Genomic DNA, 57,671 nt, shown 5'->3' on the forward strand with positions numbered 1-57,671 from the left:
CAGGGCAAGGGTGGAAAGAGCAAAGAGGGTTTTTTTCATAGCAGCAGGCCTTGGTTAAAAAGTGTGCAGCACGGGGGCGAACGTGCAGGGTTGGACTCGATTCCCATGATTTAGTGCGCTGTTCGCCCGGTGTTTGGTTATGCTCTTGGGGCAGACTCCGACCCGGCTGCTAGATTACCGGGTTGAGCGCTATTTCGTTCAGTGCTCGGTGTTCCGTCCGCCACGCAAGAGAATTCCATGACCGTCAGTACCCCGCTGTCCGGCGTCAACCATCCCTTCAAAGGCATTGTGCTGATTGTGGCGGCGACGTTCCTGTTCTCCAGCCACGACGCCTTGTCCAAATACCTGGCCGGGTTCTACCCGATTGTGATGGTGGTGTGGGCGCGCTACGTGGTGCACACCTTGTTGATGGCCGGGATTTTCCTGCCGCAATCGGGGCTGCGCGTGCTGCGCAGCAAGCGGCCCGGCATGCAGATGGTGCGGGCCCTGTGCCTATTGGGCACCAGCCTGTTTTTTACCTCGGCGCTGCATTACATCCCATTGGCGGAAGCCACGGCGGTGAACTTCCTGGCGCCGATCCTGGTAACCGCGCTGTCGTTGCCGCTGCTGGGTGAGCACGTCACGCGTGGCCAGTGGCTGGCAGTGATCTGCGGGTTTGTCGGCGTGCTGGTGATCATCCATCCCGGCGGTGAACTCTTCACCCCGGCGGTGTTGCTGCCGCTGTGCTCGGCGCTGTTTTTCTGCTTCTACCAGTTGCTCACCCGCATCCTCAGCCAGTACGACACACCGACCACCAGCAATTTCTTCGCCGGGCTGTGCAATACCTTGGTGATGAGCGCAATGGTGCCGTTCTTCTGGCAGATCCCGACGCTGTGGCACGGAGTGATGATGCTGGTGCTGGGCACGTGCGGGATGACCGCGCACCTGATGCTGACCCAGGCGTTCCGCTTTGCGGCGCCGGCCTTGCTGGCGCCATTCGGCTATTGCCAGATCGTGTTTGCGGGGTTGTTGGGTTGGCTGGTGTTCAGTCATACCCCCGATATGACCACGGTGGTCGGTATCGGGGTGATTTGCATGAGCGGGTTGGCCGCTGCCTGGCAGCAGCGGCGTCGATAGGTCAGGGGATAGCTCTGGGGGATGGCTCAGACGTCTACGGTAGGAATCCTGCGCGGCGCCATGAAGTACATCCAGGTCAGCGCAATGAAGTACATCGCCGGGATCAAGGTGAACAACACGGTGTAGTTGTTGTTGGTCACGGTGAGGATATGGCCGACGATCTGGGTCATGAACATGCCGCCGATGGCCGCGCACATGCCGCCGAAGCCGAACACGGTGCTCATCATGTGCTTGGGCGTGTAGTCCATCACCAGGCTCCAGATATTCGCGGTCCAGGCCTGGTGCGCGCCGATGGCCAGGGAGATGGCAAATACCGCGACCCACAATTCGCTGGAACCGGCCGCCATGATCACGCCGACGATGCAGCAGGCAAACAGCAGCATCGACAGCAAACGCGCCTTGATCGAGTTCATCCCGCGGCCGATCAGGAATGACGACAGGATGCCCCCGCCCACGCTGCCGAAGTCGGCGGTCAGGTAGATGATGATCAGCGGGATGCCCATCTGGGTCACGTTGATGCCCAGGTTGTATTGCTGGTTCAAAAACGGCGGCAGCCAATACAGGTAGAACCAGAACACCGGCGCGGTCAGCGCGTAGGCAATCGCAAAAGCCCAGGTGCCGCGCATGCGCAGGATGCGGCTGAACGGTACGCCAGGCTGTTCCGGCTCGACTTCCCGTTGCACGTAGTCCAATTCGGATTGTTTAACGCTCGGATGATCTTCCGGGTTGTAGTACTTCAAACCCCAGAACACCAGCCAGATCGCGCCCAGCGACGCCATGCACAGGAAGGCAGCCTGCCAGCCCCACACATGCAGGATCAGCGGCAGCAGCATCGGCGTCATCATTGCGCCAACGTTGGTGCCGGCGTTGAAGATCCCGGTGGCCACCGCACGTTCACCCGCAGGGAACCACAACCGCGTGGTCTTGACGCAAGCCGGGTAGTTGGCGGCTTCGGTCAGCCCGAGGATAAAACGGCAGACCATAAAGCCGACGGCCGAGGTCGCCAGGCCGTGGGCGCCGGTGGCCAGGCTCCAGAGCAGTACCGCGCAGAAGAACACGCGCTTCACGCCGACTTTGTCGATCAAGCGGCCTTGCAACACAAAGCCAATTGCGTAGCCCACCTGGAACCAGAAGTTGATGTTGGCGTAGTCCATCGCCGTCCAGCTCATCTCTTTGGCGAGGATCGGTTGCATGACACCGAGGGCGGCGCGGTCGATGTAATTGAGGGTGGTGGCGAAGAACACCAGGGCCAACATGCCCCAGCGGGTTTTACCGACGGCCATGGCGCCGCGGATCTTGTCGCCGATGCCGGCGTGCGGGGTGCCGGGGCGCGAGGCCAGGGCGGAGTTTTGCGAAGGCATGTGGTTGTACCCGTTTTTTGAAATTTTTATGGTGTGTTCTGGGTCTTTTATAAACGTTTGTAGCGGGATCGATGGTGCGCAGCGGCTAAAAAATCGTCAATTCGCCAAAGAGGCTTAGTGTTCGATAATCGCACCAAAAACTAACCGGTTCGTACATTTTAATTGCTGCGTGTAGGCTGGGGGCGAATAATTTGCCACAAACAACAATTGCCGGGAGTCGTCCATGCAACGTTCCATTGCCACCGTTTCATTGAGCGGCACCCTGCCGGAAAAACTCGAAGCCATTGCCGCCGCCGGGTTTGATGGGGTTGAGATCTTCGAGAACGACCTGTTGTATTACGACGGCAGCCCCCGTGAAGTTAGGCAGATGTGCGCGGACCTCGGCATTGCCATCACCTTGTTTCAGCCCTTTCGTGACTTTGAAGGCTGCCGCCGCGACCGCCTGGCGCGCAACCTGGAGCGGGCCGAGCGCAAATTCGACCTGATGCAGGAACTGGGCACCGACCTGGTGCTGGTGTGCAGTAATGCCTCGGCCGATTGCGTCGGCGATCAACAGATTTTGCTCGATGACCTGAGCCTGCTGGCCGAACATGCCGGCCGTCGTGGCTTGCGCATCGGTTATGAAGCGCTGGCCTGGGGCAAGCACGTGAACACCTGGCAACACGTGTGGAACCTGGTGCGTCAGGTCGATCACCCAAGCCTCGGCGTGTTGCTCGACAGCTTCCATACCCTGTCGCTCAAGGGCGACCCAAGTGCCATTGCCGAGATCCCCGGCGACAAGATCTTCTTCGTGCAAATGGCCGACGCGCCGATCCTGGCCATGGACGTGTTGGAGTGGAGCCGGCATTTCCGTTGTTTCCCCGGCCAGGGCGAGTTTGATCTGGCGGGCTTTCTGGCACCGATCATCAAGAGTGGCTATACCGGGCCGTTGTCCCTGGAAATTTTCAACGATGGTTTCCGCGCTGCGCCAACCCGTGCCAATGCCGCCGATGGCCTGCGTTCGCTGCTGTACCTGGAAGAGAAAACCCGCCAGCGCCTGGCCGAAGAAGCGCCTGCCACACCGGTCGATATCCTCTTCGAAACCCCGGCGGCGAGTGAGTATGACGGCATTGAGTTCCTCGAATTTGCCGTGGATGAAAACCTCGGCGCCAAGCTGACGAACTGGCTGGAACGCCTGGGGTTCGTCAAGGCCGGGCAGCACCGCTCCAAGAGCGTGAGCCTGCTGCGTCAGGGTGATATCAACCTGATCCTCAACTGCGAACCCTATTCCTTCGCCCATAATTTTTTCGAAGCCCATGGTCCGTCCTTGTGCGCCACGGCGATCCGGGTCAAGGACAGCGCCAAGGCCCTGGAGCGAGCGGTCGCCTATAAAGGCCAACCCTATCGCGGCCTGGTCGGCCCCAACGAGCTGGAACTGGCGGCCGTGCGCGCACCGGATGGCAGCCTGATCTACCTGGTGGACCCAAGCGAAGGCGGGCTGTATGACACCGACTTCAACCTGCAAACTGCCTCGACCGACGCCGGCGGTTTGCTGCGCATCGACCATATGGCCATGGCCCTGCCGGCCGACAGCCTCGACAGTTGGGTGCTGTTCTACAAGAGCCTGCTGGACTTTGAAGCCGATGACGAAGTGGTGCTGCCCGACCCTTACGGCCTGGTCAAAAGCCGCGCCTTGCGCAGCCGTTGCAGCTCGATCCGCCTGCCGCTGAACATCTCCGAAAACCGCAATACCGCGATTTCCCACGCGCTATCGAGCTATCGGGGCTCCGGCGTGCACCACATTGCCTTCGACTGTGCGGATATTTTCGCCGAAGTGCGCCGTGCCAAAGAGGCCGGCGTGCCGCTGCTGGACATTCCGCTCAACTACTACGACGACCTGGCCGCACGTTTCGATTTCGACGACGAGTTCCTCAGCGAGCTGGCGTACTACAACGTGTTGTACGACCGCGACGCCCAGGGCGGTGAGTTGTTTCATGTGTACACCGAACCCTTCGAGGGGCGGTTTTTCTTCGAGATCATCCAGCGCAAGAATGGCTATGCCGGCTACGGCGCGGCCAACGTGGCGGTGCGTCTGGCGGCAATGGCCAAGTCCCGCAGCGGTGCGGTGCGCCAGGCACGTTTATAAGGGGTTGTCGGGTGCTTCCTTCGGGGAGCACCGGGGCCCATAATCGCGGCCTGCACAATAAAAATGGCCGTGAGCGCACCATGACCTCAAGTCCCGAACTCCCCGAGGTGCAAGCCGCACCGCGCAAGAGTCGTAAGAACAACCCGGAAAAGACCCGCGAAAACATCCTTCAGGAAGCCATTGTGGAGTTTGTCCAACAGGGCCTGTCCGGCGCGCGCGTGGACGCCATCGCCGAGCGCATCCACACCTCCAAACGCATGATCTATTACTACTTCGGCAGTAAGGAGCAGTTGTACGTCGAGGTATTGGAGAAGCTCTACGGCGATATCCGCAACACCGAAACGCGCATGAACCTGACCGAGCTGGAGCCGCGAGAGGCGATTCGTCGGCTGGTGGAGTTCACCTTTGATCACCACGATCAGAACGTGGACTTTGTGCGGATCGTCAGCATCGAAAATATCCACAATGCCGAGTACGTGAAACGCACCGACACGATCAAGGCGATGAACAGCAAGATCCTTGAGGGGTTGGGCGCGACCCTGCGTCGGGGCGCGGAAATGGGCGTGTTCCGTGAGGGCCTGGAACCGCTGGATGTGCACTTGCTGATCAATTCATTCAGCTTTTACCGGGTGTCCAACCGCCATACGTTCAGTGAGATTTTTCAGATCGAACTGTCGGATGACGTGGTTAAACAGCGCCATCGCGAGATGATCTGTGAGTCGGTGTTGCGGTATCTGCAGGCTTGAGTGACCCGATTGGAATGCATTCCAATGTAGGAGGGCAAACAAGCCCGCTCACCACAATGTTATGTGTAAGCCTTTGAGAGTTGTATGGATACCAATGGCCATCGGGGGCAAGCTCCCTCCCACATTTCAGGTATTCATGCTCTTGAAGTGCGCCAGCATCCGCTGTGCATTCGCCACCTCGCCACTGAACAACTCAAACGCCTTCACCGCCTGAAACACCGCCATGTTGCCGCCATCCAGCGTGCGGCAACCCAAGGCGCGGGCATCGCGCAGCAGTTCGGTTTCCAGCGGGAAATACACGATTTCAGCCACCCATAGTTCGGCTCTCAGCAGCGCCGCAGGTACGGGAGTGCCGGGCAGTTTGGCCATGCCCATCGGCGTGGTGTTGACCAGGCCATCGGCCTCGGCCACCGCGTTTTCCAAATCCTGACCCACTTGTGCACGGCCGTTGCCGAAACGCTGGGCGAGGTTATCCACAAGGTCGCGGGCGCGGCTGACGTCTACGTCGAAAATACTCAAGTGCTCCACACCTTCTGCCAATAACGCGTGCGCTACCGCGGCGCCCGCACCACCGGCGCCCATCTGCACCACGCGATGGCGCGGTACATCATTCAGGTTGCGCCGGAAACCTTCGGCGAAGCCCAGGCAATCGGTGTTGTGGCCAATGCGTTTGCCGTTCTTGAACACCACCGTATTCACCGCGCCGATGCCCCTGGCTTCGTCGGACAGTTCATCGAGCAACGGTAGGATCGCCTGCTTGCACGGGTAGGTAATGTTCAGCCCGGTGAAGTGCATCAACTCCGCAGCGTCCAGCAGATCGGGCAGGGCGTTGATGTCCAGGTGCAGGGGCTCAAGGTCAATCAGGCGATACAAGTACCGCAGCCCTTGGGCATCGCCTTCCTGCTCATGCAGGGCGGGGGTGCGGGAAGCCTGGATACCGGCGCCGATCAGGCCAGCGAGGATGCGCGGTTTCATTGAGCCGATCCTTTCAGCAACTGGCTGAAGTGCTCCAGTGCCAGGTGATAGCCGTGGCTGCCAAACCCGGCGAGCACCGCTTTGGCGATGGGCGACACAAAGGAGTGATGACGAAACGCTTCACGGGCATGCACGTTGGATAAATGCACTTCGATCACTGGCACTTCACTGGCCACCAGCGCATCACGAATCGCCACCGAGGTGTGGGTCCAGGCCGCCGGGTTGATCACGATACCGGCGCAACGATTACGGGCGCTGTGGATCCAGTCCAGCAGTTCGCCTTCGTGGTTGGTCTGGCGAAATTCGATTTTCAGCCCGAGCTTGTCCGCGCTGCGTCCGCACAGGGCGGCGACGTCGGCCAGGGTTTCGTGGCCATAGGTGGCAGGCTCGCGGGTGCCGAGCAGGTTGAGGTTGGGGCCGTTGAGCACCAGCACGATAGGCGGCATTGGGGGTATCTCCACAGTTCTTGTTCGTTGTGTGGATAAAATGTACTGGTTAGTTAATTTGGTCAATTGATGGCAACGGATGTGTTCGATTACCGAACTTTTAATCAGGCGTGTCCTACGGATGAATCAGATTCGATATCAATTGAAAATCATTCTCGACAACGCTTAAGATGCCCGCGTGTTTCCTTTACATTCCAGGGAGTCGGTTTGTCGGACGTGGATCTCAAGGGCCTGTTTCTCAAGCACGCCGATACCCTGCGCGGGTATCTGGCCCGCAAGGTACGGGACCCGCAGTTGGCGGCCGACCTGGTGCAGGAGAGTTTCCTGCGCCTGGCGGAAAAACCGGCCGGCGAGCGCATCGACAATTCCCAGGGCTATCTCTATCGAACGGCGAGCAATCTGCTGATCGACCATATTCGCCAGGAAGCACGGCGCAAGACCGATTCCGTGCCCCATGAGGCGTTGGCCGAGATTGAAGATGACGTGGCCGGGTTGGAGGCTCAGGCAATGGCGCAGCAACAGCGGCAGGCATTGAAGCAGGCATTGGCGCAGCTGCCGGAACGAACCCAGCAGATCTTCCGTCTGAACCGTATAGAGGGCATGACCCACGCCCAGGTTGCCCGGCACCTGGACATCTCCGACAGTTCCGTGCAAAAGCACCTGGCCAAGGCATTGGCGTACGTGATGCAGCGCTTGCAGGACGGTGAGGTGACGCCATCCGACGAATGAATTACGGAAAATTGCCAGGTCAGACGTCACAGCGTTATATAACGAAAAATTCGAGATTCACACGTGAATAGCCAGGGTCCGCAGCAGCACAGCATTACCGAGGCGGCCGCCGATTGGGCGGTGCGCCTGCACGCCGGTGCCCTGACCGACCAGGAGCAGGCCGAGCTGCGCCAGTGGATCGCCTGCGACAGCCGCCATGAAGGGGCGTTGCGTTATGCCGAGCGGACCTGGGCGGCGTTGGGCGAGGTGCATAAGGACGAACCGGCGCATCGCCAGCGTCCGTCGTCGGCGATGCCGCCGGTGCGCCGAACCCCGCGACGCAGGCCGTGGCAACGTGCGGCGGCGGTGGCGCTGGTTGTGGTGGTGGCCGGCGTGGGCTGGGTGCGCGGGCCGGACGCCTGGCTGCGCATGCAGGCCGATTACGTCACCCAAAAAGGTGAAGTGCGCACCGTGCACCTGGCCGATGGCAGCACGGTGGAGCTGGATTCCGCCAGCGCCATCCGCCTGGACTACGACGGCGTGCAGCGGCGCATCAGCCTGATCCAGGGTTCGGCGATTTTTGACGTGGCGCCGATGGTGGGTAAGGAAACCCGGCCTTTCGTGGTGCAGAGCGCCGGCGGGCAGACGCAGGCGTTGGGCACGCGGTTTGTGGTGCAGCGCGAGGACGACCGCCACGGCTGGGTCGGCGTGTTGCAACACAGCGTTGAAGTCTCCCTGCACGCCACACCGAAAAACGGCCCGAGCGATCATGTGCTCAAGCAGGGCCAGGCCGCGCGCTTCAGCCCCGAACAGGGCATCGTGCCCCTGGATCAATTTGATGTCGACCGTGCCACCAGTTGGCGGCGCGGCGTGTTGATCTTTGATCGCCAGCCGCTGGCCAAGGTCATTGAACAACTCAACCGCTACCGGCCCGGCCAGGTGGTGTTGACCCATTCCGACCTGGGCGAGCGTGAAGTCAGCGGTGTGTTCCGCCTCGACATGCTCGATACGGCCCTCGGCACCCTGACTCAGGAACTCCAGGTGCAACGCTTGGACCTGGCAGGCCTCAGCCTCATCTACTGATGACCCGGTGGGAGTCGCGCTCTCACCCGCTTGAAACCCCTCGCACAAAAACTATTAAAAAAACCTTACTGACTTCCTGTGCCTCGTACGTCTTGCTATGTGAGAAGCATTCGCATAAACAAAAATACGATCAGCGTAGGGAAAGCCAGAAATGTCAGCACTCACCAAGGGGCGTATCACCGGTAGCCGGTTAGCCCTGGTCATCCACTTGGGCCTGTTCGCCGCAACGGCACCCGTGTACGCGGCGGCGCCTCAAGTGGGCGCGGCCCAGCCCGCCGTGCTGACGTTCGATATTCCTGCGCAGTCCTTGGGCAGTGCCGTATTGGCCTTTGCCGACCAGGCCGGTTTGCAGGTGCTGTTCGACAGCCCGCGCCTGCAAGGTTTGAGCAGCACCGCGCTCAAAGGCAGCTTCAGCGTTCAGGAAGGCCTGGGCCGTTTGCTCGGTGCCGCGCCGGTGGAATATCGCTTTACCAGCGAGCGCCAGGTGACCCTCAACCGCGTCAGCGATGATCACGACGGCGCCATGACCGTTGGCACCACCACCATCACCGGCAACACCAACGGCCAGGCCAGCGACTGGGTGTACCAGACCCCAAAGTCCGTGGCGGTGATCAGCCGTGACATGATCGATAAACGCCCGCCCCGTCACGCCGCCGACATGCTTGAAGAAACCGCCGGCGTCTACACCGCAGTGAACCAGCGCGACCCCGGCCTCTCGGTGAACATTCGCGGCGTGCAGGACTACGGCCGCGTGAACATGAACATCGACGGCATGCGCCAGAACTTCAACGTCAATGGCCACCAGCAACGCAACGGCACCATGCTGATCGACCCGGAGTTCATCTCCAGCATCGAGATCGACAAGGGCAGCCAGTCGGGGCAGGGCGGGGCAGCGGTGTTGGGCGGAATTGCCTCGTTCAAGACTTTGGATGCCAGTGAGTTTCTCAAAGACGGCAAGGAGTACGGCGGCCGCCTGCGTGCCGGCAGCGGTATCGGCGAGCTGGGCAACGGCACCGACTTCAACGGCAGCGGCGTATTCGCCTTTGGCGATGAGCGCGGCGATGTGTTGCTGGGCTACAGCGAGCGGCATTTTGGCAACTACCGCGCCGGCAAGCACAACGACGACAACCTGGGCACCAACCTGCGGGCCCGAAAGTACGCCCCGGCGGCCTTCGACGACTGGTTGAACAGCGAAGTCGGTGACACCGGCAGCGTGACCCGCTCGCAGATCGTCAAGTTCGGCCTGAACTTGCCCAACGACCAGCGTGTGCAGTTGAGCTACCTGGAAAGCGACACCGACAGTAACGATGCCTGGGGCTATATCGCCGATGACCTTCAGAGCACCTATTACGTGCGCACCAGCAAAAACAATCTCAATGCGAAAAACATTGCGCTGGACTACAGCTACAGCCCGGACAACGCGCTGATCGATCTCAAGGCCAAGCTCTATTACGTCACCACCCAGATGGATCGCGGCAATAGCCCCAACCAGTCGTCGCCAGGCACCGGTAACTACGTCGGTGCCTACACCGATCACTTCCAGACCGACACCTGGGGCCTGCAGGGTGACAACACCTCGCGGTTTGATTTCGGCGAGCGAGGGCATGTCACCTGGAATTACGGTGTGGAGCTGTATCAGGACGAGTTCAAGCCACGCACCAACAAAGTTGAAGCCACCAACAACCTGGGCTTGTTGCCTTACGCAGAGGGCAGTACTCCAGGAGGCAAACGCACCATCGCCAGCCTGTTCAACAACGCGCAGTACGAATATGGCGGCTGGCTGACCCTGGATGCGGGCCTGCGTTATGACCGCTATCGGCTTGAAGGCGAAACCGGCATGACGCTGTACCGGCGTGATCGCTTCTACAACAGCCTCGTCGGCGCCAGGCGTGTCGCGGAAGTGATTGAGGTTGACCGTGAAGAAGGCCAGTTTTCCCCCACCTTCGGTCTCGCGGTGAAACCGGGCCTGGACTGGCTGCAACTCTATACCCGTTGGGGCAAGGGCTGGCGGCCACCGGCGGTCACCGAAACCTTCATGACCGGCCGCCCCCATAGCGGCGGTTCGGGAGAGCGCGTCTTCCCCAACCCGTACCTCAAGCCTGAAGAATCGCGGGATTGGGAAGTGGGCATGAATGTCTTCAAGGAAGGCTTGTTCTTCAGTGACGATCGCCTCGGCATGAAAGTGGCTTACTTCGATACCCGGATTGAAAACTTCTCTTTCCTCAACACCAGCGTCAGCTTGCCGGAAACCCAGGTGGGTGGATTTCTCGGGACCATGGCGTACGTCAATAACACCAACCCGACGCGCTTTCGCGGGGTCGAATACCAGCTCAATTACGACATGGGGCGCGCATACGCTAACCTCAGCTACACCCACATGATCGGCAGCAATGAGTTCTGCTCGAAGAACTACTACATGGGCGGCGCCAAGACCACCGGGCCCAGAACCACGCGCCTGGAGCGTTTCACACTGCCGGATGGGCGCATCAGCATACGGCCGGTCACCACTTATGAAGTGCTGGATGACGACGTCGCCAACAACCAGGAAAGCTGCGGGCGAATCATGGGTAACGCCACATACATGCCTGCCGATCGCGGCTCGCTGACGCTGGGTGCGCGCTTTCTGGAAAAACGCCTGGATACCGGTGTACGTGTGCGCTACAGCTCGGGCAACGGCGAAAACCTCAATCAGCAGGGCTACGAACTGATGGATCAGGCGATGTGGCCCAAGTACACGCTCTATGACCTGTACGCCAGTTACTGGATGACGGATCAACTGAACATTGCCCTGGCGTTGGAAAACGCCACCGATGAAGCCTATTTCGTTGCCATGGGCGACGCCAACAACCTCAGCCTGGCACGCGGGCGAACCCTGAGCGGAATGTTGGAATACAAATTCTGATCAGCGTGCGCAGGCAGCTGATTAACGGTTTTGCCCATGGGTGGGCAAAAAGGCACGCCGCACCGGCGTGTTCATCAAAAACGTTGTTTAACGAGGTTCAGTGATGACTATTTCTGTTAGCTACGATTCGGGCCTGGGTTCTCTGTCGGTATCGGACTACCTGAGTGCCTGGGCGGTGGGGTTCAACACCGCAGGTCACGGCACCAGTAACACGGGTGGTTTCAGCAACGGCACCCTCAGCGGCGATCAGTATTCGACCCACGGCGCCAACAACTCCGAGTACGCGTTCATCGCCGACAGCGACACCAGCAATGGCCTGCACTATGTGTTCAACCCGTCGCTGCCCGCCAGCAGCAACCTGAACCACTACCTGTGGGGCGACCTGGATAATGTGCAACTGGGCACAGGCCTGGGCGGCGGCAGTGGCAGCGACTTCAGCCTGAGCGACTTCAAAGTCGCGTTCAACGGCCTCGACCTGAGCGCCGCCGAGGGTGCAGGCCGGGCGGGCAACGAGGTCCAAAGCGTGATCTACGGCTTGATGCAGGGCAATACCGCCGCCCTGGAAACCGTGCTCAACAACCTGCTCGACGACTTTGGCCTGTCCACTGCCAGCACCTTCGACGAAGTGTCTGCGGGCCTGGCGGCACACGCCAGCGCAGTGTCCAGCGACGTTGCCCTGGTGGGTGTGCAAGACGTGGCCCAGGACTGGGCACTCGCCGCCTGAGCCGGCTGCTGCATGAAAAAAGCGAATGGAAGATCGCTCTCCCATTCGCCGCATGACACACCGCCGTCGCCCAAGCCTTCTAACTCTTCCGGCGACGGCGGTGCCGAATTCTGCGCAGCGTCGTATCGCCTGTCAACGCGGCGACGCTGCACGCTTAACCCCACGAGAACCTCCAGATGCGCCACGCCGGCAACGAAACCCTGGCCGCCCTCACGGCCTATAAAAGTGGCTTCTTCAACATCGGCCTGTTCTCGGCGGTGATCAACCTGCTGATGCTCGCCCCGGCGCTGTACATGTTGCAGGTGTATGACCGGGTGCTCGCCTCCGGCAATCAGATGACCCTGTTGATGCTGACGCTGATGATCCTCGGCCTGTTCGGGCTGATGGGCGCGTTGGAGTGGGTGCGCAGCCAGGTGGTGATCCGCCTCGGCACGCAGATGGACATGCGCTTGAACCAGCGCGTATACGACGCCGCGTTCGAGGCGCAACTCAAGGGCGGCAGCCAGGCGTCGGGGCAGGCGGCGGGGCAGGCGCTGCATGACCTGACCACGCTGCGCCAGTTCGCGACCGGCCAGGCGTTATTCGCGTTCTTCGATGCGCCGTGGTTCCCGGTGTACCTGCTGGTGATCTTCCTGTTCCATCCCTGGCTCGGCATGCTGGCCCTGGGCGGCGCGGTGATTTTGATTGCCCTGGCGTGGATCAATCACCATGTCAGCCAGGCACCGATGGCCCAGGCCAGCCAACTGTCCATCAGCACCAGCCAGCAGGCCAGCGCCAACCTGCGCAATGCCGACACCATCGAAGCCATGGGCATGCTTGCCACCTTGCGCGGGCGTTGGTTCAGCCAGCACCAGGCATTTCTCGCACAGCAGAACCTGGCCAGTGAAAAGACCGCCGCCGTCAGTGCCTGGTCCAAGGGCGTGCGCCTGGCGTTGCAGTCGCTGGTGCTGGGCCTGGGCGCGTTGCTGGCGGTGCAGGGCGACATCACGCCGGGGATGATGATTGCCGGTTCAATCCTGATGGGCCGGGTGCTCACCCCCATCGACCAACTGATCGGCGTGTGGAAGCAATGGGGCTCGGCGCGCCTGGCGTTTGAGCGGCTATCGAAGCTGTTAGCGGACAACCCAGCGCGCCCGGCGCGCATGAGCCTGCCGGTGCCCAAGGGGCAGTTGAGTGTCGAGCAGGTCAGCGCCTGCGCCCCCGGCAGCCGTCGGCCGGCGCTGGCCAACCTTGGCTTTAATCTGCCAGCGGGTGAAGTGCTGGGTGTGATTGGGCCGTCGGGCTGCGGCAAGTCCACCCTGGCGCGGGTGCTGGTGGGCGCCTGGGCACCGCTGGCCGGCAAGGTGCGGCTGGACGGTGCCGACCTGACCCAGTGGGACAAGCAGCAACTCGGCCCGCACATCGGCTATCTGCCCCAGGACATCCAACTGTTTGCCGGCAGCATCGCCGACAACATTGCCAGGTTTGCCGAGCTGGATGCCGACAACGTCCTTGCCGCCGCGCAAATGGCCGGCGTGCATGAACTGATCCTGCAACTGCCCCAAGGCTACGACACGGTGTTGGGGGAGGGCGGCGCAGGCCTGTCCGGCGGGCAGAAACAACGGGTGGCGCTGGCACGTGCCCTCTATGGCTTGCCCGCGCTGATCGTGCTGGATGAACCCAACGCCAACCTCGACGAAGTGGGCGAGCAGGCCTTGCTCCAGGCCATCGCCCAGCTCAAGCAGCAGCGTCGCACCGTGATTCTGATCACCCACAAAGCCAATGTGCTGAGCCTGACCGACCAACTGCTGATCCTCAAGGATGGCCAATTGCAGGCCTTCGGCCCCACGGCGCGGGTGCTGGAAGCGCGGCACAAACCCGCAGCCAGCAAACCGGTGTCGACCATGAGCATGAGTTACCGCCTCGGTGAAGGAAAACAGGCATGAACATGAGTAAACCGGTGTTGGTCAGCGACGCGCCCAATAACGTGCTGGCGCTGGATGACAAACAATATTCGCGCCTGGGTTGGCTGCTGGTGCTCGGCGGATTTGTCGGGTTTGTCGGCTGGGCGGCGTTGGCGCCGCTGGACAAGGGTGTGGCGGTGTCCGGCAAGGTGATGGTTTCGGGCCATCGCAAAACCGTGCAGCACCCTACCGGCGGCATCGTCGAGCGTATCGAAGTGCGCGACGGTGAGGTGGTCAACGCCGGTCAAGTGTTGCTGCGCTTGAAGGAAACCCCGTTGCGCGGGCAGATGCAGTCGCTGCGCAGCCAGTACCTGGCGTCGTTGGCCAGCGAAGCGCGGTTGAGCGCGGAAAGCGAAGGGTTGCCTGCGATCACCTTCGGCCCTGAACTGCTGAACGAACCGGAGGCGGCCGACACCCTCAAGCTGCAACGGCAACTGTTCAACAGCCGCGCCCAGTCGCTGGCCACCGAGCAGCAAGGCCTGCGCGAGACCATCGCCGGGGCCGAAGCGCAGTTGCGCGGCACGCGCGATTCCCAGGCGAGCAAGTTGCAGCAACGGGCGGCGCTCAATGAGCAACTGCAAGGCCTGCGCGAACTGGCGCGCGACGGCTACATCCCGCGCAATCGCCTGCTCGACAGCGAGCGCCTGTACGCCCAGGTAGACGGCACCATCGCCGAAGACTACGGCCGCATCGGCCAGTTGCAGCGCCAGGTGCTTGAACTGCGCCTGCGCATCCGCCAGCTCGGCGAAGACTTCCAGAAAGACCTGCGCGGCCAGTTGGCCGACACCCGCACCCGCAGCGACGACCTGCGCAATCGCCTGGCGTCGGCCGAATTCGAGCTGGCCAACAGCCTGGTACGCGCGCCCGCGTCCGGCGTGGTGGTGGGGCTGGACGTGTACACCGAAGGTGGCGTGATCAAGCCCGGCCAGGCGCTGATGGACATCGTGCCCCAGGGCGAGCCGCTGCTGGTGGAAGCACGGGTGCCGGTGCAGATGGTCGACAAAGTGCACCCCGGTTTGCCGGTGGAGTTGCTGTTCTCGGCCTTCAATCAGGCCACCACGCCACGGGTGGCGGGCGAGGTGACCTTGGTATCCGCCGACCGCCAGGTCGATGAGCGCACGGACGAGCCTTACTACACATTGCGTGCCCAGGTCAGTGCGGCGGGCATGCAACAACTCGACGGCGTACAGATCCGCCCCGGCATGCCGGTGGAAACCTTCGTCAAGACCGGTGAGCGCTCGATGCTCAACTACCTGTTCAAACCCTTGCTGGACCGCACCCATATGGCCCTGGTGGAAGAATGAAGGCGCTGCTGTTTACCCTGTGCTTGGGCTGTACACCCGCGGCGCAGGCGCTGGGTTTGCTGGATGCGTACGATCTGGCCTTGCGCAATGACCCGACCTTTCAGGCCGCCATTCAGGAGCGTGAGGCCGGTGAAGAAAATCGCGTGATCGGCCGCGCGGCGTTGCTGCCGAATCTGTCGTGGAGCTACAACAACTCTCGCAACGAATCTGAAGTGACGGCGGGTGATGTCACCAGCGACCGCGACTACCGCAGCTATGCTTCGACCCTGACCTTGCAACAACCACTGCTGGATTACGAAGCCTATGCGCGGTTTCGCCAAGGCACGGCCCAGGCGCTGATGGCGGATGAGCGCTTTCGCGGCAAGAGCCAGGAACTGGCGGTGCGGGTACTCAGCGCCTACAGCCAGGCGTTGCTGGCCCAGGAACGTATCGAACTGAGCCGCGCCCAGAAGCGCGCATTTGCCGAACGCCTGCAACTCAACGACCGCCTGCTTAAAGGTGGCGAAGGCACGCGCACCGATGTGCTGGAAACCCAGGCGCGCCTGAGCCTGGCCCAGGCCGAAGAAATCGAATCCCTGGACGCCCAGGACAGTGCCCTGCGTGAGTTGGAAGCCATTGTCGGCCAACCGCTGCAGATCGAGGCGCTGGCGCCGCTGACCCGTCAATTCGACATCCCGCCCCTGGAGCCGAACCGTTTCGAGGCCTGGCGGGAAATGGCCATGGTCAACAACCCCGAGCTCAAATCCCAGCATCACGCGCTGGACGTGGCGGCCTACGAAGTGGAGCGCAAACGTGCCGGGCACCTGCCCAAGGTCAGCCTGTACGCCAGCAGCCGCCAGACCAGCTCCGATTCGGAAAGCAGCTACAACCAGAAGTACGACACCAACAGCGTCGGCATCCAGGTCAGCTTGCCGCTGTTCGCCGGTGGTTCGGTGTCGGCGTCTACCCGTCAGGCAGGCAATCAGTTGAGCCAGGCCCAGTACGAACTGGACGCGCAAACCTCGGCCACCCTGGTGGAGTTGCGCAAACAGTTCAACCTCAACACCAGTGGCGCGGCGAAAGTGCGCGCCTATGAAATGGCCGTCAGCTCCGCCACGGCATTGGTCACCGCGACGAAGAAAAGCGTCAGTGGCGGCGAGCGCGTCAACCTCGACGTGCTCGACGCCGAACAACAACTGTTCACCGCCCGCCGTGACCTGGCGAATGCGCGGCATGCGTATTTGCTGGCGCGGATTCAGTTGAAGTATTACGCGGGGTTACTCAGCGAGCAGGACTTGCGGGCGTTGGCGGGGTATTTCCAGCCCTCGGCATGAGTGGTTACAACCCGGCATTCGCCGGGTTTTTTATCGTCACTAGTCTGTGAAAAAGCTCCGGAAGTTGGGAGCCGGTTGTCGGGTGCCACTGGGAAAACTGTTACCTGACGGAAAATAACCTAACGGATGGGTTACGATGAGAGTAGCGGCTTACAAGGGATATGTAATTTCGGTCTTTCTCAGGGATGAGCATTGCCCGCCTCATGTGCATGTCAGGGGCAAGGGCTGGGATGCACGCTTTCGTTTCAGTTTTCTGAATGGGGATGTGGAGTTGTGGGATGTTGAGCCTGACCGGAGGCGGCCACCCACGGCGGTTCTGAACGAGATACGCGAGGCGATGATGCAGCGGCATTACTTGGCGCGGGCCCGCAGGATGTGGTGGGAAAACCTGCAAACGGTCTGCCTGGAAAATCATTCCTGGGACTGGGACGCGGGTGAAGTGCTTCCTAGGTTGATCATTCGGCCTGGTGTCTACGTCATCGCAAACGCCTGGCATGACGTAATCGAGCAACGGACAATCTTGAATCTGGTAAGAGCACCGGATTGCGTGGGGATCAATTTATGAAAATCATAAAAGCCAAAGTCGTACCTTATGTACCGCTCACCGAAGCTGATGTCGACAAGGCAATCGCCCGTGGGCGCAAGCTCAAGCGTCTGCACGCCAACGCCAGCAATGTGCGTTACGAAGACAACTGCATCTCCATTGGCTTCAGCGACGGCAGTCGCGTCGTGCTGCCTGTGGCTGGTCTGCCGGAGTTCAAGGGATTTTGCTTGGAGGATTTTCAGCAGTTGGAGGTCGGCTTTGGTGGCAAGGCGCTTTGCTGTGAAGCCCGGGATCTGGATGTCTCGATCACTGGCCTGATTGCCACAAGCAAGCCGTTGATGGACTTGGCCACCAGCCTGGTAGCGTCCCGCAACGGTCGCAAAAGCAGTGCTGCCAAATCCGCCGCCGCCCGAGCCAATGGCAAGAAGGGCGGCCGACCGCGCAAGAAAGAACCCGAGGACGTGGAATTACCGCCGGGTCAATAACACCCCGGACTCCATATGGTGCGTCCACGGGAACTGGTCAAACATTGCACATTGGGTGATCCGGTGCGTGTCATGCAGTTGCGCGATATTCGCTGCGAGTGTCTCCGGGTTGCAGGAGATGTACAGGATGTTGTCGAAGCGACGGGTCAGTTCGCAGGTGTCCGGGTCCATGCCGGCGCGGGGCGGGTCGACGAAGACGCTGCCAAATTCGTAGCTCTTCAGATCGATGCCGTGCAGGCGACGGAACGGGCGCACTTCGTTCAGTGCCTGGGTGAGCTCTTCGGCAGAGAGGCGCACCAGGGTGACGTTACCCACCGCGTTTTCATCGAGGTTGCTCAGGGCTGCATTCACCGAGGTCTTGCTGATTTCGGTGGCCAGTACTTTGCGTACGCGGGTGGCCAGCGGCAGGGTGAAGTTGCCGTTGCCGCAGTACAGCTCCAGCAGGTCATCCGGGCGATCGCCCAGTGCTTCGTATGCCCAATTGAGCATCTTCTGGTTCACTGTGCCGTTGGGCTGGGTGAAGGCGCCTTCGGGTTGGCGGTAGCTGAAGGTGCGCCCGCCCACGTCGAGTTTTTCCACCACGTAGTCGTGGCCGATCACATCGCGCTTGCCCTTGGAGCGGCCGATGATGCTCACGTTCAGGTCAGTTGCCAGCTTGTTCGCAGCCGTTTGCCAGTGCTCGTCCAGCGGGCGGTGATAGCACAGCGTGATCATCGCATCGCCGGCCAGAGTGGTGAGGAACTCCACCTGGAACAGCTTGTGGCTCAGGGCGGCACTGGCTTGCCAGGCGGCCTTGAGCTGCGGCATCAACTGGTTGATGCGTTGGCTGGCAATCGGGAATTCTTCGATCAGGATCGGCGTGCGCTTGTCGTCCTGGGAGAACATCGCGTAGTGGCGATCCCCGCCTTCGCGCCACAGCCGGAACTCCGCCCGAAGGCGGAAGTTCTGCAGCGGTGAGTCGAAGACCTGCGGCTCGGGCGCGTCGAACGGCGCCAGCAGGTCACGCAAGCGCGTGACCTTGTCTTGCAGTTGAGCGGTGTAGCTTGCGGCGTCAAAAGTCATGCGTTGAACCAGCCCAGCTTGATCACGAACAGAATCGACAGAATCACCAGCGCTGGGTTCAGCTCACGGTAGCGGCCCGAAAGCAGCTTGATGGCGGTCCAGGCGATGAAGCCGAAGGCGATGCCGTTGGCGATGGAGTATGTGAAGGGCATCGCCAGGGCGGTGATGACCACCGGCGCTGCAACGGTAATGTCATCCCAGTCGATTTCCGCCAGGCCCGAGGTCATCAGCACGGCTACGAACAGCAGCGCCGGCGCGGTGGCGTAGGCCGGAACGCTGGCAGCCAGTGGCGAGAAGAACAAGGCCAGCAGGAACAGGATCGCTACCACGATGGCGGTCAAGCCGGTACGGCCACCGGCGCTCACGCCTGCGGCCGATTCGATGTAGCTGGTGGTGGTCGAGGTACCCAGCAGCGAGCCGGCCATGGCGGCCGTGCTGTCGGCGATCAGGGCGCGGCCCATTTTCGGCATGTGGCCGTCCTTGCCCATCAGGCCGGCGCGCTTGGCGACGCCGATCAGGGTGCCGGAGTTATCGAACAGGTCCACGAACAGGAAGGCGAAGATCACGCTGACCAGGCCGATATCCAGCGCACCTTTGATATCCAGTTGCAGGAATGTCGGGGCCAGGGACGGTGGCATCGAGGTCACGCCAATGAACGGGGTGAAGCCCAGCACGATGGAGGCGATGGTGACTGCCAGGATGCCGATCAGTACCGCACCGCGTACGGCCAGGGCTTCCAGCGCAACGATCAGTACGAAGCCCAGCGTGGCGAGAATCGGTGCCGGTTGTTTCAGGTCACCCAAGCCAACCATGGTCGCCGGGTTGCTCACTACGATGCCGGCGTTGTGCAGCGCGATCAGCGCCAGGAATAGGCCGATACCGGCGGCAATCGCCGAGCGCAGGGGCAGGGGAATGGCGTTGATGATCCACTCGCGGATGCGGAAGATCGACAGCAGGAAGAACAGCACCGCCGAAATAAACACCGCACCCAGCGCCACTTGCCAGGTATGGCCCATGTGCAGCACGACGGTGTAGGTAAAGAAGGCGTTGAGGCCCATGCCCGGCGCAAGCGCAATCGGGTAGTTGGCGATCAGGCCCATGACGGTCGAACCGATGGCGGCCGCCAGGCAGGTCGCGACGAACACCGCGCCCTTGTCCATGCCGGTTTCGCCGAGGATGCTCGGGTTCACGAACAGGATGTAGGCCATGGCCAGGAATGTCGTGATGCCCGCGAGAATCTCGGTGCGCACGTTCGTGTTGTGTGCCTTGAGTTGAAACAGCTTTTCCAGCATGCCTGCTCCCTGTGACGCTATCTTGCGTCGTGATTTGTTGACCTCTAAGTCAAAGCACAAACTGCGCCAAGCGCCTTTGGTTTCAGAGAGGATCGGAAAAAGCGGCGCATCATACCAGCAGCCGAGGCTGTATGGCGCATGGCCTTGAGGCATACTGCGCCGACGTTCAATAGCGGGTCATCGACAGCATGAAAAAAGCCACCGCGTGGAGTCTAGCTCTGATCCCTTGTCTCGGCCTGTGGCTGGGTACGGCACCGGTGTGGGGCGCGACTGCACCGGCCTTGAGCGAAGTGCGCGTATTCAAGGTCGAGTCGGCCAAGTGCACCGAAACCATCCCGGAGCGCACCAGCACCACGCAGATGTGCACGCACCGTGGGCCAACCAAGGTGTCGGTGATGGAAGTGGGCCTGGGCAACAACCCTGTCGGCCTGTTCAACGGCGCGGTGCTCAATGGCCAGCGCACGCCGGTGTGCCAGGTCGGCAACGTCAGCGAGACCTGCAATGGCGCGGGCACCTTGATGGGCTACATCTATGTATTCGACCTGAATGTCGAGGCCCAAGGCTGGTTCGAATACAGCAACTCCTCGATCAATCCCCCGCGCAATACCCTGAAAACCCTGCTCAATATCCGCTGATCAATCCGCTTGAACGCTCAAAACCCCGGGAAGTCGTACCCCTGAGACGGCGACTTTCCTGAACGCCGCGGATGTACACCAACCCGTGAGGTGTTTATGAGCGCGAACCCCAATGGCGCGGCGGCCCAACCGTTCGTCGCCCACTCCATACGCTTGACCTTGAATGGTCACGATCGCCAACTGGACGTGTTGCCCTGGACTACGTTGCTGGACCTGCTGCGCGAACAACTCGACCTGGTCGGCAGCAAAAAAGGCTGCGACCACGGCCAATGCGGCGCCTGCACGGTGTTGCGCGATGGCAAACGCATTAACGCGTGCCTGACCCTGGCGGTGATGTGCGACGGCGCCGAACTGACCACCATCGAAGGCCTGGCCAACGGCGACCAGTTGCACCCCATGCAGCAAGCCTTCATCAAACACGATGCTTTCCAGTGCGGCTATTGCACCCCCGGCCAGATCTGCTCCGCCGTCGGCCTGGCCAATGAAGGCCGTGCCCACGACACCGCCCAGATCCAGGAGCTGATGAGCGGCAACCTGTGTCGCTGCGGCGCCTATACCCATATTCGCGATGCCATCAAAGACGGCCTGGGAGGTGAGCAATGAACCCCTTCCACTACAGCAAACCGGCCGACGTTCATGAGGCCGTACACCTGGCCAGCGGCGCATCGCGCTTTATTGCGGGTGGCACCAACCTGCTGGACCTGATGAAAGAAAACATCAGCCGCCCCGAGCACCTGATCGATATCACCGGCCTGCCGCTGCATGAGATTGAAGAAACCGCCGACGGCGGCCTGCTGATCGGCGCGCTGGTGAGCAACGCCGACCTGGCCTGGCACCCGCTGATCGAAGCGCGCTACCCGCTGCTGTCCCAAGCCATTCTCGCAGGCGCTTCGCCGCAGTTGCGCAACATGGCCAGTACCGGTGGCAATCTGCTGCAACGCACCCGTTGCTACTACTTCTACGACGCCACGGTGCCGTGTAATAAACGCGAACCCGGCAGCGGCTGCCCGGCGCGTACCGGCCTGAACCGTATCCACGCCATTCTCGGCGCCAGCGCGCAGTGCGTGGCCACGCATCCGTCGGACATGTGCGTCGCCTTGGCCGCGTTGCAAGCGCGGGTGCATGTCGAAGGCCGTGGCGGCGCACGCGTCATCGAGTTCGCGGATTTCCATCGGTTGCCCGGCGATACCCCGCAGCGCGACAACCTGCTGGCTGACGATGAGCTGATCACGGCGATTGAATTGCCCGCCGACCACCTGGCGCGTCACAGCCATTATCTGAAGATTCGTGATCGTGCGTCGTACGCCTTTGCCTTGGTGTCTGTCGCCGCCGCCCTTGAATTGGACGGCGACACCATCGTCGACGCGCGTCTGGCCCTGGGCGGCGTGGCCCACAAACCCTGGCGCGACCGTGCGGTAGAAACCGCGCTGATCGGCCAGGCCGTCAGCCGCGAAACCTTCAGCAACGCCGCCGACGCGCTGCTGCAAGACGCCGAGCCACTGGAACACAACGGCTTCAAAATCAAGCTGGCGCGCCGCGCAATTATCCGTGCGCTCAGCGACGCCGCCGTCGCAGGAGAACAGCCATGACCGCTATCGGAAAACCCCTGGACCGTGTCGACGGTCTGCTCAAGGTCACGGGCCAGGCGCGGTACGCCGGTGAGTTTCCCGAGGATGGCCTGCTGCATGGCAGCGTGGTGTCCAGCACTATCGCCAAGGGCCGGGTTATCAGCATCGACGCGTCCAAGGCGTTAGCGCTGCCGGGCGTGGTGGACGTGATCCATCACCTCAACCGCCCGAAAATCGCCAGTTACGACGATGCCTTCGCGGATGCTGATGCGGCGGACGGCTCGCCATTTCGCCCGCTGTATAACGACCGCGTGCTCTACAGCGGTCAGCCCTTGGCCTTGGTCATCGCCGATAACCTGGAGTTGGCGCGGCACGCCGGCTCGCTGGTGCACATCGACTACGCGCGCGAGGACTTCGAGACCGATCTGCTCGCCCAGCAGGAACTGGCCCATCCCTCGCCGCAAACCCCGCCCAAACCCCGCGGCAACTTCCAGGCCGAATGGTCCGACGCGGCCATCAGCCTCGATCTGCACTACAGCACGCCCATCGAACACCACAACCCGATGGAACCCCACGCCAGCACTGTGCTGTATCAGCCGGATGGCACGCTGCATATCCACGACAAGACCCAGGGGCCGCAGAACTGCCAGGCCTATGTGCAAAAAGTTTTCGGCCTGGATAAAAGCCAGGTGCGTATCTTTGCTGCATTCGTCGGTGGTGCCTTTGGCTCCGGCCTGCGCCCGCAATACCAACTGCCCTTGGCAGTGATGGCGTCCCTGGCGCTCAAGCGCTCGGTGCGGGTTACGCTGACCCGCCAGCAGATGTTCACCTTCGGCTATCGCCCGCGCACCCTGCAGCGCTTGCAGATGGGCGCCGCCGCCAACGGCCGCTTGCTGGCGCTGGGGCATACCGCGATTGGCCAGACTTCACGTTTCGAGGACTTCAGTGAACACGTGGTGGAATGGAGCGGCATGCTCTATCACTGCGACAACGTGCAGCTGACCTACAAGTTGGTGCCGCTGGATGTGTTCACGCCCCTGGACATGCGCGCGCCGGGCGCCGCGTTGGGCGTGATCGGCCTGGAATGCGCGATGGATGAACTGGCCTGCGCGCTGGGCATGGACCCGGTGCAACTGCGCTTGATCAACTACGCCGAACGCAATCAGAACGAAGACAAGCCCTGGTCGAGCAAAGCCCTGCGCGAGTGCTATCACGAAGGCGCCGAGCGTTTTGGCTGGAAGCAGCGCAACCCGGAGCCGCGCAGCATGCGCGACGGCCGCCAACTGATCGGCTGGGGCATGGCCGGTGGCGTGTGGGAGGCCATGCAAATGAAGGCCAGTGCCAAGGCGCGCATCGATGCGCAGGGCAAGTTGACGGTCAGCAGTGCCACCACCGACATCGGCACCGGTACCTACACGGTGATGACCCAGATCGCGGCCCAGGCCAGCGGTGTGGCGGTCGAGGATGTGGTTTTTCTGCTCGGCGACTCTTCACTGCCTACCGCGCCGCTGCAGGGCGGCTCGTTTACCGTGTCCTCGGTGGGCACTGCCGTGCAACAAGCCTGCGAAGCGCTGACCGCCAGACTGCTGAGCATCGCCCGCCAGACTTACCCGGTATTCAAGGACGCCGAGTCCGTGCGCTTTGAGGACGGTCACCTGCACACGGGGGACGTAAGTGTGTCGCTGGCGCAGTTGGTGAAGGACAGTGGCGAAGACGCATTGGAGGTTCAGGTCGACAGCGAGCCCGACAAAAAACGCGAGGGTTACGCCACCGCGACCCATTCGGCGGTGTTCGTCGAGGTCCAGGTGGACGAAGACTTGGGCACGATCAAAGTTCGGCGTGTCGTCAGCGCGATTGCCGCCGGGCGTGTGGTCAATCCGAAAATGGCGCGCAGCCAGATTCTCGGCGGGGTGGTGTGGGGGATCGGCATGGCCCTGCATGAAGAAACCCAGATCGACCATCAACTGGGGCGCTACATGAACCACAGCCTGGCCGAATACCACATCCCGGTGAATGCCGATATCGGCGAGATTGACGTGGTGTTCGTCGAAGAACACGACGAGATCGTCAACGCCCTCGGTTCCAAGGGCGTTGGCGAGATCGGCATTGTCGGGGTGGCGGCGGCGGTGGCGAACGCGATTTACCACGCCACCGGCAAGCGAGTTCGGGAGTTTCCGATCACTCTGGACAAGGTGCTCTAAAACACACCGCATAACCCATGTGGGAGGGGGCTTCCCCCTCCCACATTAATCTTATTGTCTTAGCGGGTCAGGCGGTGGTTTTTAAGGCAGGCTCTTCCACCGGCACATGCATCCGATCCCGATTGGCCAGCGTCGGGAACAGCTTGATCCACACCCCGGTCACCACCAGCGTACCGATCCCGCCCATCACAACGGCAGGCACGGTGCCGAACCAGTGCGCGGTGATCCCTGACTCGAACTCACCCAATTGATTGGATGCGCCGATAAACAACCCGTTGACCGCACTCACCCGCCCGCGCATTTCATCCGGCGTCTCCAACTGCACGAAGGAGGCGCGGATGACCATGCTGATCATGTCCGCCGCGCCCAGCACCACCAGCACCGCCAGGGAAAACCAGAACGAGGTGGACAGGCCGAACGCGATGGTGGCGACGCCGAACACGCCGACGGCGGTGAACATCACGCGGCCAACCTTGCGGTCTACCGAAAAGCGCGCCAGCCACAACGACATCAACAACGCGCCCACCGCCGGTGCCGAACGCAATAGGCCCAGGCCCCATGCGCCGGTCAGCAGGATGTCCTTGGCGAACACCGGCAACAATGCCGTGGCGCCGCCCAGCAGCACGGCGAACAGGTCCAGGGAGATGGCGCCGAGGATGTCCGGGCGGCTGCGGATAAAGCGGATGCCGGCCAGCAGCGAATCCAGGGTGGCCTTGCCTTTGTTCAGCGGGGTCTGGCGGGCGGGCAGGTTGAGGGTCAGCACGCAGGCGATGATGTACAGCACCACCGTGGGCCCATACACCCAGACACTGCCGAACGCATAGAGCAAACCGCCGAGCGCCGGGGCGACGATGGTGGCCAGTTGCTGGGCCGACTGTGAAGACGCCACCGCACGGGGGAATAGCGCGCTGGGCACGATGCTCGGCAGCAGCGCCTGGGTGGTCGGCATTTCAAAGGAACGCGCCGCACCGAGCAGGAAGGCGAGGATAAAAATCATCTCGCGGGTCACGTTGCCGGTCAGGCCACCAATGGCGAGGGACAGGGCAATCAGCGCCTGCACGGTCTGGCAGATCGCCGCGACCTTGCGCCGCTCATAGCGGTCGGCCACATGCCCGGTGTGCAGCATGAACAGTACGCGCGGCACGAACTCCACCAGCCCGACCAATCCCAGATCCAGCACGTTGCCGGTCAGTTGGTAGAGGTTCCAGCCGATGGCCACGGTGAGCATCTGGAAGCCGCTGGCGGTGAAAATCCGTGCCAGCCAGAACGCGATGAAAGGGCGGTGATGACGCAACAGCAACACGGGTTCACTAGGCATCGGGAATTCGGGTCGAGGCGGGAGGGAGCGTCGAGATTATCATCAAGCTGTAACAAATAGTTGCAAGATCTGGGCTGAGGCAAGCTGTCACGCGGCAAAAGACCACATAACTGGACACAGAAAATGGGACTACTCTTTGAGCAATGCTTGATCCAGATCAAAACCTGCGTGGGGATTGATCTGGCGGCCGCAAGGCCAGAATCCCTACGTGGCTGGTTAAAAAAAGAAACGAATTGAAATTCGCCACACTCCATATCCGTGGGGGCAGTGGGTGCAGGCTCCCGCCAGCAGCCGGTATTACCTGACAGAGGAAGACTTATGTTCGGTTTGGAGGCGCTAGATCTCGCCCGAATTCAATTTGCGTTCACCATCTCATTCCACATCCTGTTCCCGGCGATCACCATCGGCCTGGCCAGTTACCTTGCGGTGCTGGAGGGCTTGTGGCTCAAGACCCACAACGACACCTACCGTGACCTCTACCATTTCTGGTCGAAGATCTTTGCCGTCAACTTCGGCATGGGCGTGGTCTCGGGCCTGGTCATGGCTTATCAGTTCGGCACCAACTGGAGCCGCTTCTCGGACTTCGCCGGTGCTGTCACAGGGCCACTTCTGACATACGAAGTGCTTACGGCCTTCTTCCTCGAAGCCGGTTTCCTTGGCGTGATGCTGTTCGGTTGGAACAAGGTGGGGCGCAAGCTGCACTTCTTCTCCACCGTGATGGTGGCCGTCGGTACGTTGATTTCGACGTTCTGGATCCTCGCGTCCAACAGCTGGATGCAGACGCCCCAGGGTTTTGAAATCATCGACGGCCGCGTGATTCCGACCGACTGGCTGGCGGTGATCTTCAATCCCTCGTTCCCTTACCGCCTGATGCACATGGCCACCGCAGCCTTTGTGGCGACCGCGTTCTTCGTCGGTTCTTCGGCGGCCTGGCACTTACTGCGCGGCAAGGACAACCCGGCGATCCGCAAGATGCTCTCGATGGCCATGTGGATGGCCCTGATTGTCGCGCCTATCCAGGCGGTGATCGGTGACTTCCACGGGCTCAATACCCTGGAGCACCAGCCGGCAAAAATTGCCGCGATTGAGGGCCACTGGGAAAACAAAGGCAATGAGCCAACCCCGCTGATCCTGTTTGGCTGGCCCGACATGAAGGCCGAAAAAACCAAATACGCGGTGGAAATCCCGTACCTGGGCAGCCTGATCCTGACCCACTCGTTGGACAAACAAGTGCCGGCCCTCAAGGAGTTTCCGCCCGAGGACCGCCCCAATTCGACCATCGTGTTCTGGTCGTTCCGGGTCATGGTCGGCCTGGGCTTCCTGATGATCTTCACCGGTCTGTTCAGCCTGTGGCTGCGTCGCGGCGACAAGATGTACACGTCCAGGCCGTTCCTGTACCTGGCGCTGTGGATGGGGCCGTCCGGCCTGATCGCGATTCTCGCCGGTTGGTTCACCACCGAAATCGGCCGCCAGCCGTGGGTGGTCTACGGCTTGATGCGCACGGCGGATGCCTCATCCGGGCATAGCCTGGCGCAGATGACGATTACCCTGGTGTTGTTCGTGGTGGTGTACTTCGCGCTGTTCGGCGCCGGGTTGGGCTACATGATGCGCCTGGTGCGCAAAGGGCCTCAGACCCACGAAGGCAGCGAACCGACCCATGGCGGTCCTGGCCAGAAACGCACACCGGCACGTCCGTTGTCGGCCGCCGATGACAGTGGCGATGACGACCACGCCCACATCCAGCACAAGGGGAATTGAGATGGGTATTGATCTTCCGCTGATCTGGGCCGTGATCATCATCTTCGGCATCATGATGTACGTGGTCATGGACGGTTTCGACCTGGGCATCGGCATCCTCTTTCCGTTTATCCCCGGCAAAGTCGACCGTGACGTGATGATGAACACCGTCGCCCCGGTCTGGGACGGTAACGAAACCTGGCTGGTACTCGGTGGCGCGGCGTTGTTCGGCGCGTTTCCGCTGGCCTATTCGGTGGTGTTGTCGGCGCTGTACCTGCCGCTGATTCTGATGCTGATCGGGCTGATCTTCCGTGGCGTGGCCTTCGAGTTCCGCTTCAAGGCCAAGGACCACAAGCGTCACCTGTGGGACAAGGCATTCATCGGCGGCTCGCTGGCGGCGACATTCTTCCAGGGCGTGGCGCTGGGCGCGTTTATCGACGGGATTCCGGTGGTCAATCGCCAGTTTGCCGGCGGCTCATTGGATTGGCTCACGCCCTTCACGATGTTCTGCGGCGTGGCGTTGATCGTTGCTTACGCACTCTTGGGCTGCACCTGGCTGATCATGAAGACCGAAGGCACCTTGCAGGAGAAGATGCACAACCTGGCGCGTCCATTGGCGTTTGTGGTGTTGGCGGTGATTGGCATCGTCAGTATCTGGACGCCGCTGTCGCACCCGGAAATCGCTTCGCGCTGGTTCACCCTGCCAAACCTGTTCTGGTTCCTACCGGTGCCGATCCTGGTGCTGGTGACCATGTACGGGCTGATCCGCGCCGTGGCGCGTAACGCGCACTACACGCCGTTCCTGCTGACGCTGGTGCTGATCTTCCTCGGCTACAGCGGCCTCGGGATCAGCCTGTGGCCAAATATCATCCCGCCATCCGTGTCGATCTGGGACGCCGCCGCACCGCCGCAGAGCCAGGGCTTCATGCTGGTGGGCACGTTGTTCATCATCCCGTTCATCCTGGGCTACACCTTCTGGAGCTACTACGTGTTCCGCGGCAAGGTCACCCACGAAGACGGTTACCACTAGGAGGGTCGTTGCATGTCCGGCAAACCTACGTTGCACGAGATCGAACAGGCCGAGAAACAGCCGTTGTGGCGGCGCCTGGGGTGGCTGGCGATGATCTGGACGGGCAGTGTGCTGGCCTTGTTCATCGTGGCCAGCCTGATGCGCATGTTCATGAATGCGGCCGGCCTGACCACTCACTGACATCCCGATCCGGGCCTTGCGGCCCGCTGCCTGCTGACTTGAGGGGCAAGCCCTGTTCTTCTTCTGGAAGGGCGGGGCTTTTTTTATTTGCGCGCTTTGAGGATGACGAATTTCGGGGTGGCGGCCACTTGCTCGACGCCTCGGAACAGCCGCGCCAATTTGCTGTGATAACCCAGGTGACGGTTGCCGACGATATACAGCGCGCCGCCCACCACCAGCGCTTCCCGCGCTTGCTGGAACATGCGCCAGGCCAGGAAGTCACCAACCACTTGCTGTTGGTGGAACGGTGGGTTGCACAGCACCACATCCAGGGAATCGGGCTCCTGGCCGGCCAGGCCATCGGCGGCACGCACGGCCACCTTGCGCTCGCCGAGGGCGGCTTGCCAGTTCTCAAGGGCCGATTGCACGGCCATGTACGACTCGTCGACCAAGGTGTATTGCGCGTCGGGGTTTTGCAGCGCGCTGGCAATCGCCAGTACGCCGTTGCCGCAGCCTAGGTCCGCCACGCGTGCACTGCCCAAGCCTTTAGGCAGGTGCGGCAGGAAGGCGCGGGTGCCGATGTCCAGGCCTTCACGGCAGAACACGTTGGCGTGGTTGAGCAATTCGATAGCGGGTGTTTCAAGGTGATAGCGGGTGGGGTAGGGCGAGACCGCCGCAGGACGTTCCTGCGCAGTGGCAATCAGCAGTCGCGCCTTCTTGACCGCGAGGGAGGCGTGCATCGGCCCGATGTAACGCTCCAGCAACTCGCCGGCCGCACGGGGCAGGTGCTTGACCATTGCCCCCGCGATGACCTCGGCGCCCGGAGCGAGTTGGCCTTGCAGGCGAATCAGTTGTTCTTCCAGCAGTGCCAGGGTCTTGGGCACGCGGATCAGGACTCGGTCAAAAGGGCCGGTCGGCAGTTGGTTGGCAGGTACAAAAGTCACTGCATCAAACGCCTTGCCATTGCGCACCAGGTTTTTCTCCAGGCCTTGGGCGGCGAGAAACGAGTCGCCGCTGGAGGTCACCTGCACCTGGCTTTCAAGGCTGGCGGCCAGGGCACCGAAGCTGTCATTGAGCACCAGCACACGCGTCGCGGCGCCCGGCTGTTGTTCGGCCAGGTGGCTGAGCAGGTACTCGTCGGCGGCATCAAAGGCTTGCAGCGGATCGTTGTGTTGTTCTGGCTGGCGGATCAGATCGAGCTGGGCGAAGGGGCTGTCGAGCAGGGGCATGGCGGGGGAGGCTCTGTAATCGGTGGGGTTCGGCAGTGATCTGCGCAACCATCTGAGTGAACAACGGGCGGCACCCTTGGGGGCTGCTCAGCACTCAGAATTGGCCGTAAATGTTACGTTTTTTCCACGGGGATTACATGGGGTGTTTCACGGTCGGTTAAAACAGCCCCGCTTTCGAGGCACAGAGCACGGCGGCGATCTTGTTGTTGACCCCCAGTTTTTTGAAGCAACTGCAGATATGAAAGCCCACCGTACGTTCGGACAGGCACAGGATGGCGGCAATGTCTGCGGCCGTCTTGCCCATGGCAGACCACTTGAGGATTTCGGTTTCGCGCGGAGTCAATTTGCTAGCAGGGTTGAGGCTGGGCCTGTCCGCGTAAGTCCGCGCCACGACTGCATGCATAGCATGGCACAGCCACAGGACCTGGCCGGCTTTTTCGTAGAGTTCTTCCGGAGTGACTTCACCGTTGCTGCGGCCCAGGGTCAGCATGCTGAACACGCCCTGGAAATCATGCACAGCTTGGGTCCAGCCCCGATGCACGCCAAACGATTGGGCCAGAGACCACAAGTTGGGTGAGTCTTTAAAGGTTTTTTCCTCCCAGACAAGCGGTAATACACAGCGTTTGCAATGTGTCACCACGGGATCAATTTCAAAGAAGTGGGCCTGGTTGTACAGCTTGTTCCATTCATCTGGATAGTTATTGATTTGGATGGGCTTCGTTTGGTTGTTTGGTAGCTGTGAACTCATCGTAAAGGAACAGTATTGGAAGCCAAGTGCGTAGGTGTGATTGACGGCCATTTCGAAAAGACTGGTGGCCTCGCTCTCGCCTTGCAGCTTGGCAAGTCGTGTGTTGCGCCAGTTAACCATTGGTAACTCTCCATGGATTCCGTGTGACATGGGATACGTCCTGATTCCCAAAACTGCACGGAAGGAAGTGTAGGACAAGAGCTACAGCGCAAGAGGAAATTTTCGCTCTTGCATGACGGCGTTTAAGAAGTTTTCATCCATGGCCTTGAATGAGTCGTTTAACTGATTAGTTGGTTTTTTTCGATTTTTTAGTGAGTTAAAGCGCGTGTGCCAAATCAACTTAGAGTGTGCTTGCAGCCAGGGCAAAGGGCTTAATAGCTAATTGATTAGATAGCCATTAAATTGCCATTACTTGGTCGCTGGGCGATGCCACTACAAACCACCGGTGTTTCCGTGCGCGAGTTTGAGGGACACTAGGGCACCTGTAGAACGGAGCCCCCCATGACGGCCAGCGCTGAGAAATTTACCCGCCAGACCTTGCTCGATGTGCAATCGCTGACCCCCAGCCTGTTTACGCTGCGCACCACCCGTGATCCGGGGTTCCGTTTTACGGCAGGTCAGTTCGTGCGCCTGGGCGTGACCAAGGCGGATGGCAGCACGGTATGGCGCGCCTATTCGGTGGTCTCCTCGCCGTTTGACGAGCACCTCGATTTCTTCTCGATTGTCGTCCCCGGCGGCGAGTTCACCAGTGAGCTGAGCCGCCTGCGTGTGGGCGATACCTTGATGGTGGAGCGCCAGGCGACGGGGTTCTTGACCCTGAACCGGTTCGTCGATGGCCGTGACCTGTGGATGTTGGCGACGGGGACTGGGGTCGCGCCGTTTTTGTCGATCCTGCAGGACTTCGAAGTCTGGGAGAAATTTGAGCGGATCGTACTGGTATACAGCGCGCGGGAGGCCAAGGAGCTGGCCTATCAGTCGCTGATCAAGGAGCTGGGTGAGCGCGAGTACCTCGCCGAGTACGCCCACAAACTGACCTACGTTCCCATCGTGACCCGCGAGCATTATCCGGACGCATTGAGTGGGCGTATTACCACCTCGATTGAAAACGGTGAGCTGGAGCGCGCCGCCGGCGTCGAGCTGAGCCCGGAGCATTCGCGCGTGCTGATTTGCGGCAACCCGCAGATGGTCGACGACACGCGCCAGTTGCTCAAGCTGCGCGACATGCAACTGAGCCTGAGCCGCCGGCCAGGCCAGGTGGCGGTGGAAAACTACTGGTAATAAAAAAGGCGCCTCAAGCAGGCGCCTTTTTTCCAAGCGGGGCCAGGTTAGAGCTGCTTGTTGTCGTTCTGTGCCTTGAGCAGATCGCGGATCTCGCCCAGCAACAGCTCTTCCTTGGTTGGCGTCGGCGGCAGGCTCGGTGCTACGGCCTCTTCGCGCTTGAGGCGGTTGATGGCCTTTACGCCCATGAAGATCGCAAATGCGACGATCACGAAGTCGATTACGCTCTGGATAAACTTGCCGTAGGCCAGGACGACGGCGGGTACATCGCCTTGAGCCGCCTTGAGGGTGATCGCCAGGTCGCCAAAATCCACACCACCGATCAACAGGCCAATGGGCGGCATCACCACATCGCCTACAAACGAGGAAACAATTTTGCCGAAAGCGGCGCCGATGATAATACCGACGGCCATGTCGACCACATTACCTTTGACCGCGAAGGCCTTGAACTCACTGATCACGCCCATAGGTTATTCCTTGTTACAGATTAGAAGGGTGGAGCTGAGTGTAAGTCAGTCGTAGTGGGCTTGCGCGACACAACTACTAACACTGTCTGTTTTAATCGACACATTAAAACGCAAATAGTTTGCAAAGTGCCATCAATCGCGCGCGAAATACTCGCTGTTTCAGTGGCTTACCACATTAATTTCTTAATCGCCCTGGTGGGGTTTTTCTATTTATCTTCTGACTCCCGGGTCACTAGCCTCTGGCAAGCACAACTGAATGTGCATAAAAAAACCAGAGGAAACCTTGATGAAAATTTCGATGAGCCGCAGGCCAGTGCTGGCGCGACACGCGCTGGTGCTGGCGACTGCCAGCCTGCTTTCCCTGTCGGTGCAGGCCGCCAACCTGACCCGCGATAACGGCGCTGCCGTCGGTGACAACCAGAACTCGCAAACCGCTGGCGCCAATGGCCCGGTGCTGCTGCAAGATGTACAGCTGATCCAGAAGCTGCAGCGCTTCGACCGTGAACGCATCCCCGAGCGCGTGGTGCATGCCCGTGGCACAGGTGCCCACGGTACCTTCACCGTAACCGACAACCTCAGCGACCTGACCAAGGCCAAAGTCTTCGCCGCGGGTGAAGCCACCCCCGTATTTGTGCGCTTCTCGGCCGTGGTTCACGGCAACCACTCCCCGGAAACCCTGCGTGACCCCCGCGGTTTCGCCACCAAGTTCTACACCGCTGACGGTAACTGGGACCTGGTGGGCAATAACTTCCCCACGTTCTTCATCCGTGACGCCATCAAGTTCCCGGACATGGTGCACGCGTTCAAGCCGGACCCGCGCACCAACCTGGATGACGACTCCCGTCGCTTTGACTTCTTCTCCCATGTTCCAGAGGCCACGCGCACGCTGACCGAGTTGTACTCGGACTCCGGCACGCCAGCCAGTTACCGGGAAATGGACGGTAATGGCGTACATGCCTACAAGTTGATCAACGCCAAGGGCGAAGTGCACTACGTCAAGTTCCACTGGAAGAGCCTGCAAGGCATCAAGAACCTTGATCCCAAGCAAGTCACCGAAGTGCAGGGGCGTGATTACAGTCATATGACTAACGACTTGGTCACCCATATCAACAAGGGCGACTTCCCCAAGTGGGACCTGTATGTGCAAGTGCTCAAGCCCGAAGACTTGGCCAAGTTTGATTTCGACCCATTGGACGCCACCAAAATCTGGCCGGACGTGGCCGAGCGCAAAGTCGGGCAAATGGTGCTGAACCGCAATCCGGCGAACGTGTTCCAGGAGACCGAGCAAGTGGCCATGGCCCCGGCCAACCTGGTGCCGGGCATCGAACCGTCGGAAGACCGCCTGCTGCAAGGCCGGGTGTTCTCCTACGCCGATACCCAGATGTACCGCCTGGGCGCCAATGCGTTGCAACTGCCGATCAATGCCCCACGGGTCACCGTCAACAACGGTAACCAGGATGGCGCGATGAACTTCGGCAAGAGCACCAGCGGCGTGAACTACCAGCCAAGCCGCCTGATGCCACGGGAAGAGCCGCAAACCGCGCGCTATAGCCAGTCGGCGCTGGTGGGCAGCACCCAGCAGGCGAAGATCCAGCGTGAGCAGAACTTCAAGCAGGCCGGTGATCTGTATCGCTCCTACACCAAGAAAGAGCAGCAGGACTTGATCGACAACTTCGGCGGCTCCCTGGCCACTACCGATGACGAGAGCAAGCACATCATCCTGTCGTTCCTCTACAAAGCGGACCCGGCGTACGGCACGGGCGTGGCCAAGGTCGCCAAGGGTGACCTGACCCGCGTGAAGGCGCTGGCTGAAAAACTGACTGACTGACGTTGGTAACGGTCGACGCGCTGGTTGGGGCGTCGACCCTTGGCAGGAGAATCCCATGCGTATTTCTATCGGTTTACTGATGGTCATGCTGGCCTTTGTTGCCCATGCCGAATCCCCCGAGCCGGCAGCCCTCAAGGCCCAGTTGCAGGATTATTACTTCGACGCCGCCCGCCGTGGCGACCTCGATATGCTCAACACCTTTATCGACTCCGGCTACAGCCTCAACACCCAGGACGACAAGGGCTACACCGCGCTGATTCTCGCCGCCTACCACGGCCAGGGCCCGTTTGTGGCGCGCTTGCTCGATGCGGGTGCCGACGCCTGTGTGCAGGACAAACGTGGCAACACCGCGCTGATGGGCGCGATCTTCAAGGGCGAGCTGAAAATCGCCCAGCGCCTGCTGGCCACCGACTGCAACCCCGACCAACGCAACGGCGCCGGGCAGACGGCCGCCATGTATGCCGGCCTGTTCAAGCGCGTCGAGTTGCTGGATGAGTTGAAAGCCAAAGGCGCGGACCTCAACGCCGAAGACCCGATCGGCAACAGTGCGTCGCGATTGGCCAGCGGTGAAATCCGGACCCCGGCGCCGCGCTGAGCTATCATCGCGGTTTTTCGGTTGGAGGTTCTCAAATGGCAAAGGCCAAGCGCATGTACGGCTGCACCGAGTGCGGCGCGACCTTTCCCAAGTGGGCCGGCCAGTGCGGCGAATGCGGTGCGTGGAACACCCTGACTGAAACCATGATCGAGAGCGGCGGTGCTGCTGCGCCCACTGGTCGTGCGGGCTGGACCGGGCAGCAGGCACAGATCAAGACCCTGGCCGAAGTCAGTGTCGAAGAAATTCCGCGTTTCTCTACTGCCTCGGGCGAGCTGGACCGGGTGCTCGGCGGCGGCCTGGTGGACGGCTCGGTGGTGCTGATCGGCGGCGACCCCGGCATCGGCAAATCCACCATCCTGCTGCAAACCCTGTGCAGCATCGCCAGCCGCATGCCGGCGCTGTACGTCACCGGCGAAGAATCCCAGCAACAAGTGGCCATGCGCGCCCGGCGCCTTGGCTTGCCCCAGGATCAGTTGCGGGTCATGACCGAGACTTGCATCGAAAGCATCATCGCCACGGCCCGTATCGAAAAGCCCAAGGTGATGGTGATCGACTCGATCCAGACGATTTTCACCGAGCAACTGCAATCGGCGCCGGGCGGCGTGTCCCAGGTGCGCGAGAGCGCGGCGCTGCTGGTGCGGTATGCCAAGCAGAGCGGCACGGCGATTTTCCTGGTCGGCCACGTGACCAAAGAGGGGGCACTGGCGGGGCCGCGTGTGTTGGAGCATATGGTCGACACCGTACTGTATTTCGAGGGCGAATCCGATGGCCGCCTGCGCTTGCTGCGAGCGGTGAAAAACCGGTTTGGCGCGGTGAATGAACTGGGTGTGTTCGCCATGACGGACCGGGGATTGAAAGAAGTCTCCAACCCATCGGCGATTTTTCTGACGCGCGCCCAGGAAGAAGTTCCTGGCAGCGTGGTGATGGCAACGTGGGAAGGCACTCGGCCAATGCTGGTGGAAGTCCAGGCGTTGGTGGATGACAGCCATCTGGCCAACCCGCGCCGGGTCACGCTGGGACTGGATCAGAACCGCCTGGCGATGTTGCTGGCGGTATTGCACCGCCATGGTGGCATTCCGACCCACGACCAGGACGTGTTCCTCAACGTAGTGGGCGGGGTCAAGGTGCTGGAGACTGCATCCGACCTGGCGTTGATGGCGGCGGTGATGTCCAGCCTGCGCAACCGGCCATTGCCTCACGACCTGTTGGTGTTTGGTGAAGTCGGCCTGTCCGGTGAAGTGCGCCCGGTGCCGAGCGGCCAGGAGCGCTTGAAGGAAGCGGCCAAGCATGGCTTCAAGCGCGCCATCGTGCCCAAGGGCAATGCGCCGAAGGAATCGCCGCCGGGGATCACGATTATTGGAGTCACGCGTTTGGAACAGGCGTTGGATGCGTTGTTCGAATAACCAGCACCGCCCCACATTTGATGTGTGGTGCTTTCAGGTTTCCAGCAGCGCCGCCAACTCCCGGTGGAGTTCTTCCTCGTGACCCAGATTCAATTCGATCAGCCGCCGCAAGTGGCTGATCGAATTCAGGTCGATGTCCTTGCACTCAAATCCCAACTGACCATGATCTTCATGGGTCAGGCGTACGTGCATCTTTATATGGGCATTTGGGTCCAGCCGTATGTCGACGTCGAACGGCAGCGCCTTGTTCCCTTTCCAGTCTTCGGGGCGCTGCACCAGCAGCCCCTTGAGCGATAAATCCACCAATTTCACTGGCCATTCGTTGCCGTTTTGCCGAAGTTCGGTCTTGGCATCAAAAGCAATCCGGCGAAAACGGCGGCGGTCAGACGCTTGCTCGGTCATGGTGAAACCCTCTGTGGATAAAAGGATTGTAGCCCTGCGCCATCATCGGGCGGTTTTTTCTGCTTTTTTCGTCGCTGCAAGGCTCTAGACCAACGTAGGGGGGTGGCCTTTAAGGCCAACAGCGCTAAACTCCGGATGGCTGTCCTTTCTGTCCACCCTGGCTGGAATATAAAAATGAAAAATAATAATAGCCTGCTACGCCACTTACCCTGGCTGGTGCTGGCAATCGTAGGAGCGTGCGCCCTTGGCGTAGTGGCCTTGCGCCGCGGCGAGGCGATCAACGCCTTGTGGATTGTGGTCGCGGCTGTGGCCATCTACCTGGTTGCTTATCGCTACTACAGCCTGTTCATCGCTAATAACGTGATGCAACTCGATCCACGGCGGGCCACCCCCGCAGTGATCAACAACGACGGTCTGGACTATGTGCCGACCAACAAACACATCCTTTTCGGTCACCACTTTGCGGCCATTGCCGGCGCGGGCCCTTTGGTCGGTCCAGTATTGGCTGCGCAAATGGGCTACCTGCCCGGCACGCTCTGGCTGATTGCCGGCGTGGTGCTGGCCGGTGCGGTGCAGGACTTCATGGTCCTGTTCCTGTCGACCCGTCGCAACGGCCGTTCCCTGGGGGACATGGTTCGCGAAGAGATGGGCCGTATTCCGGGGACCATCGCGCTGTTTGGCTGCTTCCTGATCATGATCATCATCCTTGCGGTGCTGGCGCTGATCGTGGTCAAGGCCCTGGCCGAGAGCCCATGGGGCATCTTCACCGTAATGGCGACCATCCCGATCGCGATGTTCATGGGCATCTACATGCGCTACATCCGCCCGGGCCGCATCGGCGAAATCTCGATCATCGGCGTGCTGTTGCTGCTGGGCTCGATCTGGCTGGGCGGGCAGATTGCTGCTGATCCGGTCTGGGCCAAGGCCTTCACCTTCACCGGGATCCAGATCACCTGGATGCTGATCGGCTATGGCTTCGTTGCCGCAGTCCTGCCGGTGTGGCTGATCCTGGCGCCGCGCGACTACCTGTCTACGTTCCTGAAAATCGGCACCATCATTGCCCTGGCAATCGGCATCCTGGTCACCATGCCAGACCTGAAAATGCCGGCGCTGACCCAGTTCATCGATGGCACCGGTCCGGTGTGGAAGGGCGGTCTGTTCCCGTTCCTGTTCATCACCATCGCCTGTGGCGCGGTTTCGGGTTTCCACGCGCTGATCTCCTCGGGCACCACGCCCAAGTTGTTGGCCAATGAAAGCCACGCCCGTTACATCGGTTACGGCGGCATGTTGATGGAATCGTTCGTGGCGATCATGGCCATGGTTGCGGCTTCGGTGATTGAGCCTGGCGTGTACTTCGCCATGAACAGCCCGGCAGCGATCGTCGGCACTGACGTGGTGACCGTCGCGCAAACCGTCAGCAGCTGGGGTTTTGCAATTACCCCTGAAGCGCTGTCGGCCGTGGCCCATGACATCGGTGAAACCACCATCCTGGCGCGTGCCGGCGGTGCACCGACGCTCGCGGTGGGTATCGCGCAGATCCTGCACAGTGTGTTGCCGGGTGAAAACACCATGGCGTTCTGGTACCACTTTGCAATCCTGTTCGAAGCGCTGTTCATCCTGACGGCGGTAGACGCCGGTACCCGTGCCGGTCGCTTCATGCTCCAGGATTTGCTCGGTTCCTTCGTGCCGGCGCTCAAACGCACCGAATCCTGGACCGCCAACCTGATCGCGACCGCCGGTTGCGTGGCGATGTGGGGTTACCTGTTGTACCAGGGCGTGATCGACCCACTGGGCGGTATCAACACCTTGTGGCCGCTGTTCGGTATCTCCAACCAGATGCTGGCGGGTATCGCGCTGATGCTGGCGACAGTCGTGCTGATCAAAATGAAACGCCAACGCTACATCTGGGTGACCATGCTGCCGGCTGTCTGGCTGCTGATCTGCACCACCACGGCGGGCTTCATCAAGCTGTTCGACGCCAACCCGGCGATTGGCTTCCTGGCGCTGGCCAAGAAATACAGTGATGCCCTGGCCAACGGCCAGATCCTGGCCCCGGCCAAGAGCATCGACCAGATGCAACACGTGATCTACAACGCCTACACCAACGCAACGCTGACGGTGTTGTTCCTGTTCGTGGTGTTCAGCATCCTGTTCTACGCGCTCAAGGTCGGTGTCGCCGCCTGGGGCAACAAAGAACGTACGGATAAAGAAGCCCCGTTCCAGGCTGTACCGGACGCATGATCGAGGATTGCAACCATGTTCAATGACATCAGTCGCCTCGGTAAATACCTCGGTCAGGCCGCGCGCCTGATGGTCGGCATGCCCGACTACGACACTTACGTCGAGCATATGCAAACCAAGCACCCGGACAAACCGATGATGGACTACAAGGCGTTCTTCCGAGAACGCCAGGAAGCACGTTACGGTGGCAAGGGTGGGCCCAAGTGCTGTTGATTTAATGTAACTCCCCTGTGGGAGGGGGCTTGCTCCCGATAGCGGTGTATCAGTGACACATCAGTGCCTGACACTCTGCTATCGGGGGCAAGCCCCCTCCCACATTTGTTTCAGTGTTTCTTCAAGGAGAATTTCTTTTGTCCTCTCCCATTCCAGTGACCGTCCTCAGCGGCTTCCTCGGCGCCGGCAAGACCACCTTACTGCGCCATCTGCTCAAAGCCGAACACGGCCTGAAAATCGCCGTGATCGAAAACGAATTCAGTGACGCCGGTATCGACACCCAGCTTTTGGGCGAAGAGCCGGTGCAAGTCATGACCCTGTCCAACGGCTGTGTGTGCTGCACCATCCACACCGACCTGACCAAAGCCCTCTACCTGCTGCTGGAACGCCTGGACAGCGGCGAGATCGCCTTCGACCGCCTGGTGATCGAGTGCACCGGCCTGGCTGATCCGGCGCCGGTGGCCCAGACCTTCTTCATTGATGAAGAACTGCGCGAGCGCTACATCCTCGACGGCATCATCACCTTGGTGGACGCGGCCCACGCCGAGCATCACCTGACCCAGACCATCGCCCAGGCCCAGATCGGTTTTGCCGACCGCCTGCTGGTGAGCAAACGTGATCTGGTGGACGACGCCACCTTTGATGCCCTCAGCGAACGCCTCACCCGCATCAACCGCCGAGCGCCGATTCGCGTGGTGGAACACGGCAAGATTGACCTGGCGCAATTGCTCGACGTGCGCGGTTTCAACCTCAACGCCGGCATGAGCCTGCGCCCAGTGAGCAAGGCGCCGTCCATCGACCGCATCTCCAGCCTGGTGCTGCGCACCGACCAGCCACTGGACATCGACCGCCTCAGCGAGTTTATGAATGAGCTGTTGGAAGACCATGGCAAGCAACTGCTGCGCTACAAGGGCGTGCTGAACATCGCCGGGGAAGACCGGCGCATGGTGTTTCAGGGCGTTCTGAAGCTCTACGGCTTCGATTGGGACACCGAGTGGGCCGAAGGCGAGGCGCGGGAAAGTGTGATTGTGTTTATTGCCGATGACCTGCCGGAGGACAAGATCCGCGAAGGCTTTGTCAAGGTCTACCAACCTGACCTGACCTGAAATGCAATCAAATTGGAACAGGCATAAAAAAGCCCGGCTCAAGAGCCGGGCTTCTTATTCAAGCAACTGCAATCAAGCGCCGTATACCGGCAGCTTCTTGCAGATGGCCTTGACCTTCTCACGGACCGCGTCGATCACGGCTTCGTTGTTCAGGTCGGCCAGGATGTCGCAGATCCAGCCAGCCAGTTCCTTGCACTCTGCTTCTTTAAAGCCACGAGTGGTCACAGCCGGGGTGCCGAAGCGCAGGCCCGAGGTGACGAACGGCGAACGTGGGTCGTTCGGTACGGAGTTTTTGTTCACGGTGATGAAGGCTTTGCCCAAGGCAGCATCAGCATCTTTACCGGAAATGTCCTGCTTGATCAGCGACAGCAGGAACAGGTGGTTTTCAGTACCGCCGGACACTACATCAAAGCCGCGCTCGATAAACACGCTGGCCATAGTCTGGGCGTTCTTGACCACTTGTTGCTGGTAGGTCTTGAACTCAGGCTGCAGCGCTTCCTTGAAGCAGATCGCTTTGGCGGCGATCACGTGCTCCAGCGGGCCACCCTGGGCGCCTGGGAAAACGGCGGAGTTCAGCTTCTTCTCGATCTCGGCGTTGGCGCGAGCCAGGATCAGGCCGCCACGTGGACCGCGCAGGGTCTTGTGGGTGGTGGTGGTGACCACGTCAGCGAAGGGAACCGGGTTCGGGTAGACGCCAGCGGCGACCAGGCCAGCCACGTGAGCCATGTCCACGAACAGGTAAGCGCCCACTTTGTCGGCGATGGCGCGGAAACGTGGGAAGTCCAGGATCTGCGAGTAGGCAGAGAAACCGGCCACGATCATTTTTGGCTTGTGTTCAACCGCCAGGCGCTCGACTTCGTCGTAGTCGATCAGGCCGTTGGCATCGATACCGTATTGAACGGCGTTGTACAGCTTGCCGGAGGAGGAAACGCTGGCGCCGTGGGTCAGGTGACCGCCGTGGGCCAGGCTCATGCCCAGGATGGTGTCGCCGCCTTGCAGCAGGGCCAGGTACACGGCGCTGTTGGCTTGGGAACCGGCGTGCGGCTGGACGTTGGCGTAATCGGCGCCGAACAGCTCTTTTGCACGGTCGATGGCCAACTGCTCAACCACGTCGACGTACTCGCAACCGCCGTAGTAACGCTTGCCTGGGTAGCCTTCGGCGTACTTGTTGGTCAGAACCGAACCTTGAGCCTCCATGACCGCAGGGCTGGTGTAGTTTTCCGAAGCGATCAGCTCAATGTGCTCTTCCTGGCGCACGGCTTCTTGCTCCATGGCGGCGAAGAGATCGGCGTCGTACTTGGCAATGGTCAAATCACGGCTGAACATGGCGGTCCTCAAGGATCGGGGGCAGAAAAGGAGGGCATTCTAACCCAATGGGTTTTAGATGGCATATGAAAGGACATCATGTCGCGGACAAGCGGGATTCACTTGGGCATGAGTGGTGGCTTTGGAGGCCTCATCGGGGGCAAGCCCCCTCCCACACTTGAATGTGTTCACAGATCAAAATGTGGGAGGGGGCTTGCCCCCGATGGGGCCAGTAGCCTCACCACCTAATCTCAATCAAACATGAACAGCGCATCATTACTGAACTGCACCTCAAACCGATTGGCCGGCATCGGCCGTCCGAACAGATAACCCTGCACCTCATCGCAGCCATGTTCGCGCAGGAAGTCCAGTTGCTCATGGGTTTCCACGCCCTCGGCGATTACCGCCAGGTTGAGGCTGTGGGCCATGGCAATAATCGCCCGGGCGATCTGCGCGTCCTGCTCTCCGGACGGCAGGCCGTCGACAAAGGTGCGGTCGATCTTCAACACATCGATAGGGAATTGCTTGAGGTAGTTGAGCGAGGAATAGCCCGTGCCGAAATCGTCCACCGCAATACTCAGGCCCAGGTTTTTCAGGCTGTCGAGGATGTGCAGGGCTTCGTTGACTTCGCGCATCAGGATGCTTTCGGTCAGCTCCAGCTCCAGGCACGCCGGCGGCAGGCCGGTGTCCTTGAGGATCGTGGCAATGCGGGTGCCCAGTTGGCCGTCGGAGAACTGCCGCGCCGAGATGTTCACCGAGACTTTTGGCACGCGCACCTTGTTCTGGTGCCAGGTCTTGAGCTGGCGACAGGCTTCGCTGATCACCCAATCACCCACATCCACCACCAGGCCCAACTCTTCCAGCACCGGAATGAAGTCCCCTGGCGGCACCAGCCCGCGACGCGGATGGCGCCAGCGCAGCAGGGCTTCGGCGCCGGTCAGGCGTTTGCCATCGCCGCTGAACTGCGGCTGGTAATACAGCACGAATTCGTTCTGTTCCAGGGCGTGGCGCAGGTCGCTTTCCAGCTCCAGGCGTTCCAGGGCGCTGGCGTTCATGTCGGCCTGGTAGAACTGGAAGTTGTTCTTGCCACGTTCCTTGGCGTGATACATCGCCGTGTCGGCGTTTTTCATCAGTTGGCTCAGCTCGTTACCGTCCTGCGGGCTGAGGGCGATGCCGATACTGGCGGTCACAAAAAACTCGCGACCCTCCAGTACAAAGGGTTTCACCAGGCTGGCAAGGATCTGCTCGGCCACGTGAATCGCACGGTTCAGCGCCATCTCACGGCTGACCCGTGGTTGCAGGAGCAAGGTGAACTCATCACCGCCCATGCGCGCCACGGTGTCGTCTTCGGCCACGCAGCCGAGCAGGCGGGTGGCCATTTCCTTGAGCATGCGGTCGCCAGCGGCGTGGCCGAGGGAGTCGTTGATCGGCTTGAAGCGGTCCAGATCGAGGAACATCAGCACCACCCACGACTTCTGCCGCTCCGCCGACTGCAACGCAGTGTGCAGGCGGTCCTGGAACAGCGTGCGGTTGGGCAGGTGGGTCAGGGCGTCGTAATAGGCCAGGCGGTGGATGCGCTGTTCGCTGGCCTTGCGCTCGCTGATATCACTGAAGAAGCACACGTAGCTGGCCAGGTCGCCTTCGTCGTCGAACACGGCGGTAATGCCGACCCACGCCGGGTAATGTTCGCCGTTGCGGCGCTTGAGCCACACTTCGCCTTCCCACGTGCTGTGCTGGTGCAGTTGCTTGAGCACGTAGCGCAGGTGGGCTTCCTGCTGTTCATCGACGGTGAGCATGTTCGGCAACTGGTCGAGTACATCCGCGACGGCGTACCCGCTGACCCGGCTGAACGCCTCGTTAGCCTGCACGATATAGCCCGCCGGGTCGGTGATCAGGATCGCCGAGGTGGAGTGCTCGAATACCGTGGCCGCCATGCGCAGGTCTTTCTCGGCGCGGCGTTGTTGGCTGATATCGCGGCCGACGCCGAGAATGCCTTCGAAGGCGCCATGCTCGTCCCACACCAGGACCAGGCGCAGCTCGATCGGCACCTTACGGCCGTCGGCGCGCAGGCAGTCAAACAGGAACAGCTGGGTCTGCACTTCATCGCGCAGCTTGTTCAGCACCTCGACGTCACCCAGTGCGCGGCTGACCTGTTCCACCAGGCTGTAGATACCGGCCAATTGCGCCGGATTGGCGATGATCGACTGCCAGCCGTTCTTGAACACCCAGTCCACGTCGTACCCGAGCACCGCGCTGACCGACGGGCTGATGTAGTTGAGGGCCAGTTTGCTGTCTGTGGAGCAGATCACGTCGCTAATGCTTTCGGCCAGCATGCGGTAGCGTTTTTCGCTGTCGCGCAGGGATTCGCTGGCTTCGATCTGGTCGGTGATGTCCTTGGCCACGCCAATGATGCGGGTGACCTGGCTGGTTTTATCGCGGGCCAGGGCCTGCTCACGAATGTCAAAGCGCCGCCATTGGTTGTTGCGATGGCGGAAGCGCAATTGGCAATGCAACTGCGTTGCGTAGCCGGCCTGGCGTTGCTGCAGGCGCAAGTCGTGGTAATGCTCGGCGTCGTCGGGGTGCAGCAGGATTTCCCAGAAGTACTCGCCCATTTGCTGCAGTTCGGCCTTTGTGTAGCCGAGGGTGTGGCCCAGGTGGTGGTTGCTGAAGATCATGCGCTGGCTGATCACGTCCTGCACATACAGATGATCAGGCACCGTGCGCACCACGTCCGACCAGAAACTCTCACGCTCCACCAGCGACAGCTCGATCAGCTTGCGGCTGGTGATGTCGCTGATGCTGAGGATCACCGCCTTGAAATCGTCCTTCTGCTCCGGCAGACGCATCACCAGCCACAGGTATTGCTCGTTACCAGCCACATCGTTGAGCTGGATTTCCAGTTCAAGCTGGTTCTGCTGGGTCAGCACGGCTTCGAGTATCTGATGGCCAATGGACGTGCTGTTGCTTGGGCAGTCATCGATCAGCCGTTCCCAAGCCTCCTCGCACGAGTCCACGTTCAGCAGGCGCACCGCTACCTGGTTGATCTCGGTGATGCGCAGCTCGGCGAGCAACTGCCTGCTTTCTTCAGGCTTGTGTTGCAGCCAGGCGTGCAGTTGCTCGCGGGTCTGCACGTGCGTCCTGGCAAAAAACGCATTCAGACCTGACAGGTCAAGCACGCACAAGGCCACGCCGGTGCCTTCGAAAATATCCTGATAACGCCGCCGGCCTTCATGCACCTGGCGCTGACGGCGACGCATATTCAGCAGCACGATCACTGGGATCAACGAGAACGCCAGGCCCAGCAGGCATTTGCCGATAAACGCCGGCAGCAGTTGTTCCAGCACAGCGGCGCGGTCGAACATGCCACGCAACTGCCAGTCGCTTTTGCTCAGAGGCGTGACCAGTACGCTTTTATTCAAGTCATCCGGGGTCAGGGCGCCGGACCATTGCGCCGGCGAGCCATTGTCACGGCTGACCACGCGGTGGTTCAGGCGGTTTTCGATGGCCCACATCGGGCGCGCACCTTGGCTGTCCTGGCGGGTGAGGTTAACCAGGTAACCGGGCGCCAGGCGCAGCGCCCAGTACATCCTTGAATCGCCGCTGGGCTGGTGCAGCAGCAGGTAGATGATGGTGCCGTCGTTGTTGTTGCTCAGGTAATAGGACTGGCCGTGACTGCGTTGCACCAATTCTTCCAGCCAGGCGCTGTCCTCGCTGTCATTGGCGCTGTCGCTGATCATCGCGCCGCTGGGGGCCAGCAGGGCGAAACTGCGCAGCTCCGGCAGGGAACGCTGCAAGGTGCGCATCAAGGCCTGTTGCTGTTCGCTGTCGCGGGGCGGTTCGACGATCGGTAGCAGGTTGAGGGCAATTTTTGCGCTCAGGGCCATGTTCAGGCTGAACTCTTCAGCCAGGTCGGCGCTGTAGTCGATGGTGTATTGCTGCTGGTTTTTCTGGTTTTGCTGCAACTGGTCCAGCAGCTGCCAGAACAATAACGCGAGCAGCATGAGGACGAGCGTCGCCAATGCGCCTTTAAGGGTGCCGTGCAGGGGCGCTCCCGGCGCTATATGAGCGGCGCGTAAAGGCGTTGGCGGCGTGACTTTGGACAAGCTGTGATCCTGCGGTTTGGCTGGATTGGCGCGCGACGTGCACTATAAGCCGGACGCCCGGAGGGCGGCTAGCATGCCTTGACTTGTGGCAAAGTGCCAGCCCCGCTTGGCTGGACTGACCAAGCGCATTCAGGTAGCTTTGCCGGTTACGCGGGGGCGTTCCAGCCCCAGAGACTCAGGCTTTTTCCGCTCGCTGGCATTGATGATAGTCAACGGCCCGCGCGGCGCATGGCCTGGCACGGGCTTCGCCCGCTTAATTCATCAGTCACTGACGCTAGGTTCACCATGGCTCAATACGTCTTCACCATGCATCGGCTGGGAAAAGTTGTTCCGCCGAAGCGGGAAATCCTGAAAAACATTTCGCTGTCCTTCTTCCCCGGCGCCAAGATCGGCGTGCTCGGCCTGAACGGTTCGGGTAAGTCCACGTTGCTGAAAATCATGGCTGGCGTCGACACCGAGTTCGAAGGCGAAGCCCGCCCGATGCCGGAACTGAACATCGGTTACCTGCCGCAAGAGCCAATCCTCGATCCGACCAAAACCGTGCGCGAAGTGGTCGAAGAAGCCGTCGCCGTGATCAAGAACGCCCAGGCGCGCCTGGACGAGGTCTACGCGGCTTACGCTGAAGAAGATGCCGACTTCGACAAACTTGCCGCCGAACAGGCCAAGCTCGAAGCGATCCTGCAGGCCGGTGACGGTCACAACCTGGAGCGCCAACTGGAAGTCGCCGCCGACGCGCTGCGCCTGCCGGCGTGGGACGCCAAGGTCGAATTCCTGTCCGGTGGTGAAAAACGTCGCGTGGCCTTGTGCCGCCTGCTGCTGTCGGCCCCCGACATGCTGCTGCTCGACGAACCCACCAACCACCTGGACGCCGATTCCGTCGCCTGGTTGGAACACTTCCTTCACGATTTCCCGGGCACCGTGGTTGCGATCACGCACGACCGGTACTTCCTGGACAACGTCGCCGGCTGGATCCTGGAGCTCGACCGCGGCGCCGGCATCCCTTACGAGGGCAACTACTCCGGTTGGCTGGAAGCCAAGTCCGACCGTCTGGCCGCCGAATCCAAGCAGCAATCGGCCCACGAAAAAGCCATGAAGGAAGAACTGGAGTGGGTGCGCAAAGGCGCCAAGGCCCGCCAGTCCAAATCCAAGGCGCGTCTGCAACGCTTTGAAGAAATGCAGTCGCAGGAATTCCAGAAGCGCAGTGAAACCAACGAGATCTACATCCCGGCCGGTCCACGCCTGGGTGACAAGGTCATCGAGTTCAAGAACGTTTCCAAAGGCTATGGCGACCGCGTGCTGATCGACAATCTGTCGTTCTCCATGCCAAAAGGCGCGATCGTCGGCGTAATTGGTGGTAACGGTGCGGGTAAATCCACGCTGTTCCGCATGCTGATGGGCAAGGAAACTCCGGATTCGGGCACCATCGAAGTCGGCGAAACCGTGCAACTGGCCTGTGTGGACCAGAGCCGTGATGACCTGGATGGCAGCAAGACGGTGTTCCAGCAGATTTCCGACGGCTCCGACCAGATCCGCATCGGCAACTATGAAATCCCTTCGCGCACCTACGTCGGTCGTTTCAACTTCAAGGGTGGCGACCAGCAGAAGTTCGTCAAGGACCTGTCCGGTGGTGAGCGTGGCCGCTTGCACCTGGCCCTGACCCTGAAAGAGGGCGGCAACGTGTTGCTGCTCGACGAACCGTCCAACGACCTCGACGTAGAAACCCTGCGTTCCCTGGAAGAAGCCCTGCTGGACTTCCCGGGCGCCGCCATTGTGATCTCTCACGATCGGTGGTTCCTTGACCGCGTCGCGACCCACATCCTGGCGTACGAAGACGACTCGCAAGCCGTGTTCTTCGAAGGCAACTACACCGAGTACGAAGCCGACCGTAAAAAGCGCTTGGGCGACGCTGCTGCCCAGCCGCACCGTGTACGCCACAAAAAACTCGCCTGATCCGGCGGGTTTGAAAAAAAGCGGAGCCCTCGGGCTCCGCTTTTTTTTGCGCATTTTTCCTGACCCACACCGATCAAATATGGGAAGGGGCTTGCCCCCGATAGCCATTTATCTGTTGGTGCATGTGCGTGATTTGAAATCCCCTTTTAAGTGCATAAAACACGGTAAAACTGGATACAGTTATATCCAATGCACCATTTAAATTCACAAAGGCGACATTTTGCCCTGTCGCAGTGCGACATGAATTGATAAAGTCCGGCCCAATCTCCCTTAAAAACAATCAATTTGCCGAGACTTTTCATGATCGAATCCGTCGAATCCTTCCTTGCCCGCCTGAAAAAACGCGACTCAGACCAGCCAGAATTTCACCAGGCTGTAGAAGAAGTCCTACGCAGTCTGTGGCCGTTTCTTGAAGCCAATCCTCACTACCTGAACTCGGGCATCCTGGAACGCATCTGCGAGCCGGAGCGTGCAATTACCTTCCGGGTGTCATGGGTCGATGATCACGGCAAGGTCCAGGTCAATCGCGGTTTCCGTATCCAGATGAACAGCGCCATCGGCCCTTACAAAGGCGGCCTGCGCTTCCATCCGTCGGTCAACCTGGGGGTGCTGAAATTCCTCGCCTTCGAACAGACCTTCAAGAATTCCCTGACTTCGCTGCCCATGGGCGGCGGTAAGGGCGGCTCGGACTTTGATCCAAAAGGTAAGAGCGACGCAGAAGTCATGCGCTTCTGCCAGGCATTCATGAACGAGCTGTACCGCCATATCGGCGCGGATGTGGATGTGCCGGCTGGCGATATCGGCGTGGGCGCCCGTGAGATCGGTTTCCTGTTTGGCCAGTACAAGCGCCTGAGCAACCAGTTCACCTCCGTGTTGACCGGCAAGGGCATGACCTACGGCGGCAGCCTGATCCGCCCGGAAGCCACCGGTTTTGGCTGTGTGTACTTCGCTGAAGAAATGCTCAAGCGCGACGGCCAACGGGTTGAAGGCAAGCGCGTGGCGGTGTCCGGCTCCGGCAACGTGGCGCAATACGCGGCACGCAAAGTCATGGATCTGGGCGGCAAGGTGGTCTCCCTGTCCGACTCCGAGGGCACCCTGTACGCCGAAAGCGGTTTGACCGAAGAGCAATGGTCAGCCCTGTTGGAGCTGAAAAACGTTCAGCGCGGCCGCATCAGCGAATTGGCCGAGCGTTTCGGCCTGGAGTTCCGCAAGGGCCAGACGCCTTGGGAGCTGGCCTGCGATATCGCCCTGCCATGCGCCACCCAGAACGAACTGGACGCCGCAGCCGCCCGCACCTTGCTGCGCAACGGCTGCATCTGCGTGGCCGAAGGCGCCAACATGCCGACCACGCTTGAGGCGGTGGATATCTTTATCGAGGCAGGCATTCTGTTTGCACCGGGCAAGGCATCCAACGCCGGTGGCGTAGCGGTGAGTGGCCTGGAGATGTCGCAGAACGCCATGCGCCTGCTGTGGACAGCCGGTGAGGTGGACAGCAAGCTGCACAACATCATGCAGTCGATCCACCACGCGTGTGTGCACTACGGCGAAGAAAACGGCCGGATCAACTACGTGAAGGGCGCGAACATCGCCGGCTTCGTGAAAGTCGCCGACGCGATGCTGGCCCAAGGCATCGTCTAGCCCCCCAACCTCGCGTAGATACCGTCTTGACCCTCACCGGGCAACCGCAAGTTTCGGGTCGTAGATACCGTCTTGACTCTCACCGGGCAACTGCAAGTTTCGGGTCGTAGCAGATGTCGAGCATTGGCGAGGCTGCGTGACGGACGCGTTGACACCCCACGATCTGCGGGGCGCCCAACGCAGCCTCGCTTACGCTCGACAGCTGCTACGGCCCGACACTTAGGCTTGCCCGGTGAGGGTCAAGACGGTATCGATGGGGAGGGGATCTCGGCTTCGATACGCAGCACCTCGATCAACTGATCGCCGACGGGGCGCTGCCACAGCACCTCGTCGCCGATCTGGGCGCCCAGCAATGCGCGACCCAGAGGTGAACCCCAGTTGATCAGGCCTGCGGTCGCGTCGGCCTGGTCTTCACCGACTAACTGGATGCGCTGCTGCTCGTCCTGTTCATTGGCGAACGTGACCCAACTGCCGATCTGTACCTTGTCGGTGGAAGTGGCTGACGCCACCACTTGGGCGCTCTGCACCCGCTGGCTGAAATAGCGCAAATCCCGCTCAAGATCGGCCTGGCGCTGCTTATCGGCCTGTTCGCCCTTGGCGGACTCGGCGCTGTATTCGGCCTGTAGTTGCGCAACCTTGGCCTGTAACTGCACCAACCCATGCGCGGTCACGTGATTGGGCTGCTCGCTGACCTGCCGCTCCACCGGCTGATCAGCCTGGGCGGCGGCGCTGTCTTCATTCACAAAAGCTCGGCTCATGGTGTTCTCCCTCTATGAAGCTTGGGCCATGGTCGCCGTGCTTTAGTTTCGATGGATGTCTGAAAACGACCTATTGCGAGCGATAGGCCCTGGCGGCATCGCGATCCTTTTCCTGCTGCCAGGCGCGCTCACGGTCGTCCCAGTGATTGTCCTTGTAGTCGCGCAGTTCTTCGTTCTCGCGCATGGCCTTGCACTGGCGAAAACCGTCTTCCCAGCCTTCGGCGTACTCCCGGTCTTTCAGATAGCGCGGCACGTTCTTGCGAAATGTCCCCGTGATCACCCCGGCCGCCTGGCGACCGCTGCTGCAGCCGTCGTCAAAGCCATCGGCAAAAGCCGGTGGATAGCCTTTGGCCAACAACTCCTGGTGAGTCGATTGACAACCCGCCAGCCACACCATCGCACACAGCATTACCGCATACCGCCACATGGCGTACTCCCTGGCCGTTTCACGGCTGATAGGGGAAGTCTAGAAGGGGGTTCGTCGGGGGGATGTGAAAGGCGTGTGAGAAATCTGTAGACCGCTATGGGCTGTGCTGGCGCGCTTTTGTGGCGAGCGGGCTTGCCCGCGTTGGGCTATGGGGTCAGGGCTGCATGCTCAGCCAACTCTTGCTGAATAAACGCCGCAATCATTGCGCGATAGACCTGCTCGGTGACTTCTGGATTGGCGCCCAACGTGTGCGCCAAGCCCCGCACCTTGGCGATCACCTGTTCAACCCGTTGTGGTGCCTTGACCGCATCTGCATCCTTTTTAAAGCGGGCTGCCTGGGATACGTAGGCGCCACGTTCAGCCAGTAGGCTGACAATTTGCTGGTCGAGGCGGTCGATGTTGTCACGGACTTCTTCGAGAGTGTTGCAGTTAACTGCCATGTTGATTGGAACTCCCTGAGATGGAAACTGAATAAATACGGGCAAATGTGGGAGGGGCAAGCCCCCTCCCACATTTTGATTTTCGCCAGGCTGGGTCAGTAGTGATACCACTTTACTTCGAGCATCACTTCATTGACCGGTGTCGACAAGTGGCTGTATTCGCGCTGTGCACTCAGGCGCAGGCCCAGGTTGCGCGACAGTTCCCACTGTTGGTTGAGGCTGATGCTGCGACGCACTTCACCATTGGTGAAGAAATCGCCCTTGGCCTCCAGGCTCAAATTGCCCAGCGGGTTTTTCCACAGTACGCCGGTGTTAAAGCCGGCCGCGGGGGAGATGGCTTCGTTGAAGTCGTTGTTGTGTTCCACACGCACGGTGCCGAGGGCGAAGCCGAGCATGTCGTCGCGCAGTTGCCAGGTGCCGCCGGCGCCGCCGTTGACGTGGGCGACCAGGGTCTCATCGTCGTGCTTGCCCGGCACGCGTTCCAGGCCGCCGGTGACTTGCCATGACCACGGCTGCAGCAGGGCGTTGCGCGGGGTCAGGGAGCGGATGGTGGCCAGGTCCAGTTGCTGCAGTTGCCAGTGGTTGCCTTCGTACTGGCGCAGTTTCATTTGCAGGATTTCGATCTGCGCGCCGAGGGGGAAGCCTTCGGCATTGTCGTTGAGGTCGTGGTAGGCCATGCGCAGGCCGTATTCACCGAAGGCCTTGTCGCCACGGGTGCCGATGCCGGCTTGCCAGGTGCGCGATTCGTGACCGTTTTCCGGCAGGCCGGGCGGCGTGATCTTCAGGTCGGGCGCGGGGTTCTGGTTGATGGCGCGCAGCAATTCGAAACTGCGTTGGGAGCGTGCAGTGTCGCGTTCCAGGCCGTTGGCGCGGTAGCGGCCCAGGCGATAGGCGGCGTCGATGATCAGGGCCTGGCGGTCGCGGGGCAATGCTTTAAAGGCCGGCGCCTGCAATTGTTGCTGGTCATCGCTGACCTTGAGCACCCATTGCTGTTCGTCGCTGTCCAGCGGCTTGGCGCGTTCCAGCAACTCGCGCTCGCGGGATGGCCTGTAGTCGATTTTCTCGACCAGGCCTGCGTCCTTCACTGCCTTGACGGTGTCGGTAGGAATGGCCGTCAGCGGGAATTGCTCCGTCAGGCGCAGGCCGGGGCGGGCCACTTGCAGCAGTTCCAGCAGGCGATAGGAGCAGTTTTCGTCGAAGAAGAAGTAGTCGAACTGGATCTGCTTGAGCTCCCACACGTGCTCGACCATGCGCTCGGTCTCGACCTGGGTGAGGTTGAGCCGGTATTCCCACAGGTCGCGGTTTTCGAGGCTACGGTACTCGGAGAGTTTTTCCTGGTAGGGCACCAGTGCGAACAGTCCGGGGTAGCCGCCCATCAGGCCTTTCCAGGCGTAGAGGATGCTGTTATCCGAGCCTTCTATGTAGGCGCCGAAGTTGATCGCGTAGCTGAGCAGCGCGGTCTTGTTGCTCTGCACGTCAGCCTGGTCGATACGCAGCAGGGTGTGGCCGAACATTGACGACGGGCTGTTGAGGTAGGCCGCCGGGAAGATCATCACCGCGCTGTGAGGGGCGACATCCTTGAACCATTGCTTGAATTCGGTGCAGTCCACGGCGGGCAGGTCGGTCAGGTTCAACTGAGCCTTGAGCCAGCGGGTACGTGCGGGGTAGACACATTGGGCGTGTTTTTCGCCCAGGCTGGCCGGAGCATAGAGTGCTTCAACGGTGGCCTTGAGTTCGGCATCCGGGTGGTGGGCGCCATCGGCGGCCAGGAAGAATTTCTTTTCACTGACATAACTGCGCCAGCCGCTGATTTTCCCGGCTTCGTAATGGCCCAGCGAAAGCCAGAACGGATCGTTGGCCAGTTGCTGCAAACGTTGATCATCAAGGTGCGGTGCCGCGTACAGCGGGGCGCAGGCGAGGAGTGCCATCCAGGCAAAGCGTTTGAGCATAGGGGCAACTTAAGTCGGAAATTAGAGAGACCCAAAGGGGAGGCGGGTCCAAAAATAAAACCCGCGCCTGGGGAGGCGCGGGCAGGTCGAGCTTAAGCCTGGGTAGCGTATTTCGCCAGACGGGCATCGCCTTTCAGTACAGCCAGGGTGTTGTTGTGCACGTCTTCAGCGGTCACATCGGCCTTGCTGAAGATTTGTTGGAAGTGTTCGTGAGCCACGGCTGCGAAGTGGTCACGATCTTCTGGCGCAACGCCCAGTACCACGGCGTAGGTGGTCAGTGCTTCGCCATTACCCTTGGCCATGTCTTCGGACAGCTCGTTCATCATGCCATTCATGGCAATCCAGGACTTGCCGCCGTAGGTCAGCGCGCTGTTGGTGCTGCAACCGTTGGTGCCCGAGGTCATGCCGAAGGTGGCGTTGCCCGAGGTGCCGTTGGTGGTGGAAGCCAGGAAGTGGGCTGGAGTACCGCGCTGGCCTTCGAACAACATGTTGCCCCAACCGCAGTTCGGGCCACCTGGTGCTTCTGCCATTGCATTGAGGGAGACGACGGTGAAGAGAGTACCGAGAAGGATCCGTTTCATAGCTTTGTTCTCTTTGTGTGCAAACCAATGGACAAGGGTTCAGGCACTTCATAGCGCCCTAGGGATCGGTTATTAGTCCAACCCGCGCAGTTTGGAGTTTAGGCACGTTCCAAGGGTTCCGTGTGTTTTTATAAAACAATCAGAGATGTCGCGATTTTTTTGTAGGACGCATTCCGTGTCTACGCTTTCCCAAAGGCTCGCCTTGCCAGAGCGCGCAACGGAGAGCCAGAATGCCGTCATCTGCCCCGCCTGATGTAAGGAAGCCCGATGCCTGATCCTGTTGCTGCCAGCCTGCGTCTAGCGCCCGAAGCGCTGACTCGCCCTTTCTCCGCTGAACAGTTCAGCTTCTCGACCACCAATGATTTGGAGCCCTTTCGCGGTGTGCTTGGCCAGGAACGCGCAGTTGAAGCGTTGCAGTTCGGTGTGGCCATGCCACGCCCCGGTTACAACGTATTTGTCATGGGCGAGCCGGGTACCGGCCGTTTTTCGTTCGTCAAACGCTACCTGAAAGCTGAAGGCAAACGCCTGCAGACCCCATCGGACTGGGTCTATGTGAATAATTTCGACGAGCCGCGCGAACCCCGTGCCCTGGAATTGCCAGGCGGTGCGGCGGCAGCATTCATTGCCGATATCAATGGCTTGGTCGACAACCTGGTGGCCACCTTCCCGGCGGTCTTCGAGCACCCGACTTATCAACAGCGCAAAAGCGCCATCGACCGCGCCTTCAACCAGCGTTACGACAAGGCCCTGGACGTGATCGAGCGTCTGGCCCTGGAAAAGGACGTGGCGCTGTACCGCGACAGTACCAACATCGCGTTCACGCCGATGCTCGACGGCAAGGCGCTGGACGAAGCCGAGTTTTCGCAGCTGCCGGAAGTGGATCGCGAGCGTTTCCATACGGATATTTCCGAGCTGGAAGAGCGCCTCAACGAAGAGTTGGCCAGCCTGCCGCAGTGGAAGCGTGAGTCCAACAACCAACTGCGTCAGTTCAACGAAGAAACCATCACCCTGGCCCTGCAACCTTTGCTGGCGCCACTGTCGGAAAAATACGCCGAGAACGCAGCTGTCTGCGGTTACCTGCAGGCCATGCAGGTGTACCTGCTCAAAACTGTGGTCGAGCAATTGGTCGACGACGCCAAGACCGACGCCCAGGCCCGCAAGCTGCTCGAAGAGCAATATTGCCCGAGCCTGGTGGTGGGTCACCCCGTCAACGGTGGCGCACCGGTGGTATTTGAGCCGCACCCGACTTACGACAACCTGTTCGGCCGTATCGAGTACAGCACCGACCAGGGCGCGCTCTACACCACGTATCGCCAACTGCGGCCGGGCGCCTTGCACCGTGCCAATGGCGGGTTCCTGATCCTTGAAGCCGAAAAAATGCTCAGCGAGCCGTTCGTGTGGGACGCCCTCAAGCGTTCCCTGCAATCGCGCAAGCTGAAGATGGAATCGCCCCTGGGCGAGCTGGGCCGCCTGGCGACAGTGACCCTGAACCCGCAGATGATCCCGTTGCAGGTCAAGGTGATCATCATCGGCTCGCGCCAGTTGTACTACGCGTTGCAGGATGCTGATCCGGACTTCCAGGAGATGTTCCGGGTGCTGGTGGATTTCGACGAAGACATCCCAATGGTCGATGAGAGCCTGGAGCAGTTCGCCCAGTTGCTCAAAACCCGCACATCGGAAGAAGGCATGGCGCCGCTGACCTCGGACGCGGTGGCGCGGCTGGCGACGTACAGCGCACGGCTGGCGGAGCATCAGGGCCGTTTGTCGGCGCGTATTGGTGACTTGTTCCAGCTGGTCAGCGAGGCGGACTTTATCCGTCACCTGGCGGGCGATGAGATGACCGACGCTGGCCATATCGAGCGCGCGCTCAAGGCCAAGGCCACCCGCACCGGTCGCGTGTCGGCACGGATTCTCGACGACATGCTCGCCGGGGTGATCCTGATCGACACCGCGGGTGCGGCCGTGGGCAAGTGCAACGGGCTGACGGTGCTGGAAGTCGGTGACTCGGCGTTCGGCGTGCCGGCGCGGATTTCCGCCACGGTGTACCCGGGCGGCAGCGGCATTGTCGACATTGAGCGTGAGGTCAACCTTGGCCAGCCGATTCACTCCAAAGGCGTAATGATCCTGACCGGTTACCTGGGCAGCCGTTATGCCCAGGAATTCCCGCTGGCGATTTCGGCGAGCATCGCGCTGGAGCAATCCTACGGTTATGTAGACGGCGATAGCGCGTCCCTCGGCGAGGCGTGCACCTTGATCTCGGCGCTGTCGAAAACCCCGCTCAAGCAATGCTTTGCCATCACCGGCTCGATCAACCAGTTTGGTGAAGTGCAGGCGGTGGGCGGGGTCAACGAGAAGATCGAAGGCTTCTTCCGCCTCTGCGAAGCGCGCGGTTTGACCGGTGAGCAAGGGGCGATCATTCCCCAGGCCAACGTCGCCACGTTGATGCTTGATGAGAAGGTGCTGCAGGCCGTACGCGCCGGGCAGTTCCATATCTACGCGGTGCGCCAGGCCGATGAGGCGTTGAGCCTGTTGGTGGGCGAGGACGCGGGTGAGCCGGACGCCGAAGGGCAATTCCCGGAAGGTACGGTGAATGCGCGGGTGGTCGAGCGTTTGCGGGCGATTGCCGAGATGATCAGCGAGGAAGACTTGAAGGAGGCGGAAAAGGAATTGGCGCAGCAGGCGTTGGCTGAAGCGAAACCTGTGAGCTGACGGGTCTCTGTGATGGGCCAGCGTTCTGAATGAGCGAACTCTTGTGGTGAACGGACTCTCGTGGTGAGTGGGCATTTGTGGTGAGCAGGCTCTCGTGGTGAGCGGGCTCTTGTGGTGAGCGGGCTTGCCCCGCGCTGGGCTGCGCAGCAGCCCCAATAAGGTCACCGCAGAGTGCCAGAATCAATCGCGGTGAAGGTTTTGGGGCCGCTTCGCGGCCCAGCGCGGGCAAGCCCGCTCACCACAGGGACTGCTCACCACAGGGATTGCTTATCACAGGGGATCACCTACCACACGGATTTGCTCGCCACAGATTTGGTGAAGTTGCCAATAAACTGACTCAACCATAGGCGCCCACCACCGTTGGTCTCTACAACCTTGGTTTGTAGCGGTTTTCTTCTATTCTCTGCTTTAGGGATATCCACAGGAGTCGCTGGATAGAAACAGCCTCGCCCCAGGCCGGGCTGAACACCGATCTACCGAGGGTCGCCGCCATGCCGCGCAACCTTTGCCTTACCCGCCAGTGCTTCGGCCTGGTCACCCGTATCGAATGCTCCATTCGCCCTCTCGCGGGGGATAACGGGATGTGGACCGTATTGTTTGCCGCCGGAATGTCCGGTGAACAGCCGTCCACCATCAAGTCCCAGGGCCCGTTTCCTGGATCTTCTGCGGCGCAAACCATTCTGGAGTCCATTGTGGACAGCCTGACCCAGCACGGCTATGAGGTGGCGGGCGACCCGCAGATCTGGTGCCTGCACATGCAGGCCCACCTGCGACAGCTCAATGGCAACCGTGAACCGCTTGCGCTGTAGCGGTGGTCATTTGCTGTCAGGTTTGTCCAGCTTGACCTCAAAGCCGTATTGCACGGTGTTCAGGTCGGTGCGCTGGTAGCTTTCCAGTGCGGTCGGTCGGCCGTAGAAATAATGCACATCAAACATCGCCGTGCCGTACTCCTCGGCGCGGTGGCTGACCCCCAGAATTTCCTTGAGGTACTGGCCACTGGCGTCCTTGGCGTAGAAGCGCCAGCTGTCGGCGGGGAAGTCTTTTTGATCGACGACCAGCGCGTTGTCCTTGAGCGACAAGCCCTTGGGCAGTTTGGTCACGTCCAACTCGCCTTTCTCGATAGTCGCCAAAAACAGCGGGATCGAGCCCACCACGAACGCCGGGTTTTCCGGGAACAGGTTGAGGTCGTAGGTGAGGGTGCCACGGGCCGGGTTCAGCTCGAACGCTTCGGTCGGCAGCTCGATGGGGTCACCGCGCTCGCCTTTTTCGTCCGCCGTAAAAAAGGTAATCGGCGATACGCTGCTGTTGCGCTCGGCACCCACCAGGTCGTCGTTGAAGGTGAATGGGTGGTCGAACACCACATGCGCGGCACTGGCGTCCTCAACGGACTGGCTGATGCTGACGCTGTTTTTCAGCTGATCTTCGGTCATGGCTGCGTCTTTGAGCCAGCTGGCAGCGCTGTCGTCGTACACGGTGACCGGCATCGGCAAGGCTTGTACGGTCTTTTCCAGGCTGTTCTTGTCG

General features: G+C 60.8%; 49 protein-coding genes (2 of these 49 cut by a window edge). 30 read left to right on the plus strand and 19 right to left on the minus strand.

From position 1 onward, the window contains the following. Window positions 1-39: the beginning of a membrane lipoprotein lipid attachment site-containing protein gene (locus tag AOA60_RS12735; protein ID WP_099584714.1), read on the minus strand. The gene continues 375 nt to the left of window position 1, outside the view; the window shows 39 of its 414 coding nt (coding positions 1-39); it begins with the start codon at window positions 37-39; its stop codon lies off the left edge, out of view. 198 nt (window positions 40-237) lie between these two features. Here AOA60_RS12735 and AOA60_RS12740 point away from each other — a divergent pair, with 198 nt between their 5' ends. Further along, window positions 238-1,116: a DMT family transporter gene (locus AOA60_RS12740; RefSeq protein WP_099584715.1), complete on the plus strand. Its 879-nt coding sequence runs from the start codon at window positions 238-240 to the stop codon at window positions 1,114-1,116. A 26-nt stretch (window positions 1,117-1,142) separates the two neighbouring features. Here the strand turns inward: AOA60_RS12740 and AOA60_RS12745 are convergent, their stop codons facing one another. Further along, window positions 1,143-2,477 carry an MFS transporter gene (locus tag AOA60_RS12745; RefSeq protein ID WP_099584716.1) on the minus strand — a complete coding sequence of 445 codons (1,335 nt, stop codon included), beginning with the start codon at window positions 2,475-2,477 and terminating at the stop codon, window positions 1,143-1,145. Window positions 2,478-2,700: 223 nt separating this feature from the next. Between AOA60_RS12745 and quiC the strand changes: the two genes are divergently transcribed. Next, window positions 2,701-4,602, plus strand: coding sequence for a 3-dehydroshikimate dehydratase QuiC (gene quiC / locus AOA60_RS12750; protein WP_099584717.1), 1,902 nt, complete (start codon window positions 2,701-2,703; stop codon window positions 4,600-4,602). Window positions 4,603-4,682: 80 nt separating this feature from the next. Then, entirely contained in the window at window positions 4,683-5,348 is a 666-nt protein-coding gene (locus tag AOA60_RS12755) for a TetR/AcrR family transcriptional regulator (protein WP_099584718.1), read from the plus strand. A gap of 126 nt (window positions 5,349-5,474) precedes the next feature. On the opposite strand, the gene AOA60_RS12760 is transcribed toward AOA60_RS12755, so the two are convergent. Beyond that, the gene (locus AOA60_RS12760) at window positions 5,475-6,323 is read right to left on the minus strand and encodes a shikimate dehydrogenase (RefSeq protein ID WP_099584719.1); all 849 of its coding nucleotides are present in this window, start codon (window positions 6,321-6,323) and stop codon (window positions 5,475-5,477) included. Continuing rightward, a complete protein-coding gene (gene aroQ, locus AOA60_RS12765; protein ID WP_099584720.1) occupies window positions 6,320-6,769 on the minus strand; it encodes a type II 3-dehydroquinate dehydratase in 450 nt (149 codons plus the stop codon). The genes AOA60_RS12760 and aroQ overlap by 4 nt, the downstream gene beginning before the upstream one ends. Window positions 6,770-6,976: 207 nt before the next feature. On the opposite strand from aroQ, the gene AOA60_RS12770 reads away from it, so the two are divergent. From AOA60_RS12770 to AOA60_RS12810, 9 genes are all read left to right on the plus strand, one after another. Further along, window positions 6,977-7,498: an RNA polymerase sigma factor gene (locus tag AOA60_RS12770; RefSeq protein ID WP_099584721.1), complete on the plus strand. Its 522-nt coding sequence runs from the start codon at window positions 6,977-6,979 to the stop codon at window positions 7,496-7,498. A 63-nt stretch (window positions 7,499-7,561) separates the two neighbouring features. Next, complete coding sequence (locus tag AOA60_RS12775) at window positions 7,562-8,560, plus strand: FecR family protein (protein WP_099584722.1); 999 nt, start codon at window positions 7,562-7,564, stop codon at window positions 8,558-8,560. 151 nt (window positions 8,561-8,711) lie between these two features. Beyond that, window positions 8,712-11,462, plus strand: a complete 2,751-nt coding sequence (locus AOA60_RS12780) for a TonB-dependent receptor (RefSeq protein WP_099584723.1) — start codon at window positions 8,712-8,714, stop codon at window positions 11,460-11,462. Window positions 11,463-11,565: 103 nt separating this feature from the next. Beyond that, window positions 11,566-12,186, plus strand: a complete 621-nt coding sequence (locus tag AOA60_RS12785; protein WP_099584724.1) for a heme acquisition protein HasA — start codon at window positions 11,566-11,568, stop codon at window positions 12,184-12,186. A gap of 176 nt (window positions 12,187-12,362) precedes the next feature. Continuing rightward, window positions 12,363-14,111 (plus strand): type I secretion system permease/ATPase, encoded by a 1,749-nt coding sequence (locus tag AOA60_RS12790; RefSeq protein WP_099584725.1) that lies wholly within the window; start codon window positions 12,363-12,365, stop codon window positions 14,109-14,111. After that, window positions 14,108-15,433: an HlyD family type I secretion periplasmic adaptor subunit gene (locus AOA60_RS12795; RefSeq protein WP_099584726.1), complete on the plus strand. Its 1,326-nt coding sequence runs from the start codon at window positions 14,108-14,110 to the stop codon at window positions 15,431-15,433. The genes AOA60_RS12790 and AOA60_RS12795 overlap by 4 nt, the downstream gene beginning before the upstream one ends. Continuing rightward, on the plus strand, window positions 15,430-16,746 hold the full coding sequence (locus AOA60_RS12800; protein WP_099584727.1) for a TolC family outer membrane protein: 1,317 nt from the start codon (window positions 15,430-15,432) through the stop codon (window positions 16,744-16,746). Before AOA60_RS12795 ends, AOA60_RS12800 begins: the two co-directional genes overlap by 4 nt. A 136-nt stretch (window positions 16,747-16,882) precedes the next feature. Beyond that, window positions 16,883-17,311, plus strand: a complete 429-nt coding sequence (locus AOA60_RS12805; protein WP_099584728.1) for a DUF4160 domain-containing protein — start codon at window positions 16,883-16,885, stop codon at window positions 17,309-17,311. Then, window positions 17,308-17,775, plus strand: coding sequence for a DUF2442 domain-containing protein (locus tag AOA60_RS12810; RefSeq protein WP_099584729.1), 468 nt, complete (start codon window positions 17,308-17,310; stop codon window positions 17,773-17,775). The genes AOA60_RS12805 and AOA60_RS12810 overlap by 4 nt, the downstream gene beginning before the upstream one ends. On the opposite strand, the gene trmA is transcribed toward AOA60_RS12810, so the two are convergent. Further along, entirely contained in the window at window positions 17,758-18,837 is a 1,080-nt protein-coding gene (gene trmA / locus AOA60_RS12815) for a tRNA (uridine(54)-C5)-methyltransferase TrmA (RefSeq protein WP_099584730.1), read from the minus strand. The genes AOA60_RS12810 and trmA overlap by 18 nt on opposite strands. After that, window positions 18,834-20,129, minus strand: a complete 1,296-nt coding sequence (locus AOA60_RS12820) for an NCS2 family permease (RefSeq protein ID WP_099584731.1) — start codon at window positions 20,127-20,129, stop codon at window positions 18,834-18,836. The genes trmA and AOA60_RS12820 overlap by 4 nt, the downstream gene beginning before the upstream one ends. 188 nt (window positions 20,130-20,317) lie before the next feature. Here AOA60_RS12820 and AOA60_RS12825 point away from each other — a divergent pair, with 188 nt between their 5' ends. The 4 genes from AOA60_RS12825 (at window position 20,318) to AOA60_RS12840 (ending at window position 24,533) form a co-directional block, all read left to right on the plus strand. After that, on the plus strand, window positions 20,318-20,764 hold the full coding sequence (locus AOA60_RS12825) for a DUF4879 domain-containing protein (protein WP_099584732.1): 447 nt from the start codon (window positions 20,318-20,320) through the stop codon (window positions 20,762-20,764). Between the two features lie 96 nt (window positions 20,765-20,860). Beyond that, window positions 20,861-21,367 carry a (2Fe-2S)-binding protein gene (locus AOA60_RS12830; protein WP_099584733.1) on the plus strand — a complete coding sequence of 169 codons (507 nt, stop codon included), beginning with the start codon at window positions 20,861-20,863 and terminating at the stop codon, window positions 21,365-21,367. Continuing rightward, the gene (locus AOA60_RS12835; RefSeq protein WP_099584734.1) at window positions 21,364-22,353 is read left to right on the plus strand and encodes a xanthine dehydrogenase family protein subunit M; all 990 of its coding nucleotides are present in this window, start codon (window positions 21,364-21,366) and stop codon (window positions 22,351-22,353) included. Before AOA60_RS12830 ends, AOA60_RS12835 begins: the two co-directional genes overlap by 4 nt. Then, the gene (locus AOA60_RS12840; RefSeq protein WP_099584735.1) at window positions 22,350-24,533 is read left to right on the plus strand and encodes a xanthine dehydrogenase family protein molybdopterin-binding subunit; all 2,184 of its coding nucleotides are present in this window, start codon (window positions 22,350-22,352) and stop codon (window positions 24,531-24,533) included. Before AOA60_RS12835 ends, AOA60_RS12840 begins: the two co-directional genes overlap by 4 nt. A gap of 67 nt (window positions 24,534-24,600) precedes the next feature. Here the strand turns inward: AOA60_RS12840 and AOA60_RS12845 are convergent, their stop codons facing one another. Further along, window positions 24,601-25,851 carry an MFS transporter gene (locus AOA60_RS12845; protein ID WP_099584736.1) on the minus strand — a complete coding sequence of 417 codons (1,251 nt, stop codon included), beginning with the start codon at window positions 25,849-25,851 and terminating at the stop codon, window positions 24,601-24,603. 318 nt (window positions 25,852-26,169) lie between these two features. Between AOA60_RS12845 and AOA60_RS12850 the strand changes: the two genes are divergently transcribed. From AOA60_RS12850 to AOA60_RS12860, 3 genes are read left to right on the plus strand one after another with little or no spacing between them, the layout of a single operon-like run. Then, the gene (locus AOA60_RS12850) at window positions 26,170-27,609 is read left to right on the plus strand and encodes a cytochrome ubiquinol oxidase subunit I (protein WP_099584737.1); all 1,440 of its coding nucleotides are present in this window, start codon (window positions 26,170-26,172) and stop codon (window positions 27,607-27,609) included. Window position 27,610: 1 nt separating this feature from the next. Then, window positions 27,611-28,618, plus strand: coding sequence for a cytochrome d ubiquinol oxidase subunit II (gene cydB / locus AOA60_RS12855; protein ID WP_099584738.1), 1,008 nt, complete (start codon window positions 27,611-27,613; stop codon window positions 28,616-28,618). Window positions 28,619-28,630: 12 nt separating this feature from the next. Next, on the plus strand, window positions 28,631-28,798 hold the full coding sequence (locus tag AOA60_RS12860) for a DUF2474 domain-containing protein (RefSeq protein WP_099584739.1): 168 nt from the start codon (window positions 28,631-28,633) through the stop codon (window positions 28,796-28,798). 83 nt (window positions 28,799-28,881) lie between these two features. Here AOA60_RS12860 and AOA60_RS12865 read toward each other — a convergent pair whose 3' ends face one another. Further along, a complete protein-coding gene (locus AOA60_RS12865) occupies window positions 28,882-30,006 on the minus strand; it encodes a methyltransferase (protein ID WP_099584740.1) in 1,125 nt (374 codons plus the stop codon). Window positions 30,007-30,163: 157 nt separating this feature from the next. Next, window positions 30,164-30,874 (minus strand): LuxR family transcriptional regulator, encoded by a 711-nt coding sequence (locus AOA60_RS12870; protein ID WP_099584741.1) that lies wholly within the window; start codon window positions 30,872-30,874, stop codon window positions 30,164-30,166. 381 nt (window positions 30,875-31,255) lie between these two features. On the opposite strand from AOA60_RS12870, the gene AOA60_RS12875 reads away from it, so the two are divergent. Further along, window positions 31,256-32,032, plus strand: a complete 777-nt coding sequence (locus tag AOA60_RS12875; RefSeq protein ID WP_099584742.1) for a ferredoxin--NADP reductase — start codon at window positions 31,256-31,258, stop codon at window positions 32,030-32,032. Window positions 32,033-32,079: 47 nt separating this feature from the next. On the opposite strand, the gene mscL is transcribed toward AOA60_RS12875, so the two are convergent. Further along, a complete protein-coding gene (mscL, locus tag AOA60_RS12880; protein ID WP_099584743.1) occupies window positions 32,080-32,499 on the minus strand; it encodes a large-conductance mechanosensitive channel protein MscL in 420 nt (139 codons plus the stop codon). A gap of 298 nt (window positions 32,500-32,797) precedes the next feature. On the opposite strand from mscL, the gene katB reads away from it, so the two are divergent. The 3 genes from katB to radA are packed head-to-tail and all read left to right on the plus strand — an operon-like array spanning window position 32,798 to window position 36,325. Continuing rightward, complete coding sequence (katB, locus tag AOA60_RS12885) at window positions 32,798-34,327, plus strand: catalase KatB (RefSeq protein WP_177411626.1); 1,530 nt, start codon at window positions 32,798-32,800, stop codon at window positions 34,325-34,327. 55 nt (window positions 34,328-34,382) lie between these two features. Then, window positions 34,383-34,922, plus strand: a complete 540-nt coding sequence (locus AOA60_RS12890; RefSeq protein WP_099584745.1) for an ankyrin repeat domain-containing protein — start codon at window positions 34,383-34,385, stop codon at window positions 34,920-34,922. Between the two features lie 35 nt (window positions 34,923-34,957). Continuing rightward, the gene (radA, locus tag AOA60_RS12895; protein ID WP_099584746.1) at window positions 34,958-36,325 is read left to right on the plus strand and encodes a DNA repair protein RadA; all 1,368 of its coding nucleotides are present in this window, start codon (window positions 34,958-34,960) and stop codon (window positions 36,323-36,325) included. Between the two features lie 33 nt (window positions 36,326-36,358). Here the strand turns inward: radA and AOA60_RS12900 are convergent, their stop codons facing one another. Next, window positions 36,359-36,727, minus strand: coding sequence for a PilZ domain-containing protein (locus tag AOA60_RS12900; RefSeq protein ID WP_099584747.1), 369 nt, complete (start codon window positions 36,725-36,727; stop codon window positions 36,359-36,361). A gap of 174 nt (window positions 36,728-36,901) precedes the next feature. On the opposite strand from AOA60_RS12900, the gene AOA60_RS12905 reads away from it, so the two are divergent. The 3 genes from AOA60_RS12905 to yjiA all read left to right on the plus strand — a co-directional run bounded on the left by AOA60_RS12905 (window position 36,902) and on the right by yjiA (window position 40,287). Continuing rightward, window positions 36,902-38,968 (plus strand): carbon starvation CstA family protein, encoded by a 2,067-nt coding sequence (locus AOA60_RS12905; RefSeq protein ID WP_099584748.1) that lies wholly within the window; start codon window positions 36,902-36,904, stop codon window positions 38,966-38,968. Window positions 38,969-38,983: 15 nt separating this feature from the next. After that, window positions 38,984-39,181 (plus strand): YbdD/YjiX family protein, encoded by a 198-nt coding sequence (locus AOA60_RS12910; RefSeq protein ID WP_003176208.1) that lies wholly within the window; start codon window positions 38,984-38,986, stop codon window positions 39,179-39,181. A gap of 137 nt (window positions 39,182-39,318) precedes the next feature. After that, window positions 39,319-40,287: a GTPase gene (gene yjiA / locus AOA60_RS12915; RefSeq protein ID WP_099584749.1), complete on the plus strand. Its 969-nt coding sequence runs from the start codon at window positions 39,319-39,321 to the stop codon at window positions 40,285-40,287. Between the two features lie 72 nt (window positions 40,288-40,359). Here yjiA and glyA read toward each other — a convergent pair whose 3' ends face one another. Next, window positions 40,360-41,613 (minus strand): serine hydroxymethyltransferase, encoded by a 1,254-nt coding sequence (gene glyA / locus AOA60_RS12920; RefSeq protein WP_053137906.1) that lies wholly within the window; start codon window positions 41,611-41,613, stop codon window positions 40,360-40,362. A gap of 230 nt (window positions 41,614-41,843) precedes the next feature. Further along, window positions 41,844-45,695: a bifunctional diguanylate cyclase/phosphodiesterase gene (locus AOA60_RS12925; protein ID WP_099584750.1), complete on the minus strand. Its 3,852-nt coding sequence runs from the start codon at window positions 45,693-45,695 to the stop codon at window positions 41,844-41,846. A gap of 285 nt (window positions 45,696-45,980) precedes the next feature. Between AOA60_RS12925 and ettA the strand changes: the two genes are divergently transcribed. Further along, entirely contained in the window at window positions 45,981-47,645 is a 1,665-nt protein-coding gene (ettA, locus tag AOA60_RS12930) for an energy-dependent translational throttle protein EttA (protein WP_099584751.1), read from the plus strand. A 300-nt stretch (window positions 47,646-47,945) separates the two neighbouring features. After that, entirely contained in the window at window positions 47,946-49,283 is a 1,338-nt protein-coding gene (gdhA, locus tag AOA60_RS12935; RefSeq protein ID WP_099584752.1) for an NADP-specific glutamate dehydrogenase, read from the plus strand. Window positions 49,284-49,522: 239 nt separating this feature from the next. Here gdhA and AOA60_RS12940 read toward each other — a convergent pair whose 3' ends face one another. The 5 genes from AOA60_RS12940 to AOA60_RS12960 form a co-directional block, all read right to left on the minus strand. Continuing rightward, on the minus strand, window positions 49,523-50,041 hold the full coding sequence (locus AOA60_RS12940; RefSeq protein WP_099584753.1) for a GreA/GreB family elongation factor: 519 nt from the start codon (window positions 50,039-50,041) through the stop codon (window positions 49,523-49,525). A 70-nt stretch (window positions 50,042-50,111) separates the two neighbouring features. Further along, window positions 50,112-50,468, minus strand: coding sequence for a hypothetical protein (locus AOA60_RS12945; protein ID WP_099584754.1), 357 nt, complete (start codon window positions 50,466-50,468; stop codon window positions 50,112-50,114). Between the two features lie 146 nt (window positions 50,469-50,614). Next, window positions 50,615-50,908 (minus strand): chorismate mutase, encoded by a 294-nt coding sequence (locus AOA60_RS12950; protein ID WP_099584755.1) that lies wholly within the window; start codon window positions 50,906-50,908, stop codon window positions 50,615-50,617. A 95-nt stretch (window positions 50,909-51,003) separates the two neighbouring features. Beyond that, window positions 51,004-52,857 carry a DUF4105 domain-containing protein gene (locus tag AOA60_RS12955; RefSeq protein ID WP_099584756.1) on the minus strand — a complete coding sequence of 618 codons (1,854 nt, stop codon included), beginning with the start codon at window positions 52,855-52,857 and terminating at the stop codon, window positions 51,004-51,006. Window positions 52,858-52,949: 92 nt separating this feature from the next. Next, window positions 52,950-53,438 (minus strand): DUF3015 domain-containing protein, encoded by a 489-nt coding sequence (locus AOA60_RS12960; RefSeq protein ID WP_099584757.1) that lies wholly within the window; start codon window positions 53,436-53,438, stop codon window positions 52,950-52,952. Window positions 53,439-53,705: 267 nt separating this feature from the next. On the opposite strand from AOA60_RS12960, the gene AOA60_RS12965 reads away from it, so the two are divergent. Continuing rightward, window positions 53,706-56,147, plus strand: coding sequence for a Lon protease family protein (locus AOA60_RS12965; protein ID WP_099584758.1), 2,442 nt, complete (start codon window positions 53,706-53,708; stop codon window positions 56,145-56,147). A gap of 491 nt (window positions 56,148-56,638) precedes the next feature. After that, window positions 56,639-56,956, plus strand: coding sequence for a hypothetical protein (locus tag AOA60_RS12970; protein WP_099584759.1), 318 nt, complete (start codon window positions 56,639-56,641; stop codon window positions 56,954-56,956). A 6-nt stretch (window positions 56,957-56,962) separates the two neighbouring features. On the opposite strand, the gene AOA60_RS12975 is transcribed toward AOA60_RS12970, so the two are convergent. Continuing rightward, window positions 56,963-57,671, minus strand: the end of a protein-coding gene (locus tag AOA60_RS12975; protein ID WP_099584760.1) for a hypothetical protein. The gene runs 1,115 nt beyond the window's last position; 709 of the gene's 1,824 nt are visible here — the last part of the coding sequence; its start codon lies beyond the right edge, outside the window; the stop codon is at window positions 56,963-56,965.

Origin of the sequence: Pseudomonas sp. 2822-17 (assembly GCF_002742485.1) — a bacterium.
GTDB lineage: Bacteria > Pseudomonadota > Gammaproteobacteria > Pseudomonadales > Pseudomonadaceae > Aquipseudomonas > Aquipseudomonas cyclaminis.

Excerpts from the sequence above, each read along its gene's own strand:
- AOA60_RS12890 (WP_099584745.1), top strand. The coding sequence starts at position 34,383 with ATGCGTATTTCTATCGGTTTACTGATGGTCATGCTGGCCTTTGTTGCC.
- AOA60_RS12865 (WP_099584740.1), bottom strand. The coding sequence starts at position 30,006 with ATGCCCCTGCTCGACAGCCCCTTCGCCCAGCTCGATCTGATCCGCCAG.
- AOA60_RS12760 (WP_099584719.1), bottom strand. The coding sequence starts at position 6,323 with ATGAAACCGCGCATCCTCGCTGGCCTGATCGGCGCCGGTATCCAGGCT.
- AOA60_RS12940 (WP_099584753.1), bottom strand. The coding sequence starts at position 50,041 with ATGAGCCGAGCTTTTGTGAATGAAGACAGCGCCGCCGCCCAGGCTGAT.
- AOA60_RS12860 (WP_099584739.1), top strand. The coding sequence starts at position 28,631 with ATGTCCGGCAAACCTACGTTGCACGAGATCGAACAGGCCGAGAAACAG.
- AOA60_RS12805 (WP_099584728.1), top strand. The coding sequence starts at position 16,883 with ATGAGAGTAGCGGCTTACAAGGGATATGTAATTTCGGTCTTTCTCAGG.
- trmA (WP_099584730.1), bottom strand. The coding sequence starts at position 18,837 with ATGACTTTTGACGCCGCAAGCTACACCGCTCAACTGCAAGACAAGGTC.
- AOA60_RS12960 (WP_099584757.1), bottom strand. The coding sequence starts at position 53,438 with ATGAAACGGATCCTTCTCGGTACTCTCTTCACCGTCGTCTCCCTCAAT.
- AOA60_RS12950 (WP_099584755.1), bottom strand. The coding sequence starts at position 50,908 with ATGGCAGTTAACTGCAACACTCTCGAAGAAGTCCGTGACAACATCGAC.
- AOA60_RS12785 (WP_099584724.1), top strand. The coding sequence starts at position 11,566 with ATGACTATTTCTGTTAGCTACGATTCGGGCCTGGGTTCTCTGTCGGTA.
- AOA60_RS12875 (WP_099584742.1), top strand. The coding sequence starts at position 31,256 with ATGACGGCCAGCGCTGAGAAATTTACCCGCCAGACCTTGCTCGATGTG.
- AOA60_RS12850 (WP_099584737.1), top strand. The coding sequence starts at position 26,170 with ATGTTCGGTTTGGAGGCGCTAGATCTCGCCCGAATTCAATTTGCGTTC.
- AOA60_RS12790 (WP_099584725.1), top strand. The coding sequence starts at position 12,363 with ATGCGCCACGCCGGCAACGAAACCCTGGCCGCCCTCACGGCCTATAAA.
- AOA60_RS12795 (WP_099584726.1), top strand. The coding sequence starts at position 14,108 with ATGAACATGAGTAAACCGGTGTTGGTCAGCGACGCGCCCAATAACGTG.
- AOA60_RS12740 (WP_099584715.1), top strand. The coding sequence starts at position 238 with ATGACCGTCAGTACCCCGCTGTCCGGCGTCAACCATCCCTTCAAAGGC.
- aroQ (WP_099584720.1), bottom strand. The coding sequence starts at position 6,769 with ATGCCGCCTATCGTGCTGGTGCTCAACGGCCCCAACCTCAACCTGCTC.
- AOA60_RS12830 (WP_099584733.1), top strand. The coding sequence starts at position 20,861 with ATGAGCGCGAACCCCAATGGCGCGGCGGCCCAACCGTTCGTCGCCCAC.
- AOA60_RS12970 (WP_099584759.1), top strand. The coding sequence starts at position 56,639 with ATGCCGCGCAACCTTTGCCTTACCCGCCAGTGCTTCGGCCTGGTCACC.
- AOA60_RS12840 (WP_099584735.1), top strand. The coding sequence starts at position 22,350 with ATGACCGCTATCGGAAAACCCCTGGACCGTGTCGACGGTCTGCTCAAG.
- AOA60_RS12910 (WP_003176208.1), top strand. The coding sequence starts at position 38,984 with ATGTTCAATGACATCAGTCGCCTCGGTAAATACCTCGGTCAGGCCGCG.
- AOA60_RS12905 (WP_099584748.1), top strand. The coding sequence starts at position 36,902 with ATGAAAAATAATAATAGCCTGCTACGCCACTTACCCTGGCTGGTGCTG.
- AOA60_RS12835 (WP_099584734.1), top strand. The coding sequence starts at position 21,364 with ATGAACCCCTTCCACTACAGCAAACCGGCCGACGTTCATGAGGCCGTA.
- AOA60_RS12755 (WP_099584718.1), top strand. The coding sequence starts at position 4,683 with ATGACCTCAAGTCCCGAACTCCCCGAGGTGCAAGCCGCACCGCGCAAG.
- gdhA (WP_099584752.1), top strand. The coding sequence starts at position 47,946 with ATGATCGAATCCGTCGAATCCTTCCTTGCCCGCCTGAAAAAACGCGAC.
- AOA60_RS12810 (WP_099584729.1), top strand. The coding sequence starts at position 17,308 with ATGAAAATCATAAAAGCCAAAGTCGTACCTTATGTACCGCTCACCGAA.
- AOA60_RS12955 (WP_099584756.1), bottom strand. The coding sequence starts at position 52,857 with ATGCTCAAACGCTTTGCCTGGATGGCACTCCTCGCCTGCGCCCCGCTG.
- quiC (WP_099584717.1), top strand. The coding sequence starts at position 2,701 with ATGCAACGTTCCATTGCCACCGTTTCATTGAGCGGCACCCTGCCGGAA.
- radA (WP_099584746.1), top strand. The coding sequence starts at position 34,958 with ATGGCAAAGGCCAAGCGCATGTACGGCTGCACCGAGTGCGGCGCGACC.
- AOA60_RS12800 (WP_099584727.1), top strand. The coding sequence starts at position 15,430 with ATGAAGGCGCTGCTGTTTACCCTGTGCTTGGGCTGTACACCCGCGGCG.
- AOA60_RS12820 (WP_099584731.1), bottom strand. The coding sequence starts at position 20,129 with ATGCTGGAAAAGCTGTTTCAACTCAAGGCACACAACACGAACGTGCGC.
- AOA60_RS12825 (WP_099584732.1), top strand. The coding sequence starts at position 20,318 with ATGAAAAAAGCCACCGCGTGGAGTCTAGCTCTGATCCCTTGTCTCGGC.
- ettA (WP_099584751.1), top strand. The coding sequence starts at position 45,981 with ATGGCTCAATACGTCTTCACCATGCATCGGCTGGGAAAAGTTGTTCCG.
- AOA60_RS12870 (WP_099584741.1), bottom strand. The coding sequence starts at position 30,874 with ATGGTTAACTGGCGCAACACACGACTTGCCAAGCTGCAAGGCGAGAGC.
- glyA (WP_053137906.1), bottom strand. The coding sequence starts at position 41,613 with ATGTTCAGCCGTGATTTGACCATTGCCAAGTACGACGCCGATCTCTTC.
- mscL (WP_099584743.1), bottom strand. The coding sequence starts at position 32,499 with ATGGGCGTGATCAGTGAGTTCAAGGCCTTCGCGGTCAAAGGTAATGTG.
- AOA60_RS12780 (WP_099584723.1), top strand. The coding sequence starts at position 8,712 with ATGTCAGCACTCACCAAGGGGCGTATCACCGGTAGCCGGTTAGCCCTG.
- cydB (WP_099584738.1), top strand. The coding sequence starts at position 27,611 with ATGGGTATTGATCTTCCGCTGATCTGGGCCGTGATCATCATCTTCGGC.
- AOA60_RS12745 (WP_099584716.1), bottom strand. The coding sequence starts at position 2,477 with ATGCCTTCGCAAAACTCCGCCCTGGCCTCGCGCCCCGGCACCCCGCAC.
- AOA60_RS12965 (WP_099584758.1), top strand. The coding sequence starts at position 53,706 with ATGCCTGATCCTGTTGCTGCCAGCCTGCGTCTAGCGCCCGAAGCGCTG.
- AOA60_RS12845 (WP_099584736.1), bottom strand. The coding sequence starts at position 25,851 with ATGCCTAGTGAACCCGTGTTGCTGTTGCGTCATCACCGCCCTTTCATC.
- katB (WP_177411626.1), top strand. The coding sequence starts at position 32,798 with ATGAGCCGCAGGCCAGTGCTGGCGCGACACGCGCTGGTGCTGGCGACT.
- AOA60_RS12945 (WP_099584754.1), bottom strand. The coding sequence starts at position 50,468 with ATGTGGCGGTATGCGGTAATGCTGTGTGCGATGGTGTGGCTGGCGGGT.
- AOA60_RS12900 (WP_099584747.1), bottom strand. The coding sequence starts at position 36,727 with ATGACCGAGCAAGCGTCTGACCGCCGCCGTTTTCGCCGGATTGCTTTT.